The following is a 51,114-nucleotide window of genomic DNA, read 5'->3' on the forward strand; positions in this document are numbered from 1 at the left end:
TCAAAACACTCAAAACACTCAAAACACTCAAAACACTCAAAACACTCAAAACACTCAAAACACTCAAAACACTCAAAACACTCAAATAGTTAACTTTTTTCCTGCGCACCGTTTTTGATATTGATTTGTATTATCATTTGCTTTAATTTGTTTTAATACTATAAAAATTATGGCTTTCTATGTCTGCACCACAGGGCTATCAACGCAACAAATTTGATTTTGATATTTTAGTTGTTGAAGACGATACATTACTTAATGATCAAATTACTGAATTACTAGCTAACCAAGGGTACTCTGTTACACAGTGTTTTGATGGTGATCAAGCGCTTGATTTAGCGGTTGCTCAACGTTTTAGTCTTATTTTATTAGATGTTATGTTGCCGGGAAAAGACGGTTTAGCAGTACTTAATATTTTACGTAGTTGTAATAACACCCCTGTAATAATTGTATCGGCAAAACATGCTGAAGAAGAGCGTATTTTAGGTTTATCAGCTGGTGCAGATGATTACTTAGCAAAACCGTTTAATAGCCAAGAATTATTACTACGCGTAGATTCAGTACTAAGGCGCGTTTTTAAACAAGACACAAATACCCCTTACATTGCTAATATTGATGGACTTGAAATAGATAGCCTACACCAGCAGGTTTTTCTGCATTGTGAGCTATTAGCTTTTACGCCTATTGAGTTTGCCTTGCTGCAAATTTTAATGAAAAACCAAGAACAAATACTGTTAAAACCTTTTTTATATCAAGTGGCGCTTAACAAGCGTTTCAGTCAGTACGATCGTAGTTTAGATATGCATATGAGTCGTATACGAAAAAAATTAAATAACGCCGGCTGGGATGGCAGCCGTTTACACACTGTGCATGGGCAAGGGTACTGTATTAAATGACACGACGTTTATTTTGGAAGCTGTGCTTAATTATTGGTACTGGTGTTGTTGCGATGTTTTATTTAATTAATGTCGCGGTTAATCATTTTGAAAATGATATGAGCATGCTAAATGACTCAAGTCGAGAAGAGTTAATCAATTGGCAAAAAAAGGCTGAGGTTATATTTGATCAAGGCGCTATGAGCGAGCTTGAGCGTTGGGTTGATGATTTACAACAACAAGAGAGAATTTGGGCTGTGATTGCTAAAGCCAATGTGGTTGAGTTAGCAGGTAATCGCTCTCATCGTTATGAGTATACAGGGTATAACTTGGGGCGAAGTATTGATTGGAAAATCCATCTGTATTTTGAGCATGCACCCGTTATGCAATTACCTTTTAAAGATGGTGCAACTAGCCTTGTTGTGCAGTTACCGCAAAGAATGCGTCCAGGATCACTTTGGAATTTAACACGTTTGTCGTTACAAGTTTTATTGCCAATGCTGATATTGGTGTGTTTATCTATTGTGTTATATCGCCATATTATGCATCCTATTAAAGAACTCGACTTAGCAAGTAGGGCATTTAGCAAAGGAGACTTTAGTGTCAGAGTTCGAGAGCAGCTGGGCTCACGCAATGATGAACTATCCCAGTTAGCTGAAACATTTGATTTAATGGCAGAGCGGATCAGTGATCAGATTATGCATCAACGTGTATTACTAACTGATCTGTCTCACGAGTTGAGAACACCTTTAACACGCTTAGATATAGCAACTGACAATTTACTCACTCACAGAGAAAAGGGTGTAGAAGACACGCAAATCAAATTAGAGCGTATTCACAAAGAGTCACAGCACATCCGTAAGTTAGTAGATGACACGCTTACTTTATCTTGGTTAGATAACGAGTCACCTCAGTTGCGCATTGAATCTTTGGATTTAGTCGATTTACTCGAAATCCTCATTGAAGATGGGCGTTTTGAGTATCCAGATAAACTGATTTTTGCTGACTTACCTAATCAAGCCTATATTGAAAACAGTAATCACAGAGCATTAGGTCAAGCACTGGAGAATATACTTAGAAATGCACTACGTTACACACCCATTAATAAAAAAGTACGGATTAGCCTCATTGATTATAAACATGAATATAAAATTATTATTGCAGATCAAGGTCCAGGAGTACCTAAAGAGCATTTAAATACTATTTTTAGACCTTTTTTCCGGATTGATTCAGCTCGCTCATGCAACAGTGATAGCTTTGGTTTAGGGCTTGCTTTAGCACAAAGACAATTACATGCGATTGCTGCAACAGTATTTGCTAAAAATGATACTGCAGGTGGTTTAGTAATGACTGTAACGGTTCCTAAAGGTGTATAAATTACATTTCATATTGTTTGCTTGTAAAACTGAGCAACGCTTTCTCGTCCTGCTCACGCCGTTACTTACATGTTTTTAGGCAACTAAAATAGATTGCACCTAACACGTCTTTGTATATATCCTAAATGTAACAAATGTAAAGTTGCTATACTTTTCATTAAAAGAAAATGATAATTCTTCTTATTTGTAATTGGGAAGGAGCGTCCCCCTTGAAAAAATTAGCCCTAATGAGTGCTATTTGTGCATCATTTAGTTCACCTATATACGCGCAAGAACTTGCTAAAAATACAGCGTCTGTTGAAAAAATATCTGTAGTTGGTTCTGCAACTAATTTGAGTATTACAGCTGAAGAAATAGAACAATATCAAGCAAGTGATCTGGCTGACATTTTTCGACATTCACCTTCTGTTAGTGTGGGTGGCTCGGTAGGCGTTGCACAAAAGATCTATATTCGTGGTGTTGAAGATTCTTTATTAAATATAACGGTTGATGGTGCACAGCAAACATCAACGTTATTTCATCATATTGGTCGTGTAACAATAGATCCAGACCTACTGCAACAAATCGATGTGCAAGCAGGTGCCGGCGAAGCAACAAGTGGTCCTGGTGCGATTGGCGGCTCTATCCGCTTTAAAACTAAAGACGCGCAAGACTTACTTAATCAAGGTGAACAATTTGGTGGACGTGTTAAAGCAAGTTACTTTTCAAATGACGGTACGCGTTTAAGCACCAGTGTATACGGTAAATTAAGTGATACATGGGGCGTACTAGGGTATTTCAGTACTGTGGATCGCGAGAACATGGAAGATGGTGATGGCGATACTATTTATGGTACGGCCGCCGATCAAGATATGATGTTTATTAAAGCCAGTGGTGAGTTAGCAGATAATCATCATTTGTCGATAAGTATTGAAAAACGCGACGAAGAAGGGGATTTTTCAGCACGCCCTAACTGGGCGGTACAAGAAGGTGATGCTTTGTATCCAAGTGAAGCAGAGCGAGAGACTTACGTTGCTAATTATATATTTTCTCACAATAACTTATTGTATTTAGAGGCGACAGCATACAAAACCGAATCATCTTTTAATGGCGGCCGATTTGCTTGGCTTGCTGACATTGACACATATGGCTTAGATATTCGTAATACAAGTATTATTGATGAACATAAATTTGTTTATGGCGTTGATTATAGAAATGATGAAGTATCGAGTGGGTCTGCAGCAGGTGCAAAAGAAAATTCAGAACAAGGCAGTGTACTGGGTGTTTATGCACAAGGTTATAGTGATATTACTCCACAACTTTTACTGAGTTATGGGGTGCGTTTTGATAGTTATAAGTTTAAACAAGACATCTTATTAGATGAATATTACGGCACTGCAATTACAGAAAGCGCATCGAGTTTAGATGACAATGAACTGAGTTTTAATATCGGTTTAGCATACGACATTAATGATGCTTGGACAGTAGGGCTTGGATATGCTGAAGCCGCGCGTGGTAAGCAAATAGGTGATGGCTTTACCATTGATGGATATTTATATGACGGTTCAGATATTCCAGTAGCGGATGAAAGTTTAGTACCTGAGACCGTAGCTAATATTGAAGCATCCATAACGTACACTAATGAAAATTTATCCGCTAAGGCAAGTATTTATAATTCGTCTTTAGATGATGTGATATTTGAAGGGTATGAAGGAAACTCGGTTTATAACAATATAGGCACGTTAGAGACTAAAGGATTTGAGTTTGACCTAGCATATCGTTTAAATTCATTTGATTTCTTCATTGGATTTTCAGCTACTGATACAGAGCTTGACCCACGTGATGGGTTGTACAGTGTAAGTTATGATGCAATTGATATTAATGGCTATGAGTTTGTCGGTTTAGGGAATAGCAGAGGCAATACATGGGTTGCTGGCGTTGATTACGACATTAACACTGATGCAAAGGTTGGTTTTAGTGTAACTAAAGTCGATTCACTCGATATTAATACTCTTCATCAAGCTGTTGACCTTGGTTGGACCGATTCTTTATATACCCTAAATAAACCAAGCTATACCACTGTTGATTTATATGGGCAGTGGAATGTGACGAATGCATTATTATTTAATGTTGCTGTTACTAATTTATTTAATGAGTTATATATCGATCATTCAAGTGTGGGTGATTACAGTGAAGTATTTGGCACTGTTGTTGGTCCATACGAATCTGGGCGCGATATTCGCTTATCGATTTCTTATCAGTTTTAAGAATAAGTAACTTATTTTATGTTCTTAAAATTGTTTAAAAAGTGGGTCTTTTGGGTCCACTTAATTATAGGTCTAATCGCCGGTTTATTTATTTTTAGCATGTCGTTCACGGGTTTTCTATTAACCTATGAACGACAGATTGTTGAGCTAGATGAAATGCGATTTACTGTAAATAACACCTATGTTCAACAGCGACTATCGACTGATGATGTTGTGGATATTTTGCGAAAATCGCATCCGAGTCAATCACATATTTATATTCGTTGGGTTAATCGAGAAGGGGCTGCCATTCCTGCCTGGGCTGGAAAGCATAGCTACTTATTACACCCTTATACAGGAGACGTGCTTCGTGAAGGAGAGGGGTTAGCGGCTGACTTTTTTCACGTTGTAACTGATATACATCGTTATTTATTACTGCATGGCGCTTCGCAGGTGATTGGTAAAAATATAAATGGCTACGCTAATCTATTTTTTATCTTTTTATTACTATCGGGTGCTTATCTGTGGTTACCAAAGCGATTTAACCGCTCTGCATTAAAAGGATATTTATTACTAGCAAAGAGTTACAAATCATCACATCATCGAAATAGGCAGTGGCATTTAGTTTTTGGAATTTGGTGTTTACCGGTTTTACTCATTTTGTCATTAACGGCTACTTTGTTTCATTTTGATTGGGCAAATAAGGCACTGTACGGCGCATTTGGACAAAGTGTACCGGAGCGTGAAAAGCATCTACCAGTATTAGATTTATCGGCTGATGAAGTACTGTACGATACTTTATTTCAACAAGCTAAAGTACATGCAATTAATAATGGTGCTGCTGATTGGTATTCAATGTGGTTAGAATTAGGTGACAAAAAACACGAAGCACGTTTTTATATTGATACCAGTATCGGGAATCGCCAAGAATATGCGTATTCATTATTTTTAGATACTCGCACTGGTGATGCAATTAAAACGTTAAAAAAATCGGATTGGACGCGAGGCGATCAAGCATGGGGAACATCTCGATTTTTACATACCGGTGAATACTTTGGTTTTTTAGGGCAAACATTAGCTGGTTTGGCATCATTGCTCGCATGTTTTTTAGTGTATACAGGCATAGTTTTAGCATGGAAGCGATTGATAACTAAGCGCTAATTTACACTTATCGTCGAGTATTTGATTGCTTGATATGTGCGATTTGATATATAAAAATTTATTTTACACAAAAAAGCCAGCGCATTAGGCGCTGGCTTTTAGTATTCAAATGCTTACTTAGTTAATTAAGCGGCATTAGCTTCTTTTTTAACGCTATTACGCGCGGCTTTGCCTGCAAGTAAATCAGCCGGGTCAAAGTCATCAACGTTAATAACATCTAAACGAGATTGCTCAACAGCAGCTAGCTTGTCAGCCTCTGCTTGGCTTAAAATGCCTGCTTCAAGCCCCATTTGCGCTACTTTATCAAGCTGAAAGAATGGCAGTTTAAGGCCTTTTTCTTTACATACTCTTTCAAATAATGGCTCAACATCAAGGACGTCTTTAAGGGTTTGCTCTTGACGACCTACAAGGTTAAGTGGCTCATTTGTTAGGTATACGTAGCTTGCTAAACGGTTACGCGTTTCGCTAGGTACTTGTAGTAGTTGTGCTAGTTTATGCTCAAGTTGGTCAGTTGGTTTACGAACAGGGCGACCAAACGGGAATAACAATACTTTTAACACGGCGCGTAGTGGAGCCGAAGGCATGTTATTAATTAAATCAGCAAGTGCACGTTGGCAATGGTAAAGGTGATCTTGGCAACTCCATTTTACTAGAGCAAAATCTTCTTTTTTACGGCCTTCATCGTTGTAACGCTTAAGCGTTGCAGATACTAAGTATAGGTAACTAAGTAAATCACCTAAACGTGCTGAAATACGTTCTTTACGTTTTAGTGAGCCACCAAATACTGCCATGCTAATGTCAGACATAAGTGCAAGTGATGCACTAAAGCGTGACGCTATACGGTAAAATTCAGCGGTTTCGTCGTTGTACGGCACACTTGTAAAACGAGCGCCGGTAAGAGCAAGCCACTTAGTACGTACAAGGTTCGACATAGTAAAACCAATGTGACCCATTAGCGCTTTATCAAATACGTTAAGCGCCTCTTCGCGGTCTTCAATTTCGCACGCACCAAGCTCGGTAAGTACAAATGGATGACAGCGAATCGCACCTTGACCATAAATAATCATATTACGGGTCAAGATGTTTGCACCTTCAACGGTAATGGCAATAGGTGCACCTTGATAGCCACGACCTAAATAGTTATTTGGCCCAAGCATGATGCCCTTACCGCCAAGTACATCCATTGCATGAATAGTTGCATCACGCATTTGCTCTGTCAGGTGGTATTTAATAATGGCAGAAACAACCGATGGCTTTTCGCCTAAATCAACCGCACCCGTAGACATACTAACCGCAGCATCAGAGCTGTAAGCGTAACCAGCAAGTTTTGCTAGTGACTCTTCAACACCTTCCATTTTACCAATAGGTAAACGGAACTGACGACGAATTCGGCTATAAGCACCTGTCGCAATAGCAATCATTTTAATGCCACCGGCAGAGTTTGACGGTAACGTAATTGCACGACCAACCGATAAACATTCAACCAACATGCGCCAGCCTTGACCAGCCATATCTGGACCACCAATAATGTAATCAAGTGGTACAAAAATGTCTTTACCGCGAGTAGGGCCATTTTGAAATGGTACGTTAAGCGGGAAATGTCGACGACCAATTTCAACTCCAGGAGTATCCGTTGGAATAAGTGCACAGGTAATGCCTGGCTCTTTATTGTCGCCAATTAAGCCGTCTGGATCTTGTAATTTAAACGCCAGACCAAGTACGGTAGCAACTGGGGCAAGTGTAATGTAACGCTTATTCCACGTTAAACTAACACCCACAACCTCTTCGCCATTCCATTGCCCTTTACACACCACACCGTAGTCTGGAATTGAGCTTGCATCAGAACCCGCTTCTGGCGACGTTAATGCAAAACATGGAATTTCTTGACCGCTCGCTAAGCGCGGTAAGTAATGATCTTTTTGCTCTTTTGTACCATAGTGCTGTAATAATTCACCTGGGCCTAAAGAGTTTGGTACACCAACAATTGACGAAAGCAATGTTGATTTACTTGTTAGTTTTTGAAGTACACATGACTGTGCAAATGCAGAAAACTCTAAACCACCGTATTCTTTTTTGATGATCATGGCAAAGAATTTATTATCTTTTAGATATTGCCATACATCTTGAGGAAGGTCGGTTAGTTCATGAGTTGCTTCCCAATCGTCCAACATGCTACATACTACTTCAACAGGCCCATCTACAAAGGCTTGCTCTTCAATAGTAAGTTTAGGAACTGGGTATTGGTGAAGTTTTTTCCAATCTGGGTTACCGCAAAATAAGTCAGCTTCCCACCACGTTGTACCGGCATCAATAGCTGATTTTTCAGTATCAGACATGCTTGGCGTTACTTTTTTAAACGTAGCAAAAATTGGCTTGATGATATATTGCTGACGAAGGCCAGTAACAGAAAGAGGAACCGCGATGATCAAAAAGATCAACCAGCTAATTAAACCAAAAGCACCCGCAAAGGTACCAATTAATAAAGTTATAGCCGAAACACCAAGTGCTGTGTTCCAACTTGCTCTGTGGTAAACCGCAGTGCAAAGCAACGCGATTAGAACCAGTGTAAATATGAGTGTCATTTTTATTCCTTAATAGAGGTCAGACCACCTCACTTAGAGTAGCGCTAGTAACAGTAATTTTCAAGTACATAACGATGTTAAATTGTAGTAGAAAGTAACTTAAATACGATATTTAATTACCCGACAGAGGAACGCACAATAACTATCGTATAGTCAAAGCATTAACCGTAAGTAGTGTTAACGTAAAAATAAATAAATCTAATAGCAAAATGACATTTTTTAAGTAAGTATAGCCGTTATAGCGGGCTGCAAATTAGTGTACGCTTAATACACAAATATAACGCTATTTATTTTAATGTATGGTTTTTAAGGGTTATTTTATTAATGTGTGAATTACTTGGCATGTCAGCCAATGTGCCTACCGATATTTGTTTTAGTTTTTCAGGCCTTTTAGAGCGTGGCGGGAACACGGGACCACATAAAGACGGGTGGGGCATTACGTTTTACGAAGGTAAAGGTTGTAGAACCTTTAAAGATCCTGAGCCGAGTTATCAATCTGAAATTGCAAAGCTCGTTAAAGCATACCCAATTAAAAGTGTCTCGGTTATTAGCCATATTCGCCAAGGTAACCGCGGGCGAGTATGTCTTGAAAATACTCATCCTTTTACGCGAGAGTTATGGGGGCGTGAAATCACTTACGCTCATAACGGGCAGTTATCTAATTATCATGATTTAAAAACAGAGTACTATCGCCCAGTGGGTAACACCGACAGTGAACTCGCTTTTTGTTGGTTACTTGATAAAATTCGCGAAAAATACCCAAAGCGTCCAAGTAATATGGCGTCGGTTTTTAGATACGCTGCTAAGTTGTCGCATACGTTGCGTGAAAAAGGGGTGTTTAATATGTTGTTGACCGACGGGGTGTTTGTTTTAGCGTATTGCACTAATAACTTACATTACATAACGCGCCGTGCGCCATTTGGTAAAGCAACGTTGATTGATGCCGACATGGTGGTTGATTTTCAACAAGAGACCACACCAAACGATGTAGTGACGGTAATAACAACAAGGCCATTAACTAACGATGAGCGTTGGCAAAAAATGGAGCCGGGAGAATTTGCATTGTTTAAGATGGGTGAGCTAATTTAGCCCACCTATTTTATTACTGATTTATTTAAAGCTAGTTAGCTTCTTGAGGTTGTTGTGCTGTAGCAGGCGCAACAGCTGTAGGTGCAGTAACAGTAAATGAATTCATTTGAACTTCAAACTGCTCCATACCCTTTTCGCCTTTCCACATACGTACCAGCATGTAATCCATTTCTGGCGCAAACCACGCAATCGCTTGGCGTTTATCGTTATCGTATAAACGTTTTACTTTAATGGCTTCTACATTACCAATAGGCAACGAAATCATCTCGGTGCCAGATACTTCAAAGTTGTAGTCGCGGCGATTACCTTTTTTGTCTATAAGCGGAAATGAAAAGCTCGTTTCACCTTTTTTCAATCCTTCGCGCACTTGCACTTGGTACGAAATAGCATCCTGAAATTCATCAGTCCATTCGCATTTTAGTGGGTATTCGCTAGCGCTGCTAGTCACTACCTTATTTGTCGTATCAAAATCAATCTTATAATCTTTATCTGGGCCTGTACCGGTGCGGATCATATTGTAATGATGCGGGGTAACCTTACCATCTTTAAAGGTAAACTCTGATGTTTCTTCACGAGAATCAGAAAAGATCATCCACTCAATATTGCTGTGGTATGTTAGTTCATAAGTATCATCGCCCGTTTTTTTGAGCTCACGAACAGCCTCACCATGATTTTTACCTTTGCGTAAAATATCGTAATTAGCTTGATACTGGGTCAATTCGCCTGCAATTAGGCTAGTTGGAAGTAAAGCGCCCGCACATAACAACAGGGCACTTATTTTTTTATTGTGGGTAGTGCGCGCCGTGTGCAGGAAGTTGTTTTTTGTCAAGAACTGCATAATCTGCTTCCATAGTAAGTCTGTGTTCACTGAACCACTTGACCACCAAAGGATAAATTATATGCTCTTGCTCATGCACGCGTTTTGCTAATGTTTCTGCTGTATCATCCTTGAGTACAGGTATTTGCGCCTGAAGGATAACGGGACCGCCGTCTAATTCTTCAGTAACAAAGTGAACACTTACGCCATGAACATCGTCTTTTGCATCAATTGCTCTTTGGTGGGTATTCAGCCCCTGATACTTAGGCAACAAAGATGGATGAATGTTCAACATTTTTCCAACATATTTTTGCACTAAGCCAGGAGTAAGAATACGCATAAACCCAGCTAATACAACTAGATTTGGCATAAAAGAATCGATAACGTTCATTAATTGCGCATCGTACGCTTCGCGCGAGTCAAAATCTTTATGACTGAGCACTTTTGTAGCAATACCTGCTTGTTTTGCACGCTCTAGGCCATAAGCGTCAGCTTTATTACTAATAACAGCCGCTATATGTCCGTTTATCTCGCCACGTTCGCAGGCATCTATGATGGCTTGTAAATTAGAGCCACTACCTGAGATTAAAACTACCAGACGAGTCGGTGCCATTACTTAGCACCACCTACAATTTCAACTTGCTCTTCGCCAGCTACTGCATCTTGAATTTCACCAAGGTGCCATGCATTTTCGCCCAAGTCTTTTAGCATTGTTAAGCTTTGCTCAAGTTTGTCTGCAGGGACTACTAAAACCATACCTACACCACAGTTAAATGTACGGTACATTTCGTGTGTAGTAATATTACCGTTTTCTTGTAACCAGTTAAAAATAGGTGGCCACTGCCAGCTATCACCTTTAACTACAGCTTTTGCTGAAGCGGGTAATACGCGTGGAATGTTTTCCCAAAAACCGCCGCCAGTAATATGCGAAAGCGCATGTACGTCAACGTTTTTGAATAACTCAAGTAAAGGTTTTACGTAAATACGCGTAGGCTCAAGTAAGGTTTCGCCTAATGTTTTACCTTCAAAGTCAGCGCTGGTATCAGCTTTTGACACGTCAAGTACTTTACGAATTAAAGAGAAGCCATTTGAATGAGGACCGCTTGAAGCAAGTGCAATAAGCTGATCGCCTGCCGCTACTTTTGTTCCATCAATAATTTTTGATTTTTCTACAACGCCTGTACAAAAGCCTGCCATGTCGTAGTCTTCACCATCATACATACCTGGCATTTCAGCTGTTTCGCCACCAATTAGGGCACAACCTGAAATTTCACAACCTTTGCCAATACCTGTAACTACGTCAGCTGCTGTGTCTACATCTAGCTTACCAGTTGCATAGTAATCTAGGAAAAACAGGGGTTCAGCACCTTGAACAATTAAGTCGTTTACACACATTGCAACTAAATCAATACCAACAGTATCGTGTTTTTTTAAGTCGATTGCTAAACGTAGTTTAGTACCAACGCCATCTGTGCCTGCAACTAATACTGGTTGCTTGTAGCCTTCAGGAATTTCGCAAAGTGCGCCAAAACCACCAATTCCGCCCATTACTTCAGGACGACGAGTTTTTTTAACTACGCCTTTAATACGCTCAACAAGTGCATTACCAGCGTCGATATCTACGCCCGCGTCTTTATAGCTTAGAGACTGTTTTTGTTCGCTCACAGGTTTTCCTCAAAATAGTTGTTTTGGGTTGCTTAGAAACGCGCGTATTTTACAACAATTGCAAGGTCGCGGCTAGCGTAAATGTAATTTTGAAATAATTAACAAGGACACTTGTCCGCTGTTTGTTGTTTAAATAAACAAAAAAACGCCCGTAGGCGTTTTTTTAGTATTAAAGGCGTTAAATTAACAGCTATGCTTTTGCGGTTAATATGGCTCGAAGTGGAGCGGGGTAGCCTTCAATTGTTTTACTTGTATCGTTTGGATCTAAAAAGTCGATTAACGATTCGTTTTCCATCCAGTCGGTTTTGCGTTGTTCTTCAAGCGTGGTTATAGCGCAATCTTTTATTTGCACATCTTTAAAGCCAACGCGTTCCATCCAAAGCTTTAATGCTGCAGTACTTGGAATAAACCAAACGTTGCGCATTTTAGCGTAGCGATCAGTAGGGACTAATACTGTGTTTTCGTCACCTTCAATTACTAGCGTTTCAAGTACGAGTTCGCCGCCTGGGCGAAGCTGCGCTTTTAACTGCGCTAAAAAGTCGATAGGTGAGCGACGATGATAAAGTACGCCCATCGAAAAAACCGTATCAAACGCTTTAAGCTCGGGTAATGCTTCAACGCCTAGTGGCAGTAAATGCACATTTTCGTCTGGGTTGTAGTGTTTAATTGCCTGAAACTGACATAAAAATAAATCTGATGGATCAATACCCACCACAAACTCTGCGCCTTCACCACGCATACGCCATAAATGATAGCCAGAGCCACAACCAATATCTAAAACGGTGCGGCCTTTTAATGGCTCAATATGAGGCAGCAGGCGGTCCCACTTCCAATCACTGCGCCACTCTGTGTCTATTTCAATACCGTGCACACTAAATGGGCCTTTGCGCCATGGCATCATGCGTTTTAATAAATGCATGGCTTGCTTTTGCTCGCCATCACTCATCTCCCCTGAGGCGCCAATTTCTACCTTAGTAGAGATATCAACATGTGTTGTAGCCACCTCTGGTAAGTTTTTAAGTACTTTTTGCCATTTAGGTAAATCACCATGGCTTGCCTCTAACTGCCAATGTTTTAATTGTGCAGGTAGGGTTTCTAGCCAATGACTAAGTGGGCTTTGTGCGATAGATGCGTAAAATTGGTTAAACCATTGAGACATGGATGACTCTCTTTATTTAATTGCTACCATTGAGCAAAAATTAAAACATTGATACCACACTTGAGTTTGGCTAAAACCAATATCTTGTAAGCGAGTAAAGTGAGCGCTTAGTGTATCTGGGCGCATAACGTTTTCGATGGCGGTACGCTTTTGGCTTATTTCAAGCTCAGAGTAACCATTGTGTCGTTTAAAGTCGTGGTGCAAATCAATCAATAAATTATCGCATTGCTCGTTTTCAGCTTTAATTTTTTCGCTCAACAGCAATACGCCGCCAGGTTTTAAATTAGCGTATATTTTTTCAAGCACGGCTTGACGCTGAGCATGCGGAATAAACTGCAGCGTAAAGTTCATTGCTACTACTGAGGCGTTTTGAATCTCAAGTTCGTTAATATCGCCTAAAGTAACAGTAACAGGTACATCTGATTTAAAACCTTGTAAATGTACCTTACAACGCTCAACCATAGCTTGAGAGTTATCTACCGCTATTATATGGCAGTTATCGGTGCGAATGTTACGGCGCATGCTAAGCGTGACTGCGCCCAGTGAGCAGCCTAAATCATAAAGATTTGAGTTACTTTGCGCGTATTCACCGGCAAGTTTACCCATTGTACTGACAATAGTTGCGTAGCCAGGCACAGAGCGCTGGATCATATCTGGAAAAACTTCGACTACATTTTGGTCAAAGCTAAAATCTTTTACTTGTTGCTCAGAGGCATAAATACTGTCTTTTATGGTCACGAAGGCAGTCTCTTTGTAAATAATGGCGCTATTTTAACATTTTATACTGGATAGTCAGTGATAAATTCAGTAGCTTGACTAGAATTATGAATAATAAGTATAAAAGAGAAGATTAAATGAGCAAAAGTAAGGTCATCAGCACAGACGATATATTAGCAACCCTTTGTCATTCAGTGACAGGCGTACTCACATCAGCCAGCGGTAATGGTATTAGCTACTCAGCCATGGTGCAAAAAATAACGCGTACATGCATGCGACCAGATATTGGCTGCTTTGTTTTATTTGACGGCGGTTTTACCGGGCTTGTAATTACCAACTTTACTTCGCAAGCGGCGATGGAAATTTATGGCGATTACATGCGCAACATGGGGATGCCAGAAGATGAAATAGCGCATAGCCATTTATCAGACGACGTATCAAACGTATTAGGCGAGTTGATGAATCAAATTGTTGGCGACTTTACGTCTAAAGTACGCGAGCAATTACATACCTCGATTACGCAAAACCAGCCAAAAATGATGGCAATAAACAAGCAAGTGCAAATATCGGTAGATACCACCATGGATCGCCCGCAAGCCCGCCGCGTTACATTCACCACAAGTAAACAAAATATCTTTTACTTGGAATTAGCGATGGATAAAACAGAGTTTATTAAATTACACGACTTTGATATAGCAGAAGCACTAGACCCAGATGACATAATTGAAAACGAAGCACGTAAAAAAGCGGACAAAGAAAAATCATCTAAAGCAGTAGAACAAGATGATGGCGATGATGATTTTATGGCAGGCCTAGGGCTTTAAGTCTATTTACGTAGGTTGGGCTGAGTGAAACGAAATCCAACACGCTGTCTTTCTCAACTTTTAGCTTTCAACGGTCAGTGAGTTGTTAAAAAAACGCGATATAAAATCGCGTTTTTTTAAATTTATGTTGGGAGGCATCTATAAATATTTGTTTATTAATAAAAACCACCATAAATTTTTATTAAAATTAAACAACAAGAAACTAAAGCTAAAATGCATGGAACGCCAAAATCGAATAAGAACCATCTTAAAATTTGGCTTCGCACATGCCCCCAAAAACCTTTTTCAAATTTGAGTAGAGCATGTTCAATAAATATGGTCTTTGTATGTATATCTTTAATTTTATCCCTAGATGTATTGATTGCAGCATCTAATGCATCACTTTTTATATATTCCTCTATTGAGTCTATTATGCTTTCAAAGTGATCTATTTGATTACGATGCGCTTTCCACCAAGAAAATAAGGTTGATTGCCGTTCTTCATCAGAATTAGGCTCAAATACATTCGATGAGGCGTAACTTGCGACTCTTGCCTTGGGTATTTTAATACCGGTTAGCTTTAATCTGTTCTCTTTCAAATCATCTAAAGCAGACCATATGAAGTGAATTAGAAAATAAGCTATAGATATGAGCAATAATACATACACATGACAAATATTTAAATTTTCGAATTTAAATCCTGCAAAACTATTCTGGCTACCATTGAAGCTGGCAGATCCAAGCGTCATTACAATTGCAATAATTGACGTAACAATTAAATTTCTTCTTATCCTTTGTGTATTACTGTCAAAAGGTGCGATATTTGGTTTTTGTAATATTTGATCAAAATCCATATTAATTCCTTTTACTTATTTGCAGTGAATTATTCTACTCAGGCATAAGCATATTATCTCTATTTTTAATATATCAAAAACTATCTAATTGATGATAATGCATTGCTAAATATACTAAAACTTATCTTATATTTAAATGCATAGATCCTCTCTCATAGCCGCCAATTATGACTTTTTCCTTTAAAGTTAGCGAGCTCATGTACTACTAACGTTTTTAGGTATAGCTCAAGTGCGCGGGAGCAAATCATTGTTTATCGAAAAATTAATGCGTTGGGAACCATACTTCCCTCGTTTTTAATGCTGTTATTTTAAGCGGCTAAACCTACTCTTTAAATTTATAGCCCACACTATAAACCGCTGCTATTGGGTTTAGTCCTGCTTGAATGTCGTTAATCTTTTTTCGTATATTTTTAATGTGTGTATCAATGTTGCGATCGGATATGTCGGTTGTGTCGCTGTATACGTTATTAATAATATCTTCGCGGGTAAAAACACGACCTACGTGGCTTATAAATAGTAAAAATATTTTAAACTCGACGGCGGTAAAGCCAATACTTTTGCCGTTTAGGCGCGCTTCGTAATCGTCTTTGTGTAATTGAAAATTATTATGATTGATGATGTTGGTTTTAGGCTGGCTGGTCCTTCTTAGTACGGCCTTTATGCGCGCTATAACTTCTTTAGGGCTGAAAGGTTTGCATATGTAGTCATCGGCGCCGAGCTCTAAACCCAGTAAGCGGTCTATTTCTTCACTTTTTGCGGTAAGCATAATAATAGGCACACTTGAAAAGGCTCTAATTTGCTTACATAGCTCTATGCCATCAACATCTGGCAACATTAAATCAAGAAGTATTAAATCTACTGCGTTTTGTTTTACAAAACTAACTACACCTTTGCCGCTATTTAAGTGCTCAGTTTCGTAATCTTGTTGCTTAGCGTAGGCAATAAGTACCTCTGCAATGTTTTCTTCGTCTTCAACGATAAGTATTTTTTGTGATGCCATCATTTTAACCTAAAAGTGCCAGCGTTATTTTAACTTCTAGTCCACCAAGTGGTGAGTTGTGCAACGATATTTGACCACCATGTGCTTCTACTATTTGTTTGCAAAGTGCAAGCCCTAAGCCCGAGCCGCCGTGCTCTCGGCTTCGAGACTTTTCAACGCGATAAAAACGCTCAAACAATTTTTGTAAGTCGTTTGGTAAAACACTTGGGGCTGAGTCTTGTAAAATAAGCTCAATATTATTGTGTGTTTTGTTGGCAAGTATTATTACTTGCCCACCTTTATGCGTGTATCTGCAGGTATTTTCTAACAGGTTTGAAAATAATTGTACAAGGCGTTCTTTATCGCCATTTATTATACATTTGCCGGCTTTTGTTAAGCTTTTGCTGTCTACATTTAATTCACGCTCTTTAAAGCGAGCGGTGTAGTTTTCAATTGATTGCTCAAAAATAGTGATTAAATCAATGCGCGCATTGTCATAGGTTAAATTAACGCTATCTGTTTTTGCTAGTTGGGCTAGGTCGTCAACAATGTGACTTAAGTTATCTACTTGATTTATGAGTAAATTAATACGCTTTGTGTCGGCTGTAAATACGCCATCTTGCACGGCTAGTAAATGCGAGCGTAGTACAGTAAGTGGGGTTCTTAATTCGTGGGATGTGTCTGACACCCATTGGAATCGCATTTGTTGGTTTTGCTCAAGCGTGTGGGCTAAGGCGTTAAAGTTGTTGGATAGGGTACCTAGCTCATCTTTACTAGAGGGGATGATTCTGCTGGCAAAATTTCCGTTTGTTAACTCATCGGTGCCAGTTACTATTTGCTTTATTGGTTTTATTAAATGGCGAGATAACACAATAGCCATAATAAATGCGAGCACAATAACGAGTAACGTGATCATAAAATAGTTATGAAATTGCGCTGCTAAAAATGCTTTTGCTGGGCTACTTTGCACAAGTTTTGAAGGTACTAAACCTATCCAGCCTATAGCGTTATTGTTTAAAAAAATAGGTTCTATATGTGGGTTGTCGTTTAAATTAGCCCTACCAATAACAACCTTTTTATTTTGATCATATAAACTTATACGTTGCCCTGTTTTAAGGGAACCTGCAGGTAAGTGTACCCACAATAAAGAAGGCGTTGCATTGCTGTTATTTGGTTTGGGTGGGGTGCTTGTGTGTTTATTCGCTTTGGGCTCGCCTGGCTTTTTTTGCGGCTCTACAATAGAGCGCCATAATTGCGTGCTTTGTGTAATGGGTTGCCAACTGCCTAATCCGCTATAAAACTCAATAAGTTGATGCTTAACCATTGCTACATGTTTTGTTTCTTCTTGTTCAACAAAGTCGTTAAAACCTGACGAAAAGGTCATGTATATAAACACAAACATAAGCCCAACAAGGGCGATATTAGTGATAAAAAAAGCTAAAAAGAATTTATGTATTAATTTCACTGATTGGCAAATAGTAAAGATCATGACGTTAACGTACCAAGCAGTATTGCATATTGATTATGTGCCTACAATTAGCGTATTTAGGGAGTTGCTTACTAAAATCCTTTTTAAGTAAGCTTTTAGGTATGTTGATTCTTGGGCTAGAACTTTATTTTTGCGGTATCGCCAGCACCCAGTAACTTATATTGTGGTTTTACAAAGCTTGCGTGTACTGCACCTAAACTTTTAGGGAACGATATGGCAAGCTCATCTACTGTTGTAAATGTGTGCTTCGCTTGAAAAACAATTTCTAGGTCGTGCGCTTCGTTGTTGCTGGTGGTAAAAGCGACGCGTTCAAACACGATAACTTGCTGATTTACACGTAAGCTCGTTTTTTGTTTAAGTGCATTTTTTACAAACTCTTCTTGTTGCTCTGCACTTAAGTTTGTAGGCATAAGCTTATCAATATCGCCCATAAGCCATGCTTGCTCGCTTTGCAGCGCTGAAATTAAATGCTCAGCATTAGTTAATACTTTTACTTCAACTTGCCCATCTCTTAAAATCACTTGGGCTGTTGTGTTTTTTAATACATGGGCGCTCACTTGAGCGCTCATACTTGTTAAAATACACGCTAGCATTAGCCATTTTAATTTTTTTAAAAAATACATAATTACTACCTTTTATTGAGGCGGTTGACCTTTTTGTTTATTGAGGTTGCTCAATAGTTGCTTTACAAATAAGGGTGTTGTCGGTTTCTAAGTCTTCGCCCCATATGAACTTTGCGTTTTTATCCCAGTTAATATCGTCGTAACCGTCTTTTGGTCCTACATCGGCAAAGTTGTGCTCTACTGCATTAGCCCAATTCGTATCGTCAAAGTTACTTTGCAGCCAGTCAGTTGGTGCTTCTTTTGACATAAACGTACAAGCGCCTTCGCCCGCTACAGGGTCTGTTTCGCTTTCGCATAATTTGTTAAGCGGCGCTTTGTGAAGTATTTCGCATTTAAAGCTTTTATTGCTTACCGCAATTACTTTATTTGTATCGGTGTCGGTAAGTTGCATAATAAAACCACCATCACCCATTTGCTGATTTTTAGCACCGATGTATTCAAGCCCAGTGTCGTTTTGCTTAAAGTCTTTAATTATTAAATTAAGCTCAATAGGGTAGTTTGCAGAAAACGTAATACTTTCGGCATTAAATGAGCGCTCTGTGGTTATTGGTACAGAATCTTCAACAAGTAACTGCTCGCCTATGTAGGCTGTAAACCAGTTATCAGCCCATGCTTCTAGTTTTAAGTTATGGTTGCCTGTAATGGCAGGATTTGTATTTTGCTTAGTGACTGTAGGAGTAAGGTGATTTGGTTGCGGACCTCTACAAAATGTACCTGTTTGAACCTTGCCACCATTACTGATGGTTTTTTGTTTAAAGCTATAGCAGTCTTTTCCCTGTGATGCAGGGCTGTAGGTAGTAAAGTAGTTTTCGCCTTGGTATGAGTAGCTCATTGTACGGCTGCCGTTTTCAGAGATTGTGTGCGTTAGGTTTTTAACGCCTCCTTGTGGCGGGCGTAAGTCGGCTCTTATACCTTGAGTATCGCCACTCAATGGTGACACTCTTGGTAATTTTGCGGTATCTACTTCACCTACTAAGCACTGAATGATATACGGCGGCATAGCTGATGTTTGGTAGCGATAGCCAAATGTGTCGTCGGCTTGCCCATTACATACATCAAGGTCACCTTTGGCAATTGCACTGCCGTCTGGGTTTTTACTACCATAGAGCGGGTAACCATCGTAAGCCCAACCAATAATGGCATCGCTTGATTGGTTTTTCATTGTGTCAATCATACACGTTGGCGATACGTGGTAATGGTAGTCATCACCTCGTCCTGCGTGTCCGCCGCATATATCTAACTGTCCGAGTGCTAACGTGTCGTGTTTCTCATCGTAGCTATTTACGTCTAGTTCGCCTTGCGAAGAATAGTCGTATATTGGTACACCATTAACGGCAACACCTACGGCTGCATCAATTGTAGTAATTGCTTTTGCTTTTTTAGGATTTAGTTTTATAGGTGCGGCGTAGTCTTTAGCTGGAACGGGTATTTGCTCGTTAGTACCTGTAATACCAGTCATTACTTCATGATCAGGATAAGTAGATGAGGCAATATAAGCATAGTGTTCATCGCACGTAACAGATACGCTTTTATCAAACCCTGCATTACTCACTGATTGTGTAATAGCATCGCAACGAGGTGATTTTACGTTAGCGGTTAAATATGATTTATCAGGCTTTGGTTGCTCATTTGGTTTTGGTCTTGCATTAGGTTTGTGCTCGGCGCTATTGGCGCTTCGCGAGTATTTAACCGTCATACTTGCAGTATCGAGCGTAATATCTTTTACAGCAGCGAGTAATGCTGAGCGATCTACTTTTGTATCGCTATTAAAGGTAACCGGTGCAGATAACGCGTACACAGTATAAGTATAGCTTTTTTCACCCGGACCTTTAGAGCAAGGCGGTGCGTATTGGTTTAAATCGTTTACGCTATTAGAGCCTACTTCACCGAGAGTTTCGCCCGCTTTAATTTGTGTTTTATCGGCGGTAATATTATACATGGTCCAATACCAATGCATTCCCTCTGGCGCTTTATGATCCATAATTAATGCATAATATTTGGTTGTGTCAGGTGCACCGCTCCAGTTAAGTGGAGGGCTAATGCTTTGCCCATCGCACGTATAAGTAATAGGCAAGTTACCGCCACCGCTTACCTTTGAGCTTGTTAGAGTAAAATCATTGAGGTTTGATTGTTGAAGTGATTGGCTGTTTTGCTCATTGCAGGCACTTAAGGTTACACAGCACAGTGCACTGAGTAAAAAGGCATAGGTATTTTTCATCATTTAAAACTCCAAAGATTAAGAGTACATAGAAAGAATTAGCTATTAAGAGTGTAGTTCTCAAATGTAGGGCAATTATGTAGTTTTAAACTTTTTTGTTCTTATTTAAGGACAGGCGTTAAGTTGTGAGTTGCTTACGGGGATAAAAGACTGGGTATGAACGCTTGGTTATGGAAGGAAATATTAACTTAAGCATGGGCGTTATTTTCCTGGCTTAAACAGCGCTAAAATCCTTATTTTAAATAAGGATTTTCACCCATTGCGACGACCACACAAAAAATTCTTAAATCTAACTCTAGCTGGTGATAACTCGGCTCCATATGGCAGCAAAGTTGATAAAAGCCTTTGTTGTGATCTTTTTCTTTAAAGTGGGCAAGCTCATGTACCACTAACGCTTTTAATAATGGCTCGGGAGCACGCAGTAAGTCGCTGTTTATCGCTAAATCGTGCTTACGGGTTTTACCTTGCATTCGATACGTATGTGTACCAAGTGCATTAGTAACCATGTCACCTTGCTTTTTAAATGCTGCACGACCAAATGGTGGCGCATTTTTTAAATACTGTTTTTTAAGCTCGGTTGCATAGCTATAAAGTAATTTATCGCTAGTAATGGTATGTGCTTGCGGGTACTTTTTAAGTAAGTAGTCACATACCTTTTTGTTATTTATAAGGCTTAATACTTGCTCAACAATGTTAGCTGGGTAGCCGGTAAAGTAACGTGCGTATTCACTCATTATTATTTCTCTGTCGTTTTACTTTTAAAAAAGTGCTCGCTGGTGGGCTTCTTTTTCGCCAGTAAATGGGTTTAATGCTCTGTGATCATAACCTAGGTCCTTACAAAACTGGCGAGCTAATAACGGCGCTTCTCGGTTATCTGCTGTATGAAAAAACACATAAGGCGTTTTTCCTTCATCAAGCCATTGTTTTACTTTACTTAGCCACGGTTTATAAAAGGGTTTAAAGTCATTTTGTAAATCGGCTATTACAAAGCGCGCCATAGGCTCTGAGCCAGTAGCTATTGCATGTACCGGTAAGTGGGGCTTTTTTTGCTGTGCATCTATTAGCGCTTCGGTTGTTGGTTTTACGGCAAATAGGGCGCGAGTATCCATCGATATGCGATTTATGTTGTTTGCCATTAATAACTGATTAAGTGCTATTTCGGCTTCACCCTTTTGAAAAAACGCAGTATGACGTACCTCTACACCGTAATTAACCTCTTTTGGTAATAGGCTAATAAATTGGGCGAGTTTGGGTAAGTCACCAGGGCCAAATGCTTTAGGTAATTGCAGCATGATTTGCCCAGTTTTTTCTAAAATAGGGGTAAACAAGTTTAGCCAATCAGTAAGCTCGGTTTGAACATTAGTTAGGTGCAGCTCGTGGCTAAAGCGACGATTAAACTTAAACGTAAATTTAAAATCATCGGGTACGCTGTTTGCCCAGCGCAATACGGTACTTGGCGATGGGTCAGCGTAAAAGCTGGTATTACCTTCAACAGAGTTAAAGTGTTGGGCGTATTGGCTAAGCATATCGGCGTTTTTACATTGGCTTGAAAATAAATTGCCTTTCCATGCATTACTCGACCACTGCGGGCATCCAATATATAACATACAAACTAGCGCCTTATTATAAAGTGGCGATAGTGTAGCAAATAACAAAACGAGCTGCTGTAAATTCAGGGGCAAAAGCGGCACACGCCCTAGCATCTTAATGTTAGTTGAGTATAATGCAGGGCTTAATTTGATTATTTTTAGATTGCTAGCGGCTTTATTTGTATTGTGGTGACCTGTTTTTTAAATCACACGCCTTAAAACAAATAAATATAACCGTTTAAGCCTTTTATCTGACAGGAAAACTATGCGCTCTATATATTGCGGACAGCTAAATAAAACTCACGTAGATCAAGAAGTTGAACTATGTGGCTGGATCAACAAACGACGTGACCTTGGTGGACTTATCTTTGTCGATTTACGCGATAGAGAAGGTTTAGTACAAGTTGTATTCGACTCTGACATTGAAGAGTTAATGAGTTCAGCTAACACACTTCGCCAAGAATTTTGTGTTCAGCTAAAAGGTACTGTACGTGCACGCCCTGATAGCCAAGTAAATAAAGATATGGCAACAGGTGAAATTGAAGTTTTAGGTACTGAGCTTACAATTATTAACCGCTCTGAACCGCTTCCACTTGATTTTAACCAAGTAAACTCAGAAGAGCGTCGTTTAAAATACCGTTACTTAGACCTACGTCGTCTAGAAATGAGTGACCGTATTAAATTACGTGCTAAAGCAAGCAGCTTTGTTCGTCGCTTTTTAGATGAAAACGGCTTTTTAGACATCGAAACACCTGTACTTACTAAAGCAACGCCAGAAGGCGCACGCGATTACTTAGTGCCAAGCCGCGTTCATAAAGGTAGTTTTTACGCTTTACCACAGTCTCCACAGTTATTTAAGCAATTGTTGATGATGTCGGGTTTCGACCGTTACTACCAAATTGTTAAATGTTTCCGTGATGAAGATTTACGTGCCGATCGTCAACCAGAATTTACCCAAATAGATATAGAAACCTCGTTCATGAGCTCTGATCAAGTACGTGGTATGACTGAAAAAATGATCCGCGAGATGTGGCAAACATTGTTAAACGTTGATTTAGGCGATTTTCCAATCATGCCTTACAGCGAGGCAATGAGCCTTTACGGTTCTGATAAGCCTGATTTACGTAACCCAATGAAGTTAGTTGATGTTGCAGATTTAGTTAAAGACGTAGAGTTTAATGTTTTCTCAGGTCCAGCTAACGACGAAAAAGGTCGTGTTGCTGTATTAACTGTACCGGGTGGCGCTAAGCTTTCTCGTAAACAGCTTGACGATTACACTAAGTTTATTGGTATTTACGGCGCTAAAGGCATGGCGTGGATGAAAGTAAATGACCACACTGCAGGCGCTGAAGGTGTTCAATCACCAGTGGCTAAGTTTTTAAGCGAAGACGTAATCACAAAATTACTTGAGCGTACTAATGCACAGTCTGGCGATATTATTTTATTCGGTGCCGATAAGCGCAATACAGTAAATGAAGCAATGGGCGCACTGCGCGTTAAGATTGGTGTTGACTTAGAAATCACTAACCTTAATAGTTGGGCACCACTTTGGGTTGTAGACTTCCCAATGTTTGAAGAAGATGACGAAGGCACATTACATGCTGTGCATCATCCATTCACTGCACCAAAAGATATTACTGCAAGTGAGCTTGAAGCAAACCCTGCTGCGGCTATTTCAGATGCCTACGACATGGTATTAAACGGCTACGAAGTGGGTGGCGGTTCGGTACGTATTCATAATGCAGATATGCAAGAAACTGCATTTAGAATTTTAGGTATTAACGAGCAAGAGCAACAAGACAAATTTGGCTTTTTACTTGATGCACTTAAATACGGCACACCACCACATGCTGGTTTAGCATTTGGTCTTGACCGTTTAGCAATGCTTTTATGTGGTACCGATAACATTCGTGACGTTATTGCTTTCCCTAAAACAACACAAGCGTCGTGTTTATTAACTAACGCACCTAGTAAGCCTAACCTTGATTCGTTAGCTGAGCTTGCAATTAGTGTTGTAGAAAAAGAAGTATCAAGCGAAGAGTAATTATTACTTAGCTTTTGAGCTGAATTTAAAAACCCTTAAGTTATATGCTTAAGGGTTTTTTTATGGTTAAATTTATAGCAGAGTGTGTTTTAAACGAACAGATGAAAAGGAATTATTATGTCGATCAATGCCACCTTACTTGGTGAATTTTTAGTTTTTTTTATTGTGCTGAGTATTCCTATTTTTGCTGTAATTAGCTACAAAATAGGTAAGCGTAAAAGTACTATGCCGGGTGTTTTAGCTTTTGTGGGTGGCTGTTTAGCGCTATTTCCACTATTTGCTTTGATTTTTATTGCAGTGCTTGCGCTTAAAAAAGATTTACCTAAAAATAGCGTCTATGCCCATTAAAAACTAGGTTAATAGTGTCAATTTCAAATAATAATCACTACTTCGACGAGCAATTTAATGCTTTACAGCGCGAAGAGCAACTAACTGAAAATTCTGAGTTTGAAGAGTGCACATTTACCGATTGCGACTTTTCAGGCGGGCAGTTTAAAAATTGCCGATTTATACAGTGCAACTTTAAAAACTGTAATTTATCGTCACTTAAATGGAACTACAGCTCGCTTGAAGATGTAAGTTTTAGCCACTGTAAATTAAATAGTCTGCAATGGACTGACGTAGATTGGCCAGCGCTTAGTATTAACGCACCGGTGAGTTTTAATTATTGCGAGCTCAGTAATAGTTCTTTTTTTGAATTAACCCTCAAAGCCCTCAAACTAACACACTGCTTTGCCAAAAATGTTGATTTTAGACATGCTGATTTAAGCGGTAGTGAATTTACAGGAACAGATTTTCGCGATAGTGAGTTTTTTCAAACTAACTTAACAAAATGTGATTTTGTAGGTGCGACAGCGTTTAATATAGATTTGAATAATAATATTTTAGCGAATGCTAAGTTTGATCGCTTCGAAGCACTTAATTTACTTACCAGCCTTAATATAGAGCTTTGTGATTAATTTAGTTTAATATGATTACATATCTAGAAGCGACAGCTTGGCTGGGCTTCTAGATACTGCGTAACTGCGTAACTGCGTAACTGCGTAATTAACGGCTAGGGCCATTTTTATTACGTGCACTGGCAAGCTGTCTTGCGATTTCTAATAACGCAGGTGAAATATCTTCAGCGCCATCTTTAATTAGTTTTGTAACGTCACCTGATGAAAACAAACCGTCACGTGGTGATTTAATACCTAACTCACGAACAAAATCCTTCGTTTTACCTGTGCTGCCTGTTTCAATAAACTTAAAAATAATACGTTCATTGTTGTTTTTAGCAGGGGTTTTTAGTGTTTCGATTTCGTCATGTATTGCCGTTAGTTTGTCTTCTAAAATTTCTATACGTTCTTGAATGCTATTGTATGATTTCATTTATTGGATCTTTTACTAAATATATTTAAACAATGGCGGCTATTATCGCATAGTTTGTCAATAGAGAATGCAAAGCTATAAAGTAAAAGTTATTTTTAATTAAAAACAATAATTTATATAAATTTAAATATGCAAAAAACACTTAAAAAGCTTTTTATATTAAGCGCACTAGCTCTAAGCACATTAGTTATGAGCACAGCAAGCTATGCAAATGAGAACGTTATAACTGATAAAAGCCGTAATCGCGATATTCCTATCAATATTACATTGCCAGCTAATAATGCTAAGTGTACAGTGCAAGCAAAATGCCCTGTGGCATTTATTAATGCGGGCTACGGTATTAGCCATAATGAATATACGTTTGTTAGTAATGTGTTCAATCAGCACGGATATTTAACAATAGCCGTTGCACATGAATTAAAAAGTGACCCTTACCTTAATCGTGAGCAACCTTACTTAACCACTCGCATGGAAAACTGGCACCGTGGCGTAGTAACGCTTAAGTTTTTAGTTAATGAGCTATCGAGTAAATACCCAGCGTACGACTTTACAAAACTCACCTTATTTGGGCATTCTAATGGCGGTGATATTTCCGCATTATATGGCTCTATTTATCCAAACGAAGTTAGCACTATTATTACGCTCGATCATCGCCGCATGTTGATCCCGCGCAATAAAAACATTCGCGTACTTACACTTCGCGGTAGTGATTACCCAGCTGATGCGAATGTGTTGTTAAACGATTCAGAGCTGGATAAGTTTCCTGTTACACAAACACTAATAGAAAAATCTCGCCATAACGATATGTACGATGGCGGACCAATATGGCTGGTGGATAGAATGAGTAAAGAAGTAGAGGGATTTTTAGATAGTAATAAGCTTTAGGAACGAGTAACAATGGAATTATATGAGCAAGTAGGTCGTAAATTTGTAGCTGGCATTTATACTTGTGATCTCAAAGGTTCAATTTGGACAGAAGCTTTTAAATTTATATTAAGATCATATGACGAGTTACATATTCAAAAAGATAAAATTCATCTTATTTGGACTGAGAACGGAGGGCAATTAAGGCGTAAGCTTTCAAATGATAAACTCTTACTCAGTGTCTTAAAGTTGACTCTTCCAAAATACACCGGGAAAGCATTGGTACTATATCGTGGTGAGTGCCAATTTTTATATGATCAAAATAAGATTGGTTTCTGTTGGACTCCTTTGCAAAGTGTTGCAGAGATGTTTGGTAGTGGTCTAAACGCAATTGAATCAGGAGGTGTTCTCTTAAAAGCTTATGCCCCAGAGTCCGCAATTCTCTCATCACCGAATAAGCACAGTACTGAGCAGATGGAAGAATTTGAGTATACGTGTGATCCTACAGCTTTGGTTAATATTGAAGCTATACAATTTTTTAATAAATTTTAATCAATCTTATATTTAAAAGCATAGCGCAGTGTTAGCTGCGCTATATTACTTTTATGGTAGTTACTCTACCAATTCACTTATAATAACAGGATTGTTATGTAGTGTTTTATGCACAGGGCATTTGTCGGCTATTTCGAGTAAACGCTGGCGCTGCTCTTGTGTTAAATCACCGATTAAAGTGATTTTGCGGGTAATGGCTTCTAGGTTACCGGTTTGCTCACAATCGTCGCAATCTTTGTTGTAATCTCGAGTGTGATCAAGTTCTACTTTGACATGCTCTAGCGCTAAGTTTTTACGTGTAGCGTACATGCGCAGTGTCATTGCTGTACAGGCACCAAGCCCCGCTAATAAGTGATGATACGGATCGGGGCCTAAGTTTTTACCGCCTACCTTTATTGGCTCATCTGCAAGCCAAGTATGATCTTTGGTGCTTACGTGCTGAGTAAATACATGATCTTTTTCTTCAACAAGTACATTGCCACCCGTTAGGCTTGCGGCGTATTTTGTTTTGTCATATTTAACGTAGCGATTAGCCCACGTTGCAATTATTTGTGCTGCGTAGTCGGCATCGTTTTTATTAGTAAGTAAGTGATCGGCGTTATCTAGGCTAATAAAACTTTTAGGGTGCTTGGCTGATGCATAAATTTTTTCAGCTTCACTAATATTTACAGTTGCATCAATAGGGGAGTGCATTACTAATAATGCGCGCTTAAGTTTACTGATGTGGCTTTTATCGTACTTGGCTATATCGTCAATAAATTGCTTTTTAATGGTAAATTCGCGACCGGCTAAGTTAACTTTAGCTTCACCCGCTTCGTTAATTTCATCAAGGTGTGCTTTAAAATTATGCGCTACGTGCTGCGCATCTGACGGTGCGCCAATAGTTGTAATAGCCGATACTTCAGGAATATGCTCAGCAGCAGCAAGTACTGCAGCCCCGCCTAAACTGTGGCCAATAAGTAGTTGCGGCGCCGCAAAATGCTCACGTAAATGATTTGCTGCAGATACTAAGTCTTGAATGTTTGACGAAAAGTTACTGTTAGCAAAGTCGCCATCGCTATTGCCTAAACCGGTAAAGTCAAAACGCAGTACGGCTATGCCTTGTTGCGTAAGTGCACGGCTTATACGTGTAGCTGCTGCTATGTCTTTTCCGCATGTGAAGCAGTGTGCAAATAGCGCGTAAAACTTAACGTCACCAGAGGGAAGTTCAAGTTGGCCGGCAAGTTCTAAATCGCCGCTTTTAAAAGATACTTTTTGTCGCATGGGGAGCCTTATTTACACAAATAAAATACATTATAGTAGTAGACCAGAGATTGTTACTAAACCTTGCAAATTCAACGTTTTTTTATAAGTTGATCTTGATCAAGCTAAGTGGCGGTGGCTATGCTTTACGGACATATGTCCTTATGTTTTTAAGGTCATTTGTCTATCCTCGCATAGCGCTATAATGAAGGCTCTGCTACTTTATCTTAGCTATTTGCTACTATTGAAGCAGTTCACTTCTCACAACCTATTCACTGGAACGTACAATGCAATTACCTACTGTTGATTATAAAGCTCCCGATGCGGCTGCACAATTTGTTGAATCATTAAGAAATACTGGATTTGGCGTTTTAAAAAACCACCCAATCCCACAGTCTTTAGTTGAGTCTATTTACAAAAATTGGCAAGACTTTTTTAACTCAGAGCAAAAGCAGGACTTTTTATTCTCTAAAGAAACTCAAGACGGTTACTTTCCGCCTTCAGTATCTGAAGTAGCGAAAGGCTTTACAATAAAAGACATTAAAGAGTACTTCCATGTGTACCCTAAAGGTCGCGTTCCTGCAGAGCTTGAAGCTGATGTACGTGAATACTACCGTTTAGCAAGTGAATTTGCTGGTACTTTACTAAGCTGGGTGCAGGCTGAATCTCCAGCTGATGTACGTGCTAAGTTTTCGATTGATTTAAAAGACATGATTGCCGGTTCTGAGCAAACATTGTTACGTATTTTACATTATCCGCCAATGACAGGTGATGAAGAGCCAGGTGCTATTCGCGCAGCAGCTCACGGCGATATTAATTTATTGACTGTATTGCCAGCTTCTAATGAGCCTGGTTTACAAGTTCAAAAAACAGATGGCGGTTGGTTAGACGTGCCATGTGATTTTGGCAGCTTAATTATTAATATTGGCGACATGCTACAAGAAGCGTCGGGCGGGTATTTCCCATCGACAATTCACCGTGTAATTAACCCAACGGGCAAAGCATCTACTAAATCGCGTATATCACTGCCGTTATTTTTACACCCGCATCCAGATGTTGTGCTTTCAGAGCGCTACACGGCAGATAGCTACTTGCAAGAACGCCTGCGCGAGTTAGGTGTTAAGTAACTCTTATACTTAGAGTAATTAAGTATAAATATAAAACGGCTTATGGCCGTTTTTTGCATTTTTAAGCAACTTGGTCACAGGTTTAATTTTATTAAGCTATGCTCAATTGCTCGCAACGTAAATAATGGCATGCATTCTTAGCTACTACAGGTATAATGCGCGCAACTGGCTAATGTAGCCTAATTTAAAAGAGAGTTTATATGAGTTTTGAAGGTTTAGGTTTATCACAGTCTTTGGTTAATGCGGTTTTAGAAAAGGGCTATGAAACGCCAACGCCGATTCAGGCTCAAGCAATTCCTGCAATTATTGAACGCCGTGATGTTATGGCGGCAGCGCAAACGGGTACTGGTAAAACAGCAGGTTTTACATTACCACTTATTGAACGTTTGTCTTCTGGCCCTAAAGCTAAAAGTAACCACGTACGTGCACTTATTTTAACGCCTACACGTGAGCTTGCTTTGCAAGTAAGCGAAAACGTTGAAGAGTACGCTAAGCATTCGGATGTGAGTTCATTTGTAGTTTACGGTGGCGTTAAAATTAACCCACAAATGCAGCGTCTTCGTAAAGGTGTTGATATTTTAGTAGCAACACCGGGTCGTTTAATTGATTTACATAATCAAAATGCCGTTAAGTTTGATAGCGTTGAAGTGCTTGTACTCGATGAAGCTGACCGCATGCTAGACATGGGCTTTATTCACGACATTAAACGCTTAATTGCTAAAATGCCTGCTAAACGTCAAAACTTGATGTTTTCGGCTACATTTTCAGATGAAATTCGTGCATTAGCAAAAGGGTTAATTAATGACCCAGTTGAAATTTCAGTTGCTGCAAAAAATACCACAGCTAAAAGTGTTACTCAGTGCGTTTACGCGGTAGATAAAACACGTAAAACAGCATTGCTAAGCCACTTGATTCGCACTAACGATTGGCAACAAGTGTTAGTTTTTAGCCGTACAAAGCATGGTGCTAACCGCTTAGTTAAACAACTAGAACGCGATGACATTGTAGGCGCTGCTATCCATGGTAATAAATCACAAGGCGCACGTGTAAAAGCGCTTGATGGTTTTAAAAGTGGTGAAGTACGCGTACTAGTAGCAACAGACATTGTTGCACGTGGTTTAGACATTGTTGAATTACCGCATGTTGTTAACTACGACTTACCAAACGTATATGAAGATTACGTTCACCGTATTGGCCGTACAGGCCGTGCTGGTGCATCGGGTCATGCAATTTCGTTTGTAACAACAGAAGATGCTGTTGATTTATACGGTATTGAACGCTTTATTGGTGAGCTTATACCGCGTGCTGAAGAAGACGGTTTTGAGCCTATTAACCCAGTAGCAGAGCGCGCATTAGATGCTCGCCCACTGCCGGCTAAAAAACCTAAGAAAAAGCAGCCTTTTAATAAGCCTAAATCTGATAGCAGCAAGCCTAACAGTAAAAAGCCGAACAATGGTGGTAATGGTACCGGCCCACGCCGAGGTGGTTCTAAAAAGCCAGCAGCTAAAACAGATGACAGCGCGCAAAACCCATGGGCAAAGCGTGAATCTGTTGGCGGTAATGGCCAACGCCGCCGTCGCACAAATAACGATTAATCATTATTAAAGATTATATTGGCGTTTAATTAATTTAGAATTTAGTTAAGTGCTGATACAAAAAAACGCGCTCCCTTCTTTTGAATAAATAGAAGTAGCGCGTTTTTTATTGCCTGTAATGTGTTATTAGCTGATTAAATAGTTAACACCTAAACCTACAAATAAAGTCACACTTACGCTAAGTAGTGTACCGAGCATAACGTACTCGGTAAGTTTTTTATCTTTACTGGCACTTAAATCGCCAAACCTAAATACCGATTTTGCGGCAAGTAAAAAACCAAGCCCTGCAAATTGGTCAAGCAATATAAAGCTCAGCATAAGTACGCGCTCCAACATACCAATGCTTTGCCCTGCAAGCACTAAGCTACCAGTACTTGAAAAGTTACTTGTTAAACGCTCTAACATCATTCTTATAAATACGGCGCTAGGACTCAAAATAATTAAATAACCACATACCACCCACAGTATTTTGGGATCAGTGAGCATATTATTAATTGCAGCCATAAAGCTACTGTTATCAGTTAGCCAAATACTGAGCGCAATAATAACGAGTATGTGCGCTATTTGATCAAGTAAAAAAGGCACCACGCCTTTATTAGAATACGATTTAGCTATATCAATAAAATAATGGCTCACCATAATGCTTGCCGTTGCAATTAAAACACTGCTTAGTTGCTGCCAGCCAAATGTGTATTCCCACATGGTAACGATGAGTGCACTTGTTACACCATGCACGAGTACATGAAAATAAAGCTTACTGGCTTTAAAGTGACGAGTGTTTCTGTCGTTCACCCAACTCATAGGTTGCCAGTAAAAGTCAGCGAGTAAGTGGCCAATAATAAGGGCGACCAGTAAAAGTGAAAACGCCATTATTCACCTCCTTTAATTATATTTTTTATAACGTGTTGTGTGTGCTTAATGAAGCGCTCTATAAGTTGGTAGTGCGCTAAATTTAGTAGTTTTGTTACATTTTCGCGACTTGTTTTAAGCTCTTTAGCAAGTGCCGCATGGCTGTTGTCTGATGATGTTAAATAGACATACAAGGCATTTGCTTGTTTTTGTGTAATTTTAGTGAGCAATACGTCAGCAAAGGCTAAATTAAGATTTAAGCTTTCATCGAGCTGCTGCTCATTAATACTAAAAACAAAGCGTTGATTGCCTATTTTATCAAGGGCTTGCCCCGAAAGGGTAAAAGCAGAGCCGGTGGCTGTTTTTATATCGCTGCGCGGGTTATCTATTTGCCCAAGCGCTAGGCTTTGGCGTAGCTCATAACCTGATGATTTAAGGTGTAAATACACTAGTATGGCGTTTTTAAAAAGATACTCCGGATTATTAACTTGTAACTGAAAGGAATCGCCTCGGTATATATTCCAAAGGGTTTGCTCACCCGAAATATTTCGCAAACTTTGCTCTAGTTGGTAAAGCATGGCATCGTATTGCTGCTTAGGGATGGTTTGCGATTTAATAATATCGCCGCTGATCACACCAATCATAAAAATCTCAAAATGGTTACTTTTTAATATGTAACCAATATTGGTTACATAAGGGTATGTAACTAATTTAGGTTACTTAAATATAAATTGCAAGGTACACTTATTTTATAACGTTACTTTTATTGCTATTAATCCTCACTAGGACACTAAATGACTTTACAAAACGAGCAGCAGAGCACTAAACCACGGGTCGGTATTTTTGTTGATGTGCAAAATATTTATTACACGTGCCGTGAGAGTTACGGAAAAAACTTTGACTACAATGCGTTTTGGCGGGTAATGCAAACGCAATACAATATTGAATGTGCTTTTGCGTATGCTATTTATCGAGGGGATGAAAAGCAAAACCAGTTTCAAAATATTTTGCGTGCGATTGGTTTTGACGTAAAGCTAAAGCCATTTATTCAACGCCGTGATGGAAGTGCCAAAGGCGATTGGGATGTAGGCATAACAATAGATATGTTAGAGCAGGGTAAAAATCTTGATAAGGTTATTTTGCTCTCTGGCGATGGTGACTTTGCCTTGTTACTTGGGCATTTAAAAAATCAATATAATGTACCGTGCGATGTTTACGGTGCTGACCGGTTAACCGCTGAGGTATTAAAACAAAGCGCTGAGCAATTTCATTTAATTGATAATACTTTGCTACTTTAATAGCAAAAAATAGTTAAAAAAATGCAAGCTAAGTGCCTGCAACATGAGAGATTTTAATACAAAGCCGTAATAGGTGAATTAAGCTTTATATAGGCTTTTTTTATTACTGTAATCAATTGGGTTTGCTAAATGATTATGGTAATTTTAAAGCATAACGAGTTACCAAGGACTTACATGCTTCATTACAGCAACATGCCACTAGATAGAGGCTCAAATTTTCGTAAAGACCCATCGTGGCTTAAAGCGCAAATGTCGGCGCAAAGTAAATGGGTTTTAGTTAAAAATAATCAAACCCTATTTATTAAAGATACCCCTAAAGTAAGCTATTTAACATATCAACAAGTGGCACATTTAGATTTAACGAGTGCTATTTTTGTTGGTTTAAACAATGCTAAACATGGTGTGTTTGCACTGGATGTATCTGATCTGGATGAAAGCGTACTTACACCTTTAATAGAGGGCGCTCAGTTTTTTGATATTCGCCAATATGGGCCTCAAGTAACCATTAAATATGCCTCAATAGCGGCCCTTGCGAGAGGTTTATGTTATTGGCATGCCACGCATCGTTTTTGTGGGCGCTGTGGTAATAAAAACCGTTCAGTGGAAGCCGGGCACTCTAGAGTGTGTGAAAACGAAAACTGTAAGCATCCTACGTTCCCCCGCACCGATCCTGCGGTAATTATGGTTGTAACTAAAGTCTTTGCAGATGGAGTAGAGCGCTGTTTGTTAGGTCGCCAAGCTGCGTGGCCCATTGGTATGTATTCGTCGCTTGCTGGATTTGTAGACCCAGGGGAAACACTGGAACAAGCTGTTGCGCGTGAAGTTAAAGAAGAGGCAGGTATAGAGGTTGATAATGTACGTTATGTAGCATCTCAGCCATGGCCGTTCCCATCGTCAATTATGCTTGGTTTTTTTGCAGAGGCGACATCTGAGGAAATTAACGTAGATAAAGAAGAGCTAGACGATGCAAAATGGTTTAGCCGTGAAGACTTAGCGCAATTTGGTAATTGGCACGAAGAAGGTGAGCATTTAAAGCTGCCTAGAACCGACTCTATCTCTCGTTATTTAATTGAGCATTGGCGCACAAACCCTTAAGGATTAACAATGTCGAGTAAAAGTAATAAAAACACTCAGCTAGTGTCATCAGGACGCAAAAAAGCGTATACACACGGCGTAGTAAACCCGGTTGTACAGCGTGCATCTACTATTGTATTTGATACCGTAGCAGATTTAAAAGAAGCAGCTAAAACCCGTGGCGATAAAACGTTATTTTATGGGCGCCGGGGCACAACAACACACTTTGCGCTGCAAGAAGCGATTACAGAACTTGAAGGCGGCGAAGGCTGTGCACTATACCCGTGTGGCGCAGCGGCGATTAGCCAAGTATTTTTATCGTTTTTAAAAACCGGTGATCATATTTTAATGGTTGATAACGTGTACGAACCAACTCGTGACTTTTGCGATAAAATTTTAACAGGGCTTGGAATTACCACTTCGTACTACCCGCCAACCATTGGCGCAGGTATTAAAGATTACATTCAGCCAAATACTAAAGTGTTGTTTTTAGAATCCCCAGGTTCTATTACGATGGAAGTGCAAGATGTGCCCGCTATGGTAAAAGTAGCCAATGAGCACAATGTCATGACCATGCTTGATAATACCTACGGTAACGGCTTGCATTATCGCCCGTTAGAGCACGGTGTTGATATTAGTATTCAGGCTGCAACAAAGTATATTGTTGGCCATTCAGACGTGATGATGGGTGTGGCTGTTGCTAATAAAAAGTATTGGCCAACCTTGCGCGAAAACTCGTACTTACTAGGGCAATGTACCAGTGCCGATGATGCGTATTTAGCGCTTAGAGGCCTGCGTACAATGGGTGTGCGTTTAAATCAACATGAAAAAGCAGCAATAGAAGTAGCTAAATGGCTTGAACAACATGAGCTTGTTGATCATATTCGCCACCCTGCATTTGAAACCTGCCCAGGGCATGAGTTTTTTAAACGTGATTTTGATGGCAGTAATGGGCTGTTTTCATTTGTGATGAAAACCGGTAATCAAAAAGCGATTGATGAATTTTTAGATAGCCTTGAGCATATTAAAATGGGCTTTTCGTGGGGCGGTTTTGAAAGTTTAGTAACGGCTAATTTAACTATGAAAGGGCTACGTTCAAATACAGGTTGGGATTTAGGCCCGGTTATTCGCCTGCATATTGGCCTTGAAGATGTTGAAGATTTAATTAGCGATTTAAGACAAGCACTTGAGGTTTATAAGCAGCATTTATAATTTATATCGCAATTTATGCTGTTACATTTAAATGTATTGTTACAAAGCTCACCATAGGTGGGCTTTTTTTTGCTGGTAATTCAAGGTGTTTACACTTAGTGTGGATAAATACACAGAAAATAAAAAGTCATTAAGGATAGTCAATGGCAACACCATTACCGATAAACGTAGGGCGATTAACGCAAATAGCGGGATTTGAGCTTGTACGTATGTTTTTAACTAAACGTGGACTTATTGCATTAGCTGCCTTTGCATTGGTGTGGCTAATCATACTGCGCTACCCAATAGGACAAGCAGTAGGTATTGTAAGTGCGCCCGATTTTGAGCAAATAGCCCGTGATATATCAGGTTCTATTGGTTTAAGTAAGTTATTAGATTGGCCTGAGGCCGAATTTGCTATGTACTGGTTAATAGCCCTGTATAGCTTTCCCGTTTTTGGTTTATTTATTTGTAGCGATCAAACAGTAGGCGACAGAGAGCGTGGCACACTGAGGTTTTTATCTCTGCGCTCCACTCGCTTTGAAATACTGTTTGGCCGTTTTTTAGGGCAGCTAGCGGTATTAGCCTGCTTAGTAGGCATTACTCTTGTGGCTACGCTCGCTGTACTAGGGTTTAGAGAGCCAAGTTTACTGGCTGGTGGTTTTGCCCGTGCACTTTCTATATTTTTAATATTAGTGATTACTCTGTGCCCATTTGTAGCACTTATGACGTTAATAAATACTTTTGCTCGCTCATCGCGCTTATCTATTGTATTGGCAATTTTATATTTTGCAGCAGGCGGTATTGTAGTTGGTATATTGCAATGGCAAATACCCGCATTAGGCTTGCTTGATTATTTATTTCCGGGTGTGCAAATAGAGTTATTAGCGGGGCAAAATTTACCATTATTAAGCGCTGTTGCTATTCCCCTTGTGCAAACTGCGGTGCTACTAAGCGTTGCTCAACGTATTTTTGCAAGGAGCTCACTATGAGACCATTAATTACAGCTAGCGGTTTGAGTAAATCGTATGGTGCAAAACTTGCGCTTAATAATGTGGACTTTGAAATTAACAAAGGCGCGCCAGTGGCGCTTGTTGGGCCAAATGGTGCGGGTAAAACTACCTTATTTAGTTTGTTGTGCGGCTATATAGCGCCAAGTAAAGGCAGCCTTGAAATATTAGGGCATAAGCCAGGTAGTGCTGCTTTATTTAATAAAGTAAGTGCATTACCGCAAGATGCACAACTTGACCCTCGTTTTAATATAGACAAGCAACTCGCCTTTTATGCAAAACTACAAGGTATGGGGGCAAAGCAAAGCCAAACTGAGGCGCTACGTGTACTTGATTTAGTTGGCTTAAAAGAAATTGCAAAGCAGCGTGCAGGTGACTTATCGCACGGTATGCGCAAGCGCGTTACGATAGCGCAAGCACTTATTGGTTCACCACAAATTGTAATGCTTGATGAAGCAACCGCAGGGCTTGATCCGATTCATGCCAGAGAAGTACGTGAGCTAGTATCTGAATTAAGTGAGCAGGCTACATTTATTTTAAGCTCTCACGATTTAACTGAGCTTGAGCGACTATGCTCACAGGTACTTCATTTAGACAAAGGCGTACTAAGCGAGCACCAAACAAAAACTAATAATACCGATAAACACTTTTATACATTAATGCTAAGCGAGGCTTATCAAAATGTTGAGCAACAGCTTCAAGCAATTGCAGGGGTGAGCCGGGTGTATATGAGCCAACATAAAGAATATGTAGTTGAGTATCAGCCAACAGGTGAGCCGCTTGATATTGCACTGCTGAGTTTTTGTCATCAGCACAATTGGAAGTACAGGCAGTTAGTTAATGGTCACACATTAGAGAATCAAATATTTAAACAGGAGAAAGTATAATGGGTTTACTTAGCGGACTTATGGGTAATGCAAGCGAAGTTGACGATTCTGATTTAGAGAAAATCCTCGCCAATACATTAATTGACGGTGAACAAGTAGAAAAGGCATATAAAGTAGTACGTGATATGTTTATTTTTACTAATAAGCGTTTAATCTTAATTGATAAGCAAGGTATGACCGGTTCTAAAATGGAAATGGTGAGTGTTGCTTACTCTAAAATTACCAAGTTTAGTAAAGAAAGCGCAGGCCATTTTGACTTAGATGCCGAGCTAAAAATATGGGTTGGCTCAGATCCAACACCAATTAGTAAAGAGTTTAAGTCTGGCGATAATATTAACGATGTTTACCGTATTATTAGCCAACACGCGCTTTAATACGGTACATGTTTTAAGTAGTTGTTGACTAAATGTTGCAACTACTTTAATTTTACAGTTTACAACACTTCCTTACAATTAACTTAATAAATACAACCGGTTAGTTAAGTTTTCATTCAGTTTCCTAACGTTAGCATGTTCCTCGACTTTAGCAATACAGCTAGAGCATAAAAAGCAATGTACATAGGGAAGTCTTACAATGAAAAAATTAGCAGTTATTATTTCGAGCATTTTATTATCTAGCACTGCGGCTGCTGCAGACAGCTATAATTCAATTAGTAACCTAAGCTACAAAAATAGCGATAACAACGATACTGTTGCTGTAGATTCTATTTACTATTTATCTCCTAAAAAAACTTTAGGCCCGTACGATCAGTTTGAATACATCAATAAACAAACTAACGTATATGGTGGCTATGCTGATGACGACTTTGGCGATTTAACATCAGTTGGTGGTGAATACTTCATTAATGAATTTGTTGTTGGCGCATCTTACGAAAACCTAGACCCAGATTCAGGTTCTAACAGTGAGCTTTATAAACTGACGGGTGGTTACTTTTTCAACCCTGATTTACTTGCAAAAGTAACACTAGTTGAAAATAAAGACGGCGATGATTACGCATTATTTGATTTAGCTTACAACTACATGCTAAACAGCACTGATTACGTAGGTGTTACACTTACATCAGACGACGATTTTGATTACCGTGCAGTGGCTGCTAAATACTTTATTGATTTACAGCAAGGTAACTACCTAACATTTGAAGGTAAATACGAAAGTATTGATGATGCAGAAAACCAATGGGTAGCAGAAACTAACTACTACTTCTCAAAAGCAACATCTGTATTTGCTAACTACAATAAGCAAGATACTTATAGCTTTGGTGCTCAACACTTCATCAATAAAAATATTGGTGTAAAGGTGGGTTACGAAAACAACGCTGATGATTCTGACAACGATGCGTACTTTGCTAACATGCGTTTTCAGTTCTAATTAAGTCCCGTACTTAGTTAATACAAAAGTAATATTAAAAAGCCCGCTAAATTTAGCGGGCTTTGTCGTTTTTAAACGTTTGAGCTTTCAACTATAAACTTTTACCAGCCATAATTACGGCCTTTATCATGCTCATCTAAATAACTCCTTTAAGTTATAAATAGAGTCGCCATGAATGGCTAAATTGTTATTAAAGCCATTAAGTGCAGTCGATGATAATAGCTATAAAATAGTAAGAATTGGAGTTGTTTTTGCTAGTAAACAATAGTTATTGGAAAAAACAGATAAAAATATGCACTGATACAAACCTATTTTTCATTATAAAAACAGAAATAATGAATTAAACAGAGTAATTTTTTTGAGAAATTAAAAAAAATTAGTGAGAGGAAATTATATTGATGAGGTTTATCGAATAATTAAGTTGTGTTCAATTTAGCGACAGTTTGTACCGTATTTGTTACTTTTTGAATTTAAATGATGACATAATATTGTCTTGTAGATTTAATAGATACTTTGTATTTACATTTGCATGTAAATTATTACAACCCCGTTGGTTTTAATTTGACCTTTTATTCAGTTTTTGTTCATTTTTTTGGCGTTAGGATGCGCCCCGACTTTGGCTAGACAGCTGAGGCACTAAAGTAATATTTATAGGGAATTTAAAATGAAAAAATTAGCCGTTATCATTTCGAGCATTTTATTATCAAGCGCTGCAACCACTGCAATAGCCGCAGATACTTACCAATCAATTAGCCATGTAGGATATGTGGACGTAGATGGTGATGACACATTAAGTGTTGACTCAACGTATTATTTTTCTCCAAAAGCGACTTTAGGTCCTTACGATCAATTTGAATACATCAATAAGCAAACAAATGTTTATGGTGCATACATTGATAATGATTTTGTAGATGCTACTAGCGTTGGCGGTGAGTATTTTGTAGAAGATTTTGTATTAGGTGCACAGTACAATAATTTCGATAGTGATTTTGGCTCAAGCACGGATGTAATTGAACTTTCAGCTGGTTACTTCTTTAACCCAAACCTTGTATTAAAAGCAACGTTTGTTGATGTAGAAGATGCTGACAATCAATTTGTGTTTGACTTAGCGTATAACCACCAGTTAAACAGCACTGATTATATCGGCTTTACAGTAACAGCAGATGATGAGTTTGATTACCGTGCAGTAGCAGCTAAGTACTTTGTTGATTTACAGCAAGGTAACTACTTGACTGTTGAAGGTAAATTTGAAGATGTTGATGGCGGTTCAAGTAACTGGGAATTAGCATCTAACTACTATTTCAGCAAAGCAACATCAGTTTTTGTTACAGTTAATAAAAATGATGATTACACTCTTGGTGCTCAACACTTTTTCAACAACAATGTTGGTTTAGAAGCAGGTTACGGCAATAACTGGGATGATTCTGATTATGATGCCTACTTTGCAAATGTAAGCTTACAGTTCTAATTTAACAGAAAATTAGAATATGAATAAAAAGCCCGCTCATTTGAGCGGGCTTTTTATTCAGCGCTATTTACCAGCCGCAGTTGCGGCCTTCGTTTTGTTTATCTAAATAAGTTTGTAATGGTGCAAAGTAATCGAGCATTGCTGTTGCATCCATTTGCGGCTTACCTGTTACAGTTTCAAGTGCCTCTTGCCAAGGGCGAGACGAACCCATTTCAAGCATAGCGTTTAGCTTATCCCCTGCTTCTTTTGAGTTATAAATAGAGCAGCGATGAATGGCTTTATCGTTACCGGCAATTTCACATAAGCTGCGATGAAACTCAAATTGTAAAATATGCGCTAAAAAATAACGAGTATAAGGCGTGTTGCCCGGTACGTGGTACTTAGCACCCGGATCAAAGTCATTTTCGCTACGTGCGATAGGAGCTTGCACTCCTTGGTATTTTTCACGTAGTTCCCACCATGCTTTATTGTAATTTTCCGGAGCTACTTCCCCTGAAAATACCTGCCAGCGCCACTGATCAACCATTAAGCTAAACGGCACAAAGGCGACTTTATCAAGTGCCATTTTCATTAATAAACCAATATCTTTAGATTCATCAGGAACTTGTTCAAGTAAGCCGATTTCTTTTAAGTAACCCGGTGTAACCGATAAGGCAATGGTATCTCCAATGGCTTCATGAAAACCATCGTTTGCACTTTCTTGATAAAATAAAGGCTGTTTATTATAAGCGCGCTGATAAAAGTTATGACCTAATTCATGGTGAATAACTGAAAACTCTTCGCCTGTGCGCTGAATACACATTTTAATGCGTAAATCGTCTTTGCTATCGATATTCCATGCTGATGCATGACACTGCACATCTCTGTCTTTTGGCTTTACAAACAGTGAACGCTCGTAAAATGTCTCTGGTAGTGCGTCAAAAACCATTGAGGTAAAAAAGTTTTCAGCCCCTTTTACCATTTTAAGTTCGTCGTAATTATTTTGAGCTAATAACTCGGTTACGTCGTAACCCGGATCGGCGTTTTCTGGTGCAACTACATCGTAAATATTACCCCATGCTTGCGCCCACATATTACCAAGTAAGTGCGCTGGTATAGGCTGATCTTGAGGTACTTTGTCGGTGCCATACTTTTCACCTAGCTTTGCGCGAACATGGCAGTGTAGCGAGTTATACAGTGGTTTAACTTGGCCCCAAATACGGTCAAGCTCGGTGGTGAAGTCATCAGCAGGCATATCGTATTTACTGCGCCACATAGCGCCCGTATCGGCATAACCAAGCTCTTTTGCACCTTCGTTGGTAAGTGCTACTTGTTGCTCGTAAAGTGAGCGCATTGGTTTTGATATTTGACGCCAGCCTTGCCATAAATCAAGTAGTTCGTTGTAGTCTCGGCTGGTGGCCATTTTTGAAGTCATGTCGCCAAGGCTTAAACAGCTGCCGTCTTCTTTACAGTATTTACCCTTACCGTATAGCCCGCCAAGCTCTGCGACAATTTGTGAAAGTTTCGCTGTTTTATCAGCGTCTTGTGGGGCAGGAAGTGTAAGTGCTAGTTTTAGTTTATCAAGCTTACGGCGAGCATCGTAATCAAGCTCTAGTTCATCATATTTTGCAGCTTCATTGGCTAAACGCACGACTGTTTCGGTCATTTTACGGTTAACTTCAGCCGATAGAGCCGACGTATCATGAGTAATAAAGTTTGCGTAAATCCATTCTGCACGGCTCGATTCTAAATAAAGTGCACTTAGTTCTTTTTCTGTGTTTGTTATAAATGTTTTTGCACCTTTAGCTGTTACAGCTTTTTTAGTGTGTGCTGAATCGGTAGTGTCTATCGTTACTTCTGCATCGCAGGCCGTTAAAGCAAGAGTACTTGCTACCATTAAGGCGCTCATACTTAGTTTAAATCGAAAGGGGGTCATGCTATTCCTTTAATTTATTGTTATTAAAACGTTGATAATAGCAGTGATGTTTAAAACAATAAAATGGATGCGTTAAGGCTCACGACTCGTCGTGCAATGATTGTATTTAAATTAAGATGGGTCATAATTAAGTTACTATTTTCATTCAATGTGTAAGGAATGTGCGCATGTTAATATTTATAATATTGCTGGTCGTGGTGGTGGTTATTTTTGCGGTTAAAGATATTCGCCTAAACTTGATTAGTCGTCCTACGTTTAAAATGTTCAAAAAGGTGCTTCCGCCATTATCGCAAACAGAGCGAGAGGCAATGGAAGCAGGTGATGTTTGGTGGGATGGTGAGTTATTTAGTGGTAACCCAGATTGGCAAAAACTGCACCGCTTTCCTAAACCAGAGCTTAGCGATAAAGAAAACGCATTTATGGCTAACCAAGTAGAAACCTTATTGGCGATGCTTGATGATTATCAAATTGTACAAAAAGACAAAGACTTACCAAAAGAAGTGTGGGATTACCTAAAAACAGAAGGTTTTTTTGCGCTGATCATTCCTGAAAAATTTGGCGGTCGTGAGTTCTCGGCAATTGCTAATTCAACGATAGTGTCAAAAATTTCGACTAAAAGCTTAACAGCCGCGGTCACTGTTATGGTGCCTAATAGCTTAGGTCCAGGTGAGTTACTTCTTCACTATGGTACTAAAGAGCAGCAAGATCGTTGGCTGCCAAGTTTAGCAAATGGTACAGATGTTCCTTGTTTTGCATTAACGGGACCAGAGGCGGGCTCTGATGCTGGCAGCATTCCTGATTCCGGTGTGGTGTGTATGGGTGAGCACAATGGCGAGCAAGTAATGGGTTTGCGTTTAAATTGGTCAAAGCGTTACATTACGCTTGCACCCGTTGCTACTGTACTCGGCTTAGCATTTAAAATGTATGATCCAGACGCTTTATTAGGTGATAAAAAAGAGCTAGGCATAACGTGTGCGCTTATACCAACCGATCATCCGGGTGTCGAAACGGGTGAGCGTCATTATCCACTTAATATGGCCTTCATGAATGGTACCACTTACGGTAAAGATGTATTTATACCACTGGATTGGATCATTGGTGGACAAGAGTGTGCAGGGCGTGGCTGGAGAATGCTTGTTGAGTGTTTAAGTGCAGGGCGTGGTATATCACTACCAGCATTGAGTGCAGCAACTGGACATTTAGCTTCAAAAATGACATCGGCATACGCCCTGGTACGCCAGCAGTTTGGTGTATCTATAGGGCAGTTTGAAGGTGTGCAAGAGGCACTTGCACGTATTGGTGGTTTAACTTACACACTTGAGTCGTGCCGATTAATGACCGCAGGTGCGATTGATTTAAAATTAAGCCCGTCGGTTGTAACAGCGATTGCTAAATACCATATGACTGAAATGGGTCGTACGGTAATGAACGATGCAATGGATATTCATTCAGGTAAAGGAATTCAAGTAGGGCCTAATAACTATTTGGCGCATGGCTATATGGGTATTCCAGTATCAATTACGGTTGAAGGCGCAAATATTTTAACGCGTAACTTAATGATATTTGGCCAAGGTGCAACACGCTGTCATCCATTTGTTTTAAAAGAAATGGAAGCCGCTGCAATGGAAGATGACGACGCAGCACTTGAACAATTTGATGGTTTATTAATGAACCATATAATATTTGTAGCAAGTAATGCAGGCATGGCATTTGTGCATGGCTTGACACGTAGTTGCTTTGCTAAAGCCCCTGTAGGTGGTGAAACGGCTGTTTATTATAAACAATTGAGTAGAATGAGCCGAGGCTTAGCTATTTGCACAGACGTGGCTATGTTAATGCTTGGCGGTGAACTTAAACGTAAAGAAATGATATCGGCACGTTTGGGTGATGTATTAAGTCATTTGTACTTAGCATCAACTGTTTTAAAACGTTATGAAGACGAAGGGCGCCAACAAGCTGATTTACCATTTGTAAAATATGCAATTGAGAACTCATTATTTGAAATTGGCCAAGCGTTTAATGGCTTCTTTAAAAACTTTTCAAATCCGGTTGTTAATTTTATCCTTAAACGTATCGTGTTCCCGCTTGGAAATCATTACCACAGACCAAGTGATGAAATAGCACAAAGTATTTGTGAGCGTATGACTCAACCGGGTGTATTTAGAAACCGCTTAACACACTTATGTTATGTAGATGAAAATGCAGGTACAGGGGTCATGGAAAGCGCATTTTTAGCTATGCATGATATGCAGGCGCAGTTTAAAGATTTAAAACAATGGCAGCGCAAGGGCAGTGTGCCAACAACGCTTGATATTGAAGGCGCGATAAATTATGCGCTTGAAAATAAGTTGTTAGAGCAAACGGATGCAGATGCAATGCATCATGCTAATAAGTTACGAAAGCAAGCCATCGCGGTTGATAACTTTCAACCAGGTGAATTGTAGGGTAGTACTTTACTTACTAACTAAAACGTAAAAAGGCCTTACAAATGTAAGGCCTTTTTATGTGTAATTCATTTCTTTTAACGAGCGTAAGGGTCTGCAACAATTTTATCTATGTACCATTTCCCCTTTTTACGAAGCATTTTTACGCTGCGCATTTCGTCAATTTTATCACCATTTAAATAGCCGGTAAAAATAAGGTTTATTTTGGCATTATCACCGTATTGCTCACGGACGCTCATATTGGTCATATCAACTTCAATGGTTACTTCATCGTATTGCATATTTACTAAGTTACGGGAAAACTGTTTAGCAGTACCGTAGGATTTCATTATGCGTGTAAGGTTGGGTGTTGCCATGGTGCTGGCTTTTTGAAGGTCTTGCTGGTTATAAAGCGCATCAAAATAAGCGGTTGCTGTATCGCCAGGAGTGTCGCCAAGTGTTTTGGTATCGTCACCGCAGGCTGATAAAAATAAACAGAGAACCAAACTTAATAAACTCGTGATTTTTTTCATATTAACTATTATTAATTAGTTTTTTTAAAGTGTGTGGTTTATCTATGAAGATGTAAAGGTATGGCGGGCAATAAATAGAAAATTGGATAATAAATAATAAAAAAGGATGCCTAAAGCATCCTTTTAAAATTTTAGAATTGCTTATTGCACTAGCTCTTGCTCACTAAACTCTTCATCAAACATTGGGCTTGATAAGTAACGCTCAGTTGCACTAGGTAGGATAACAACAATATTTTTATCTGCGTTTTCAGGTTTTTCAGCAATTCGCTTAGCTGCAACAACCGCTGCACCTGACGAAATACCGACTAAAATACCTTCTTTTTTCATTAACTGATGCGCCATTGCAATTGCATCTTCGTTAGATACAAGCTCAGCTGCATCAATTAAGTCCATATCTAAGTTACCAGGGATAAAGCCTGCACCAATGCCTTGGATTTTATGAGGGCCTGGTTTAATTTCTTCACCGGCAAGCGTTTGGCTAATGACTGGAGAGTTAGTTGGTTCAACAGCAATAGATTTAACGTTTAGACCTTTTTCTGTTTTAAGGTAACGGCTAACACCTGTAATAGTACCACCCGTACCTACACCGGCTACAAAAAAGTCTACTTTGCCGTCAAGTGCATCGTAAATTTCTGGGCCTGTTGTTTCAAAGTGAATTTTAGGATTTGCAGGGTTTTCGAATTGTTGTAATAAAATATATTTATCAGGTGCGGTTGCTTGAATTTCTTTTGCTTTTTCAATTGCGCCATTCATACCTTTAGCACCGTCGGTAAGTACTAGGTTTGCACCTAGTGCTTTTAATAGCTTGCGACGTTCAAGGCTCATAGTGTTTGGCATAGTAAGTGTTAACTTGTAACCACGAGCAGCTGCAACAAATGCAAGTGCAATACCAGTGTTACCTGATGTTGGCTCAATAAGTTCTTTACCTTCAACAAGCTGACCTGACTTTTCAGCTTCCCAAATCATTGATGCACCAATACGGCATTTGATACTAAAGCTTGGATTACGAGATTCAACTTTAGCGTATACATTCCCACCCGTAACACGATTAAGTTTTACTAGCGGCGTATTACCAATAGTTAGTGAGTTATCTTCAAAAATAGTAGACATAATGTTCCTTTGGATACAATCTGATCAACGTGCTAATAGCCTTTGCTACTAACTATACATACACTTTACTGTGAGTTTAAAAAAACTAAAGTAAAGTTTGGCTATAACATATATTTATTGGGCTTATAACCAGTCGAAATAAAAATCAATTATTAACGGTGCTTTAGTTATTGTAGGTGCGGGCTTAATTTGAGATTTAAAGAGTAAAAACTCGTTTAGTAAAAAAATGTTCAAAAGAGCTCTAGATTAAGCTGTATTTGTTCGTTATTTGTGCATATAAATGTAACTTGAATAGTTTTATCACACAATGCGTCTAAAACATGATAAAAACACGTATCTAAATTCAATTAAGCAATCACAATGAAGTTAATCTTAAAATTAATTGCCGGTATTGTGGCCGGTATCTTAGTCGGACTATATGTACCTATAACTGGTGTTGAACTTTTATTTACAGTAAAAGAGCTGATTGGTCAAATTATCTCCTTTACCATCCCTCTTATCATTTTGTTTTTTATTGCATCGGGTATTGCTGGTCTACCAAAAGGGTCTGGTCACTTACTTGGTAAAACAGTCGGGTTTGCTTACAGCTCTACCATTATTGCAGGTACGCTTGCATTTTTATTAGTAAGTGCTGTTATACCTTTTTTAAGTGGTGGCATTACTTTTGAAGCTGAAGTTGCAACTGAAATTGGCAGTTTTATTGATTTAGAAATTCCACCTCTGATGGGTGTAATGACCGCATTAGTGACTGCTTTTGTATTTGGTATAGGCATGAGCCAATTAGAACTTGATACACTTAAAAAGGTGTCTGATCAGGGGCGAGATGTAATTGACGGGTTATTATCAAAAGTAATTATACCTGCTTTACCATTTTACATTGCTGGCGTATTTGCCGAAATGACGGTAGCGGGCACTGTGGTTGATACATTGCAAACATTTGGTGTAGTACTAGTTGCTGCGCTTGTTATGCATTGGTTATGGTTAAGCGTTTTATATATAGCGACAGGTATATTGTTAAAACGTAATCCAATCGAATTAGTTAAAAATATGCTCCCAGCTTACTTTACTGCGTTAGGTACTATGTCGAGTGCAGCAACGATTCCAGTATCGCTACAATCAAGTAAGGCAAATAATGTTAAAGAAGATGTAGCTAATTTTACTGTGCCGCTTTGCGCGACTATTCACTTATCTGGCTCAACTATAACAATAGTAACCTGTGCAATGGCTGTTATGTTTTTATCGCCAAGCATGGAAGTTCCTTCATTAATGGGTATGCTGCCATTTATTATGATGTTAGGTTTAGTAATGATTGCAGCTCCAGGTGCTCCAGGTGGTGCAGTCATGTCGGCGCTTGGTTTATTAACAAGCATGCTTGGGTTTAATGAAGGTGCTGTAGCATTAATGATTGCACTTTATTTAGCACAAGATAGCTTTGGTACTGCGTGTAATGTAACGGGTGATGGTATCATTGCGTTATGGGTTGACAGATTTAGCGAAAAATCGTCAGCTTAAACTATTAGAGTGAGGCAATAATATTAATTATTGTTTCGCTTTATGTATGTTACTGTGGCAAATTAATTTAATTAAATTGCATGTTGTTAGGTAAGTGAGGATGTTCCATTGATTAATGTACTTTTAGTTGATGACCATGAACTTGTACGAACAGGAATCAAGCGTATTCTTGATGACGTACGAGGGTTTAAAGTAATTGGCGAAGCTAAAACTGGCGAAGAGGCTGTACAGTTTTGTCGTCAGCATGCGCCAAACATAGTATTAATGGATATGAATATGCCAGGCATGGGCGGATTAGAAGCGACTAAAAAGATTTGTCGTTACTGCCCAGATGTAAAAATTATTGTGCTTACTGTTAATTGTGAGGATCCGTTTCCGAGCAAGGTAATGCAAATTGGCGCTCATGGCTTTTTAACTAAAGGTGCAGGCTCTGACGAAATGGTTCGTGCTATTCGTTGCGTTCATGCTGGTCAGCGTTATATTGCCCCTGAAATTGCACAGCAGATAGCACTTGCGCAAGTGACAGGCCGTACCGATGAAAACCCTTTTCAGAGTTTATCTGAGCGAGAGCTGCAAATTATGCTTATGATCACCAAAGGTGAAAAAGCACAAGATATAGCAGAGCGTTTAAATCTAAGCTCTAAAACAGTAAATAGCTATCGCTACCGTATGTTTGAAAAGTTAAATGTAGGTGGCGATGTTGAGCTTACCCATTTAGCTATTCGTCATAAAATGATTGATATAGACGTTTCGTACTAACTATAATTTATGTCTGAATTTGATCACGTACATTTTCTCAAAACGCTATCAAGCGAGCCGGGTGTATACCGAATGCTTGATAGTGACAGCCAAGTTATTTATGTTGGTAAAGCTAAGCATCTAAAAAAGCGTGTGAGCAGTTACTTTAGAAGTAATATTACCGATAGCAAAACACGGGTTTTAGTGAGTAATATTAGTGACATTGAAGTCACTCTCACCAATACTGAAACCGAAGCACTGCTGCTTGAAAATAACCTAATAAAAAAATATCAGCCTCGCTACAACATATTATTGCGCGACGATAAGTCGTACCCCTATATTTTACTAACTAGCCATAAACACCCACGTTTAGCGTTTCATCGTGGCAGTCGTAAAATTAAAGGTGAGTACTTTGGGCCTTTCCCAAGCGCAGGAGCGGTATCTGAAAGCTTGCGCTTAATGCAAAAAATATTTCCTGTTCGTCAATGTGAAGATGCTTATTACCGCGCAAGAAGTCGCCCGTGTCTGCAATATCAACTTAAACGTTGCTCAGCTCCATGTGTAAATAAAGTAACGGATGATGATTACAGCGAGCAGGTTGATTATGTTCGTAAATTTTTAACAGGTAAATCTCACGAAGTTATTGCTGATTTAATAAAAAAAATGGAAGCAGCCAGCCTGCAACTAAACTTTGAATTAGCGGCAAAAGTTCGCGACCAAATAATGCTACTTCGTAAAATGCAGGAGCAACAGTCTATTTCTGGTAACTTTGCAGAAATGGATGTTGTCGGTTTTGCGCATTTAAACGGGTTAAACGGTATTCATTTATTAATGATCCGCGATCATAAAGTGCTGGGTAGTAAAACCTATTTTCCAAAAGTACCTAAAGATTCGAGTGAACAAGAAATATTGACCTCATTTTTAGGACAATATTATTTAGCGCCAGGTGCAACAGGGCGTATTGCAAAAGAAATCATATTACCGTTTGAAATAGAAGAAAGCGCGGCGCTCGGCGAAGCACTCTCACAAATAAGTGAACGTAAAGTAACTCTTAAAGTTGTCACTCGGGGTGAACGTGCGCAATACCTACAACTCGCAAATAAAAATGCATTAAACAGTATTGCGGTTAAACAAAGTACCCAAGACTCTATTAATAAACGTTATGCACAATTAAAAGCAACACTGCGACTTGACGATATTACCCGAATGGAGTGTTTTGATATAAGCCACACCATGGGGGAGAACACCGTTGCAAGTTGTGTTGTATTTGACTCACAAGGCCCAAATACAAAAGAGTATAGGCGCTACAACGTAACAGGTATAACCGGTGGCGATGATTATGCTGCAATGGAATTTGCACTTAACAAACGCTATAACAAGTTAGTAGACGAAGACAAAATTCCAGACGTTATCTTTATTGATGGTGGTAAGGGGCAGTTAGGGCGCGCTGAGCAGTACTTTTCTAATTGGCCGCACACAAAAATGCCTTTATTAGTAGGTGTTGCAAAAGGAACGAGTCGCAAACCCGGTCTTGAAACACTATTGATTGACGGTGGACGCAAAACCATTCCGATGGATTCAGATGCACCTGCGCTTCATTTGATTCAGCATATACGTGATGAGTCTCACCGTTTTGCAATTGCTGGGCATCGTAATAAACGACAAAAACAACGAACACAATCACTATTAGAAGAAATAAATGGAGTAGGTTCTAAGCGTCGCCAAACATTATTAAAATATTTAGGGGGCATGCAAGGTGTAAAAGCTGCTAATATAGAACAGTTAAAGAAAGTTCCTGGGATCAGCCCTGACATGGCTGAGAAGATATTTAACCATTTGCATGACAAGGGCTAGCCCTTCATGCGAATATAGCCAAAAAGACATATCCAAGTAGTTATGTGGAATATTCCAAACACACTTACAACATTTAGACTTTTTCTTATCCCCGTTTTTTTGGTGATATTTTATTTGCCTTATAGCTGGGCATTTTTTGCTGCCGCCTTTATTTTTTGGCTTGCATCGATTACCGATATACTAGACGGTTATTTAGCAAGAAAGCTTGAGCAATCAACTCCTTTTGGTGCTTTTCTAGATCCTGTTGCTGATAAAGTAATGGTATGTGCTGCTCTTGTTGCATTAGCCGATCAGTATCAAACTATGTATATGACAATACCAGCTCTTATTATTATAAGCCGTGAAATTATTATATCTGCACTTCGCGAATGGATGGCAGAGCAGGGCAAGCGCGGTAACGTGGCTGTTTCAAACATGGGTAAAATAAAGACGGCTGCACAAATGTTAGCCATTATCGGTTTGATTTGGCAATATGATGCGTGGATGAACTATTTAAGTTTTGGATTACTGTACATTGCGACCTTTTTAACCTTGAGTTCTATGATGCAATATTTACGTGCAGCATGGGGTGAATTGACTAAAAATTAACTCTAAATGTATAATAACGCACCGTTTTAGATAAAAAACAAGCAAACAGTTCAAAACTAGCATTTTTTGTATTGACGCGTTTAATAATCTCTGTAGAATGCGTCCGTGTTGAGAGGGCATAGCCCCCGAGATAAACAAAGCGGTAATTAATCAGTTACCTGAATGTTCACATAAATCATCATGTGTTAATTCAAATAGCTGATAAATAAAATGCGGTACTAGCTCAGTTGGTAGAGCGCGACCTTGCCAAGGTCGAGGTCACGAGTTCGAGCCTCGTGTACCG

Annotated in this window: 46 protein-coding genes and 1 tRNA gene; 27 read left to right on the forward strand and 20 right to left on the reverse strand. The window is 39.2% G+C overall.

What is annotated here, in order from left to right; translation table 11 throughout:
• The first annotated feature begins 179 nt into the window (after positions 1–179).
• The 4 genes from WNY98_RS18365 to WNY98_RS18380 all read left to right on the forward strand — a co-directional run bounded on the left by WNY98_RS18365 (position 180) and on the right by WNY98_RS18380 (position 5,634).
• The gene (locus tag WNY98_RS18365) at positions 180–893 is read left to right on the forward strand and encodes a response regulator transcription factor (RefSeq protein WP_342878606.1); all 714 of its coding nucleotides are present in this window, start codon (positions 180–182) and stop codon (positions 891–893) included.
• Entirely contained in the window at positions 890–2,248 is a 1,359-nt protein-coding gene (locus WNY98_RS18370) for a histidine kinase sensor domain-containing protein (RefSeq protein ID WP_342878607.1), read from the forward strand. The genes WNY98_RS18365 and WNY98_RS18370 overlap by 4 nt, the downstream gene beginning before the upstream one ends.
• A 209-nt stretch (positions 2,249–2,457) precedes the next feature.
• On the forward strand, positions 2,458–4,494 hold the full coding sequence (locus WNY98_RS18375; RefSeq protein WP_182716731.1) for a TonB-dependent receptor: 2,037 nt from the start codon (positions 2,458–2,460) through the stop codon (positions 4,492–4,494).
• Positions 4,495–4,512: 18 nt separating this feature from the next.
• Positions 4,513–5,634, forward strand: coding sequence for a PepSY-associated TM helix domain-containing protein (locus tag WNY98_RS18380; protein WP_342878608.1), 1,122 nt, complete (start codon positions 4,513–4,515; stop codon positions 5,632–5,634).
• A gap of 125 nt (positions 5,635–5,759) precedes the next feature.
• Here WNY98_RS18380 and fadE read toward each other — a convergent pair whose 3' ends face one another.
• On the reverse strand, positions 5,760–8,216 hold the full coding sequence (gene fadE, locus WNY98_RS18385; RefSeq protein WP_182749678.1) for an acyl-CoA dehydrogenase FadE: 2,457 nt from the start codon (positions 8,214–8,216) through the stop codon (positions 5,760–5,762).
• Between the two features lie 324 nt (positions 8,217–8,540).
• Here fadE and WNY98_RS18390 point away from each other — a divergent pair, with 324 nt between their 5' ends.
• Positions 8,541–9,305 (forward strand): class II glutamine amidotransferase, encoded by a 765-nt coding sequence (locus WNY98_RS18390; RefSeq protein WP_024597920.1) that lies wholly within the window; start codon positions 8,541–8,543, stop codon positions 9,303–9,305.
• Between the two features lie 31 nt (positions 9,306–9,336).
• Here the strand turns inward: WNY98_RS18390 and WNY98_RS18395 are convergent, their stop codons facing one another.
• The 5 genes from WNY98_RS18395 to cmoA all read right to left on the reverse strand — a co-directional run bounded on the left by WNY98_RS18395 (position 9,337) and on the right by cmoA (position 13,684).
• Positions 9,337–10,071 (reverse strand): DUF3108 domain-containing protein, encoded by a 735-nt coding sequence (locus WNY98_RS18395; RefSeq protein ID WP_076924399.1) that lies wholly within the window; start codon positions 10,069–10,071, stop codon positions 9,337–9,339.
• Positions 10,072–10,087: 16 nt separating this feature from the next.
• A complete protein-coding gene (purN, locus tag WNY98_RS18400) occupies positions 10,088–10,735 on the reverse strand; it encodes a phosphoribosylglycinamide formyltransferase (protein WP_002959994.1) in 648 nt (215 codons plus the stop codon).
• On the reverse strand, positions 10,735–11,787 hold the full coding sequence (gene purM, locus WNY98_RS18405; RefSeq protein ID WP_342878609.1) for a phosphoribosylformylglycinamidine cyclo-ligase: 1,053 nt from the start codon (positions 11,785–11,787) through the stop codon (positions 10,735–10,737). The genes purN and purM overlap by 1 nt, the downstream gene beginning before the upstream one ends.
• A 190-nt stretch (positions 11,788–11,977) precedes the next feature.
• Positions 11,978–12,946, reverse strand: coding sequence for a tRNA 5-methoxyuridine(34)/uridine 5-oxyacetic acid(34) synthase CmoB (gene cmoB / locus WNY98_RS18410; protein ID WP_076924398.1), 969 nt, complete (start codon positions 12,944–12,946; stop codon positions 11,978–11,980).
• A 12-nt stretch (positions 12,947–12,958) separates the two neighbouring features.
• Positions 12,959–13,684: a carboxy-S-adenosyl-L-methionine synthase CmoA gene (cmoA, locus tag WNY98_RS18415; protein WP_007378000.1), complete on the reverse strand. Its 726-nt coding sequence runs from the start codon at positions 13,682–13,684 to the stop codon at positions 12,959–12,961.
• Between the two features lie 116 nt (positions 13,685–13,800).
• Between cmoA and WNY98_RS18420 the strand changes: the two genes are divergently transcribed.
• Positions 13,801–14,487 (forward strand): DUF3334 family protein, encoded by a 687-nt coding sequence (locus tag WNY98_RS18420; protein WP_002959987.1) that lies wholly within the window; start codon positions 13,801–13,803, stop codon positions 14,485–14,487.
• Positions 14,488–14,642: 155 nt separating this feature from the next.
• Here the strand turns inward: WNY98_RS18420 and WNY98_RS18425 are convergent, their stop codons facing one another.
• From WNY98_RS18425 to WNY98_RS18455, 7 genes are all read right to left on the reverse strand, one after another.
• Entirely contained in the window at positions 14,643–15,320 is a 678-nt protein-coding gene (locus tag WNY98_RS18425) for a hypothetical protein (RefSeq protein ID WP_342878610.1), read from the reverse strand.
• Positions 15,321–15,642: 322 nt separating this feature from the next.
• On the reverse strand, positions 15,643–16,320 hold the full coding sequence (locus tag WNY98_RS18430; RefSeq protein ID WP_197118473.1) for a response regulator: 678 nt from the start codon (positions 16,318–16,320) through the stop codon (positions 15,643–15,645).
• A 4-nt stretch (positions 16,321–16,324) separates the two neighbouring features.
• Positions 16,325–17,683: an ATP-binding protein gene (locus tag WNY98_RS18435; RefSeq protein WP_342878611.1), complete on the reverse strand. Its 1,359-nt coding sequence runs from the start codon at positions 17,681–17,683 to the stop codon at positions 16,325–16,327.
• A 221-nt stretch (positions 17,684–17,904) separates the two neighbouring features.
• Positions 17,905–18,411 carry a hypothetical protein gene (locus tag WNY98_RS18440; protein WP_197188997.1) on the reverse strand — a complete coding sequence of 169 codons (507 nt, stop codon included), beginning with the start codon at positions 18,409–18,411 and terminating at the stop codon, positions 17,905–17,907.
• 37 nt (positions 18,412–18,448) lie between these two features.
• Positions 18,449–20,632: a YHYH protein gene (locus WNY98_RS18445; protein WP_342878612.1), complete on the reverse strand. Its 2,184-nt coding sequence runs from the start codon at positions 20,630–20,632 to the stop codon at positions 18,449–18,451.
• 230 nt (positions 20,633–20,862) lie between these two features.
• Positions 20,863–21,363 (reverse strand): YgjP-like metallopeptidase domain-containing protein, encoded by a 501-nt coding sequence (locus WNY98_RS18450; protein ID WP_007586965.1) that lies wholly within the window; start codon positions 21,361–21,363, stop codon positions 20,863–20,865.
• A 24-nt stretch (positions 21,364–21,387) separates the two neighbouring features.
• Complete coding sequence (locus tag WNY98_RS18455; RefSeq protein WP_342878613.1) at positions 21,388–22,236, reverse strand: DUF72 domain-containing protein; 849 nt, start codon at positions 22,234–22,236, stop codon at positions 21,388–21,390.
• A 247-nt stretch (positions 22,237–22,483) separates the two neighbouring features.
• Here WNY98_RS18455 and aspS point away from each other — a divergent pair, with 247 nt between their 5' ends.
• The 3 genes from aspS (at position 22,484) to WNY98_RS18470 (ending at position 25,221) form a co-directional block, all read left to right on the forward strand.
• Positions 22,484–24,262, forward strand: a complete 1,779-nt coding sequence (aspS, locus tag WNY98_RS18460) for an aspartate--tRNA ligase (RefSeq protein WP_182780362.1) — start codon at positions 22,484–22,486, stop codon at positions 24,260–24,262.
• 117 nt (positions 24,263–24,379) lie between these two features.
• Entirely contained in the window at positions 24,380–24,610 is a 231-nt protein-coding gene (locus WNY98_RS18465) for a hypothetical protein (protein ID WP_033028287.1), read from the forward strand.
• Positions 24,611–24,624: 14 nt separating this feature from the next.
• Positions 24,625–25,221 (forward strand): pentapeptide repeat-containing protein, encoded by a 597-nt coding sequence (locus WNY98_RS18470; protein WP_165724191.1) that lies wholly within the window; start codon positions 24,625–24,627, stop codon positions 25,219–25,221.
• 88 nt (positions 25,222–25,309) lie between these two features.
• Here WNY98_RS18470 and WNY98_RS18475 read toward each other — a convergent pair whose 3' ends face one another.
• Positions 25,310–25,633: a hypothetical protein gene (locus WNY98_RS18475; RefSeq protein WP_002959968.1), complete on the reverse strand. Its 324-nt coding sequence runs from the start codon at positions 25,631–25,633 to the stop codon at positions 25,310–25,312.
• Between the two features lie 129 nt (positions 25,634–25,762).
• Between WNY98_RS18475 and WNY98_RS18480 the strand changes: the two genes are divergently transcribed.
• Positions 25,763–26,518 (forward strand): alpha/beta hydrolase, encoded by a 756-nt coding sequence (locus WNY98_RS18480; protein WP_342878614.1) that lies wholly within the window; start codon positions 25,763–25,765, stop codon positions 26,516–26,518.
• Positions 26,519–26,530: 12 nt separating this feature from the next.
• Positions 26,531–27,049, forward strand: coding sequence for a hypothetical protein (locus tag WNY98_RS18485; RefSeq protein ID WP_182696252.1), 519 nt, complete (start codon positions 26,531–26,533; stop codon positions 27,047–27,049).
• A gap of 60 nt (positions 27,050–27,109) precedes the next feature.
• On the opposite strand, the gene WNY98_RS18490 is transcribed toward WNY98_RS18485, so the two are convergent.
• Positions 27,110–28,312, reverse strand: coding sequence for a bifunctional alpha/beta hydrolase/OsmC family protein (locus WNY98_RS18490; protein WP_342878615.1), 1,203 nt, complete (start codon positions 28,310–28,312; stop codon positions 27,110–27,112).
• A 266-nt stretch (positions 28,313–28,578) separates the two neighbouring features.
• On the opposite strand from WNY98_RS18490, the gene WNY98_RS18495 reads away from it, so the two are divergent.
• Positions 28,579–29,418 carry a 2OG-Fe(II) oxygenase family protein gene (locus WNY98_RS18495; protein ID WP_024599825.1) on the forward strand — a complete coding sequence of 280 codons (840 nt, stop codon included), beginning with the start codon at positions 28,579–28,581 and terminating at the stop codon, positions 29,416–29,418.
• Positions 29,419–29,618: 200 nt separating this feature from the next.
• The gene (locus WNY98_RS18500) at positions 29,619–31,013 is read left to right on the forward strand and encodes a DEAD/DEAH box helicase (RefSeq protein ID WP_008172585.1); all 1,395 of its coding nucleotides are present in this window, start codon (positions 29,619–29,621) and stop codon (positions 31,011–31,013) included.
• 126 nt (positions 31,014–31,139) lie between these two features.
• On the opposite strand, the gene WNY98_RS18505 is transcribed toward WNY98_RS18500, so the two are convergent.
• Complete coding sequence (locus tag WNY98_RS18505; RefSeq protein ID WP_342878616.1) at positions 31,140–31,883, reverse strand: DUF3307 domain-containing protein; 744 nt, start codon at positions 31,881–31,883, stop codon at positions 31,140–31,142.
• Positions 31,883–32,506 (reverse strand): hypothetical protein, encoded by a 624-nt coding sequence (locus WNY98_RS18510; protein ID WP_182716715.1) that lies wholly within the window; start codon positions 32,504–32,506, stop codon positions 31,883–31,885. Before WNY98_RS18510 ends, WNY98_RS18505 begins: the two co-directional genes overlap by 1 nt.
• Before the next feature lie 150 nt (positions 32,507–32,656).
• Between WNY98_RS18510 and WNY98_RS18515 the strand changes: the two genes are divergently transcribed.
• The 8 genes from WNY98_RS18515 (at position 32,657) to WNY98_RS18550 (ending at position 40,158) form a co-directional block, all read left to right on the forward strand.
• On the forward strand, positions 32,657–33,160 hold the full coding sequence (locus tag WNY98_RS18515; RefSeq protein ID WP_182716714.1) for an NYN domain-containing protein: 504 nt from the start codon (positions 32,657–32,659) through the stop codon (positions 33,158–33,160).
• Positions 33,161–33,334: 174 nt separating this feature from the next.
• Positions 33,335–34,255, forward strand: coding sequence for an NAD(+) diphosphatase (gene nudC, locus WNY98_RS18520; protein ID WP_342878621.1), 921 nt, complete (start codon positions 33,335–33,337; stop codon positions 34,253–34,255).
• Between the two features lie 9 nt (positions 34,256–34,264).
• The gene (locus WNY98_RS18525) at positions 34,265–35,446 is read left to right on the forward strand and encodes a cystathionine beta-lyase (protein ID WP_342878617.1); all 1,182 of its coding nucleotides are present in this window, start codon (positions 34,265–34,267) and stop codon (positions 35,444–35,446) included.
• 143 nt (positions 35,447–35,589) lie between these two features.
• A complete protein-coding gene (locus WNY98_RS18530; RefSeq protein WP_170072923.1) occupies positions 35,590–36,417 on the forward strand; it encodes an ABC transporter permease subunit in 828 nt (275 codons plus the stop codon).
• A complete protein-coding gene (locus WNY98_RS18535) occupies positions 36,414–37,322 on the forward strand; it encodes an ABC transporter ATP-binding protein (protein WP_170072922.1) in 909 nt (302 codons plus the stop codon). Before WNY98_RS18530 ends, WNY98_RS18535 begins: the two co-directional genes overlap by 4 nt.
• The gene (locus WNY98_RS18540) at positions 37,322–37,696 is read left to right on the forward strand and encodes a PH domain-containing protein (RefSeq protein ID WP_024599818.1); all 375 of its coding nucleotides are present in this window, start codon (positions 37,322–37,324) and stop codon (positions 37,694–37,696) included. The genes WNY98_RS18535 and WNY98_RS18540 overlap by 1 nt, the downstream gene beginning before the upstream one ends.
• A gap of 199 nt (positions 37,697–37,895) precedes the next feature.
• Positions 37,896–38,690, forward strand: coding sequence for a putative porin (locus tag WNY98_RS18545; RefSeq protein ID WP_002962833.1), 795 nt, complete (start codon positions 37,896–37,898; stop codon positions 38,688–38,690).
• Between the two features lie 664 nt (positions 38,691–39,354).
• Positions 39,355–40,158, forward strand: a complete 804-nt coding sequence (locus WNY98_RS18550; protein WP_170072921.1) for a putative porin — start codon at positions 39,355–39,357, stop codon at positions 40,156–40,158.
• Between the two features lie 67 nt (positions 40,159–40,225).
• On the opposite strand, the gene WNY98_RS18555 is transcribed toward WNY98_RS18550, so the two are convergent.
• The gene (locus WNY98_RS18555; protein ID WP_342878618.1) at positions 40,226–42,073 is read right to left on the reverse strand and encodes a M2 family metallopeptidase; all 1,848 of its coding nucleotides are present in this window, start codon (positions 42,071–42,073) and stop codon (positions 40,226–40,228) included.
• A 167-nt stretch (positions 42,074–42,240) separates the two neighbouring features.
• Between WNY98_RS18555 and WNY98_RS18560 the strand changes: the two genes are divergently transcribed.
• Positions 42,241–44,517 carry an acyl-CoA dehydrogenase gene (locus WNY98_RS18560; RefSeq protein ID WP_342878619.1) on the forward strand — a complete coding sequence of 759 codons (2,277 nt, stop codon included), beginning with the start codon at positions 42,241–42,243 and terminating at the stop codon, positions 44,515–44,517.
• 77 nt (positions 44,518–44,594) lie between these two features.
• On the opposite strand, the gene WNY98_RS18565 is transcribed toward WNY98_RS18560, so the two are convergent.
• Positions 44,595–45,029, reverse strand: a complete 435-nt coding sequence (locus tag WNY98_RS18565; RefSeq protein WP_024599814.1) for a hypothetical protein — start codon at positions 45,027–45,029, stop codon at positions 44,595–44,597.
• Between the two features lie 141 nt (positions 45,030–45,170).
• On the reverse strand, positions 45,171–46,139 hold the full coding sequence (gene cysK, locus WNY98_RS18570; protein WP_024599813.1) for a cysteine synthase A: 969 nt from the start codon (positions 46,137–46,139) through the stop codon (positions 45,171–45,173).
• A 360-nt stretch (positions 46,140–46,499) separates the two neighbouring features.
• On the opposite strand from cysK, the gene WNY98_RS18575 reads away from it, so the two are divergent.
• From WNY98_RS18575 to WNY98_RS18595, 5 genes are all read left to right on the forward strand, one after another.
• Positions 46,500–47,651: a dicarboxylate/amino acid:cation symporter gene (locus tag WNY98_RS18575; RefSeq protein ID WP_076924381.1), complete on the forward strand. Its 1,152-nt coding sequence runs from the start codon at positions 46,500–46,502 to the stop codon at positions 47,649–47,651.
• 108 nt (positions 47,652–47,759) lie between these two features.
• Positions 47,760–48,410, forward strand: a complete 651-nt coding sequence (uvrY, locus tag WNY98_RS18580; protein WP_007377972.1) for a UvrY/SirA/GacA family response regulator transcription factor — start codon at positions 47,760–47,762, stop codon at positions 48,408–48,410.
• A gap of 9 nt (positions 48,411–48,419) precedes the next feature.
• Positions 48,420–50,243 carry an excinuclease ABC subunit UvrC gene (gene uvrC, locus WNY98_RS18585; RefSeq protein WP_024599811.1) on the forward strand — a complete coding sequence of 608 codons (1,824 nt, stop codon included), beginning with the start codon at positions 48,420–48,422 and terminating at the stop codon, positions 50,241–50,243.
• Positions 50,244–50,285: 42 nt separating this feature from the next.
• Entirely contained in the window at positions 50,286–50,831 is a 546-nt protein-coding gene (pgsA, locus tag WNY98_RS18590) for a CDP-diacylglycerol--glycerol-3-phosphate 3-phosphatidyltransferase (protein WP_342878620.1), read from the forward strand.
• Between the two features lie 214 nt (positions 50,832–51,045).
• Positions 51,046–51,114: transfer RNA gene (locus WNY98_RS18595), tRNA-Gly, on the forward strand.

The sequence above is a fragment of the Pseudoalteromonas sp. AS71 genome, from assembly GCF_038900275.1.
Taxonomy (GTDB): Bacteria; Pseudomonadota; Gammaproteobacteria; order Enterobacterales; family Alteromonadaceae; genus Pseudoalteromonas.

Bases quoted from the DNA above. Each gene is read 5' to 3' on its own strand.
- WNY98_RS18365 (WP_342878606.1), top strand. From the start codon at position 180: ATGTCTGCACCACAGGGCTATCAACGCAACAAATTTGATTTTGATATT.
- WNY98_RS18370 (WP_342878607.1), top strand. From the start codon at position 890: ATGACACGACGTTTATTTTGGAAGCTGTGCTTAATTATTGGTACTGGT.
- WNY98_RS18380 (WP_342878608.1), top strand. From the start codon at position 4,513: ATGTTCTTAAAATTGTTTAAAAAGTGGGTCTTTTGGGTCCACTTAATT.
- fadE (WP_182749678.1), bottom strand. From the start codon at position 8,216: ATGACACTCATATTTACACTGGTTCTAATCGCGTTGCTTTGCACTGCG.
- WNY98_RS18390 (WP_024597920.1), top strand. From the start codon at position 8,541: ATGTGTGAATTACTTGGCATGTCAGCCAATGTGCCTACCGATATTTGT.
- purN (WP_002959994.1), bottom strand. From the start codon at position 10,735: ATGGCACCGACTCGTCTGGTAGTTTTAATCTCAGGTAGTGGCTCTAAT.
- cmoB (WP_076924398.1), bottom strand. From the start codon at position 12,946: ATGTCTCAATGGTTTAACCAATTTTACGCATCTATCGCACAAAGCCCA.
- WNY98_RS18420 (WP_002959987.1), top strand. From the start codon at position 13,801: ATGAGCAAAAGTAAGGTCATCAGCACAGACGATATATTAGCAACCCTT.
- WNY98_RS18425 (WP_342878610.1), bottom strand. From the start codon at position 15,320: ATGGATTTTGATCAAATATTACAAAAACCAAATATCGCACCTTTTGAC.
- WNY98_RS18430 (WP_197118473.1), bottom strand. From the start codon at position 16,320: ATGGCATCACAAAAAATACTTATCGTTGAAGACGAAGAAAACATTGCA.
- WNY98_RS18435 (WP_342878611.1), bottom strand. From the start codon at position 17,683: ATGACCTTTTCGTCAGGTTTTAACGACTTTGTTGAACAAGAAGAAACA.
- WNY98_RS18440 (WP_197188997.1), bottom strand. From the start codon at position 18,411: ATGTATTTTTTAAAAAAATTAAAATGGCTAATGCTAGCGTGTATTTTA.
- WNY98_RS18445 (WP_342878612.1), bottom strand. From the start codon at position 20,632: ATGATGAAAAATACCTATGCCTTTTTACTCAGTGCACTGTGCTGTGTA.
- WNY98_RS18450 (WP_007586965.1), bottom strand. From the start codon at position 21,363: ATGAGTGAATACGCACGTTACTTTACCGGCTACCCAGCTAACATTGTT.
- WNY98_RS18455 (WP_342878613.1), bottom strand. From the start codon at position 22,236: ATGTTATATATTGGATGCCCGCAGTGGTCGAGTAATGCATGGAAAGGC.
- aspS (WP_182780362.1), top strand. From the start codon at position 22,484: ATGCGCTCTATATATTGCGGACAGCTAAATAAAACTCACGTAGATCAA.
- WNY98_RS18465 (WP_033028287.1), top strand. From the start codon at position 24,380: ATGTCGATCAATGCCACCTTACTTGGTGAATTTTTAGTTTTTTTTATT.
- WNY98_RS18475 (WP_002959968.1), bottom strand. From the start codon at position 25,633: ATGAAATCATACAATAGCATTCAAGAACGTATAGAAATTTTAGAAGAC.
- WNY98_RS18480 (WP_342878614.1), top strand. From the start codon at position 25,763: ATGCAAAAAACACTTAAAAAGCTTTTTATATTAAGCGCACTAGCTCTA.
- WNY98_RS18485 (WP_182696252.1), top strand. From the start codon at position 26,531: ATGGAATTATATGAGCAAGTAGGTCGTAAATTTGTAGCTGGCATTTAT.
- WNY98_RS18490 (WP_342878615.1), bottom strand. From the start codon at position 28,312: ATGCGACAAAAAGTATCTTTTAAAAGCGGCGATTTAGAACTTGCCGGC.
- WNY98_RS18495 (WP_024599825.1), top strand. From the start codon at position 28,579: ATGCAATTACCTACTGTTGATTATAAAGCTCCCGATGCGGCTGCACAA.
- WNY98_RS18500 (WP_008172585.1), top strand. From the start codon at position 29,619: ATGAGTTTTGAAGGTTTAGGTTTATCACAGTCTTTGGTTAATGCGGTT.
- WNY98_RS18505 (WP_342878616.1), bottom strand. From the start codon at position 31,883: ATGGCGTTTTCACTTTTACTGGTCGCCCTTATTATTGGCCACTTACTC.
- WNY98_RS18510 (WP_182716715.1), bottom strand. From the start codon at position 32,506: ATGATTGGTGTGATCAGCGGCGATATTATTAAATCGCAAACCATCCCT.
- WNY98_RS18515 (WP_182716714.1), top strand. From the start codon at position 32,657: ATGACTTTACAAAACGAGCAGCAGAGCACTAAACCACGGGTCGGTATT.
- nudC (WP_342878621.1), top strand. From the start codon at position 33,335: ATGCTTCATTACAGCAACATGCCACTAGATAGAGGCTCAAATTTTCGT.
- WNY98_RS18525 (WP_342878617.1), top strand. From the start codon at position 34,265: ATGTCGAGTAAAAGTAATAAAAACACTCAGCTAGTGTCATCAGGACGC.
- WNY98_RS18530 (WP_170072923.1), top strand. From the start codon at position 35,590: ATGGCAACACCATTACCGATAAACGTAGGGCGATTAACGCAAATAGCG.
- WNY98_RS18535 (WP_170072922.1), top strand. From the start codon at position 36,414: ATGAGACCATTAATTACAGCTAGCGGTTTGAGTAAATCGTATGGTGCA.
- WNY98_RS18540 (WP_024599818.1), top strand. From the start codon at position 37,322: ATGGGTTTACTTAGCGGACTTATGGGTAATGCAAGCGAAGTTGACGAT.
- WNY98_RS18545 (WP_002962833.1), top strand. From the start codon at position 37,896: ATGAAAAAATTAGCAGTTATTATTTCGAGCATTTTATTATCTAGCACT.
- WNY98_RS18550 (WP_170072921.1), top strand. From the start codon at position 39,355: ATGAAAAAATTAGCCGTTATCATTTCGAGCATTTTATTATCAAGCGCT.
- WNY98_RS18555 (WP_342878618.1), bottom strand. From the start codon at position 42,073: ATGACCCCCTTTCGATTTAAACTAAGTATGAGCGCCTTAATGGTAGCA.
- WNY98_RS18560 (WP_342878619.1), top strand. From the start codon at position 42,241: ATGTTAATATTTATAATATTGCTGGTCGTGGTGGTGGTTATTTTTGCG.
- WNY98_RS18565 (WP_024599814.1), bottom strand. From the start codon at position 45,029: ATGAAAAAAATCACGAGTTTATTAAGTTTGGTTCTCTGTTTATTTTTA.
- cysK (WP_024599813.1), bottom strand. From the start codon at position 46,139: ATGTCTACTATTTTTGAAGATAACTCACTAACTATTGGTAATACGCCG.
- WNY98_RS18575 (WP_076924381.1), top strand. From the start codon at position 46,500: ATGAAGTTAATCTTAAAATTAATTGCCGGTATTGTGGCCGGTATCTTA.
- uvrC (WP_024599811.1), top strand. From the start codon at position 48,420: ATGTCTGAATTTGATCACGTACATTTTCTCAAAACGCTATCAAGCGAG.
- pgsA (WP_342878620.1), top strand. From the start codon at position 50,286: ATGTGGAATATTCCAAACACACTTACAACATTTAGACTTTTTCTTATC.